This is a genomic window from Actinoallomurus oryzae (assembly GCF_039541955.1).
Lineage (GTDB): Bacteria > Actinomycetota > Actinomycetes > Streptosporangiales > Streptosporangiaceae > Actinoallomurus > Actinoallomurus oryzae.
Genome location: NZ_BAABHF010000021.1, coordinates 1 through 56,766 on the forward strand (window position 1 = coordinate 1; position 56,766 = coordinate 56,766).

Below are 56,766 nucleotides of genomic sequence, written 5' to 3' on the forward strand. Positions count from 1 at the left end.
TACAACCACCAGCGCCCGCACCGGTCGTTGCCGCGCCGAGCCACGCCCGCCACCGTCTACAACACCCTGCCCAAAGCACTGCCCACCGGCAGCCGCCAGGCCGACACCCACACCCGGGTCCGCCACGACCGCATCGACGACTCCGGCGTCGTCACCCTGCGCACGGGCGGCCGGCTCCACCACCTCGGCATCGGGCGAACCCACGCTCGAACCCACGTCATCATGCTCGTCGACGATCTCCACGTCCGCGTGATCACCGCCACCACCGGAGAACTCCTCCGCGAACTGACCATCGACCCCACCCGCGACTACCAACCCCAAAGAAGAAACCCTCCGACCCTGTAGGTTCGGAGGGTTTCCGATGTCCTGAGACATCACAAGCGTGGGGCCGGTGGGATTCGAACCCACACTGGCGCGATCCTAAGTCGCGTGTCTCCTGCCTGATTGGACTACGACCCCTGGTGCGCGCGCCGGTCAGACGCCGAGCTCGCGCAGAATGCGTTCGACGTGGCCCGTGGCCTTCACGTTGTAGAAGGCCTTCTCGATCCTGCCGTCCGCGTCCACGATGAACGTCGACCGGATCACGCCGACGACCGTCCTGCCGTACAGCTTCTTCTCCCCGTACGCGCCGTAGGCCTGCATGACCTTCGTGTCGGGGTCGGCGAGCAGCGGGAACGTCAGGCTCTCGCGTTCGCGGAACTTGACGAGCTTGGCGGGCTCGTCCGGGGAGATGCCGAGGACGGCCACGTCGGATCCGGTGAGGTCTTCCAGGTGCTCCTGGAAGCCGACCGCCTCTTTCGTGCAGCCGGGGGTCATGGCGGCCGGGTAGAAGTACACGACCACACGCCGGCCGCGGAACGACGACAGGGAGACGGGGTTACCGTCGGCGTCGGCGAGGGTGAACTCCGGGGCGGCGTCCCCGGGCTCCAGCCGCTGTTCCGTCACGAGAGTACCTTTCCGTTCGAGCCAGGGTCTGTTCCGCGAGCCTCACTGTGCGGCACGGGACCGGGAAACAGAACCTTGCCCAACCCTACTCGTCAGGGTCCCCCGGCAACGGGATCGGGTACAGAGTGGGCAGGACGCGGTGTCGCGGGTCCGTTCCTGAGAGACTGATCATTGCTTCGCCCGGTGGACAGCGCCGCAGGAGGTACGAAACGAGATGGCCGACAAGACCCGCGACCCCGCGGTGATAGAGCGCGAGATCGAGCTGACGCGTCAGGAGCTGGCGCGCAGCGTCGACCTGCTCGCCGAGCGCCTGAGCCCCAAGCGCGTCGCGCAGCGTGGTGTCGCCAAGGCCAAGGAGGAGGCCGGGCACGTCGCCACGGACATCCGAACGATGGTCCGGCGCGAGTCGGCCGAGCGGCTGAGCCCGCTGACCGGCCCGGTGCTGATCGGCGCCGGTCTCCTGGCCGCCGGCGTCGCCCTGCGCCTGCTCCTGCGCCGGGGTCGGCAGGACTGCTGACCGGCGACCGCCGGGGCACCCGGATCCCCGGCGGTCCAGGGGCGCTCAGTCCGACGCGGTGGCGAGGCGGCCCGAGCCCGAGCGGCGGGGCGTCGCGACGTTCCTGATCGACACGCCCGCCGTCTCCGGGATCGAAAGGATCGGCACCAGGGCGATGAGACCGGCGACGACCAGGTAGAACGCCGGGATGTAGTTGGTGTGGAAGACGCTGATCAACGAGTCGATCACCAGCGCCGACGTGCCGCCGAACACCGACGTCGAGATGTTGTAGCCGATGGCGAACGCCCCGTACCGCACCTGCGTGGGGAACATCGCCGGGAACGTCGACCCGATCACGGCGAGCATCAGCACGAGCAGCGCACCCATGATCGCGAAGCCGGCGGTCACCGTCACCGGGTTGTGGAGCTGCATCAGCTTGATCGCGGGGAAGCTCAGCACGATGTAGCCGGTGGCGGCGGTGGCCAGCAGCGGTTTGCGGCCGATCCGGTCGGACAGGCGGCCGAGCGGCGCGATCACCAGGAGCATGCCGAACTCCACGCCGATGGTGGTGAGCTGGGCGGCGACGTCGCCGACGCCGAGGTTCTCGGTCAGGTACGACGGCATGAACGTCAGCAGCGTGTAGTCGGCGACGTTGAGCAGGATGACGATGCCGATCAGGTTGAGGATCATCCGCCAGTGGTGGAGCAGGGTCTCCTTCAGCGGAGAGGAGGCCTTGTGTCCCGTCTCGTCGAGCTCCTTGAACGCCGGGGTGTCCTCCAGCCGGATGCGCACGTACAGGCCGACGAGGCCGAGCGGCAGGGCGAGCAGGAACGGGATGCGCCAGCCCCAGGCGTGCATCCGGTCCTCGCCGAGGCTCAGGTTGGCCAGCAGGACGAGGCCGGAGCCGAGGATGTAGCCCCACAGGGTGCCGAACTCCAGGAAGCTGCCGAGCACCCCTCGTCGTCGCGTCGGCGCGTACTCGGCGATGAACGTGGCGGCTCCGCCGTACTCGCCGCCGGTGGAGAAGCCCTGGATGAGGCGGACGAGCAGCAGCAGGATCGGCGCCGCGAGGCCGATGGTGTCATAGCCGGGCAGGATGCCGATGACGAAGGTCGATCCGGACATCAGGATGATCGTGGTGGCGAGGACGCGCTGCCGGCCGAGCCGGTCGCCGAGCGGGCCGAAGAACATGCCGCCGAACGGCCGGATCACGAACGCCGCGGCGATCAGCGCGAACGACTTGAGCGTCGCGCTGCCGGCGCTGTCGTGCGGGAAGAAGACGGTGCCGATGATGGTCGTCATCACGCCGGCGCTGAACACCCCGAAGTCGAACCACTCGATGCAGTTGCCCATCGCCGAGGCGACGACGGCTCGCCGGACGGTCGCCTGGTCGGGTGGCTCCTGATCTCCGGAAGCGGTCGGCTCGACGTGCTCCACCATGGAGTGTCCTTCCTCCTCGACGGACGAGGGCGGCGGGATCCGAAAGACCGTAAACGGACGGTCTTGAACCCGTCACCGAATGCCAGACCGAGGTTGCCCGGACAGACCGGTCCCAAACTTCGAGCGGCCGCTCAGCTCAGGTCGGCGGCGACGCTCGCGGTGCCACCCGCCGTCGCCTCGAAGGCGACCGCGAGCGTGCCGGTGGCGCCCGGTACGGTCACCGTGGTGGTGCCGGCGCGGCCGATCTCGACCTTCTTCTGACCGCGGATCCCGCCGTCCCAGACATAGGCGTACGCGACGCCCGGACCGCCCGTGCGCAGCCGGAAGGTGACCGAGCCGTCCCCGGCCTTGGGCCGTCCGGCCAGGCGTACGGTGAACGGCGCGGCCGGCCCGGCGGCGAGCGGGACGCGCGTCGACGCCGCCTGGATGATCGACTGTGGTGAGTTGACCGACAGCGCCGCGGTCTGCGGCATCACCGGCGGCGGGGCCGTCGTGGGCCGGCCGGGCGGCGGCGTGTAGCCGGGCAGGGTGGCCAGGCCCCAGCGGTACGGGTCGCCCTGGACGCCGCCCCACGTCGACCAGCCGATGCGCGTCTGGCCCGTCTTGTCGGTCGTGTCGGAGTCGTAGACGAAGACGTCGAGCGCGAACCGTGACGGGTCGACGGCCGCGGGCAGGTCGGCGAGCGGGATCTTGGCCTCCACCGTGTAGCCCGTGTACGGCGAGGACACGGCCGAGGCGACCTGCATGCCCGGAGCGGTCTCCGCGCCCGGCCCCTGGTGGTTGTCGGCGTCGCGTTCGAAGCACGGCCCGTCGCCGGAGGTGAACGGCAGGATGCCGGTCTTGAAGGTCGTCGAGGTGTTCTCCGCGTCACCGCGCGGGTCGAGCGCGATCTCCACCGAGTCGGTACGCCAGTGCCGCTTGCAGTCGGCGGCGTCCAGCGCGCTGCCCTGCTTGTCGTCCTTCACCTGGACCAGCACGTAGAGCGCGTCGTCGTACCAGGTCACCTTGCCGGTGGCCGAGCAGTCGGCGGCCGACGAGCACGCCGTGCCCTCCCACAGCCGCGAGAGGTTCAGCGACGGCCCGGAGTACTCCCCGGCCGACTCCTTGCCGTCCACGTCCGGTGCCGCGCTCGCCTGGGGGATCGTCGTCTGCGGCACGAGCTCCAGCGCGGCCCTGGCGACGTCGGTGGTCGCGCCGTCGGCCGTCGTGCTGATCGTGTAGTCGTAGTCGCCCGCGTCGCCGCCCTGGTTGGAGGTCGGCAGGGAGGCGTCCGTGTTGCGCACGGTGAAGGTCACCGAGCCGGTCTTGCCGGCCTCCAGCGAGTACGGCCGGCTCGCGGGCTCGGCGGTGAAGCCCTGCGGCAGGTTCAGCGTGACGGTGCCCTGGTGCGGCCGGTCCGTGGTGTCGGTCAGCTCGACGCGTACCGTACGGGACCCGCCGGAGCCGAGCGTGAGCACGCGCTCGACCCGCCCGGACAGCTGCGGGACGCCGGTGGACGCGGCCCACGCGTCGAAGTCGGACACCCGCGGCAGCGGCTGCTGCACGCCGGTGACGGCGTCGCGCACCTCGACGGCCCGGTCGGTGGTGCCGGTGCCGTGCGCGGTGGTCACGGTGGCGCCCAGCCGTACGCGCCCGGCCTTCGCGTCCGCGGCGGGGGTGACGGTGAACTCGGCCGTGCCGTCGCGCACCGTACCGGAGCCGGCGGACGTCCATCCGGCGGGCAGGGAGAGCGCGACCCGGCCGGCGGGGGCGTGCGCGGTGACGGTGAACGGCTCACCGGCGGCCACGCCGAACGCGCTGGTGGTCAGGGAGAACTCCGTGCCCGGCGGCAGGCCGCCCCGGGCCGGGTAGACCGCGCCCTCCAGCGCCGCGTCCGGAGCGTGGTTCCCCGGGGTGAAGGGCACGCGGCTGTCGACCTGGGTGAAGTAGTCGCAGCCGATCTGGTTCGGGTCGGACGGCGGGTCCGGGGTGCCGGCCCAGCCCTGACTGGCGTAGAAGCGATCGGCCTCGGCCTCCACCTGCGCCCAGGTCGCGCCGCTCCGCGAGCGGCGCCCGGCCCAGACGCCGTACACGTCGGCGGACGGGTCGGTGGGGGTGAACGTCGTCTCGCACGCCGGGCCGACGCCGCTCTTGACGAGGTGTTCCTGGTGGAGGAGGCGGCCCGCCCGCCAGGTGTGCAGGTGCTCCTTGGCGAGCTGGCCGGGGAAGGCCTTGGGGTCGGCGGCCAGGTAGTACGCCTCGACCGCGAGCCGCCCGGCCTCCTGGTGGTTGCCGTGCTGGCCCGGGATCGGCGACGGCGTCATCGTGACGATCACCTTGGGCCGCGTCTCGCGGACGAGGCGGACGACCTTGGCGATCGTGGAGTCGTGGTCCCACGCCTTGCGGGTGAGCTCGTCGCTGACGGTGTAGTAGAAGTCGACCTTGTCGAGGTAGTCGATGTCGGTGATGCCCGCCTTCGCGACCGCCTTGCGCTCCTCGGCCTCACGCAGCAGGCCGAGCGCCGGCCCCTCCTCGGTGCCGACCGCGTTGCCGCCGCCCTCGCCCCGGGTGATGGTCAGCACGCCCGTGCGGAGGTGGCGCTGTTCGTTCCACTGGCCGAACGTGGACAGGTCGCCCGACTCGTCGTCGGGGTGGGCGCCGACGAACAGCACGTCGAGTCCGTCGGCGCGCGCGGTCGCGGGCGTGCTCGCCGTGGAGGTGGGAACGTTCCGGGCGGGCGCCGCCCGGCGGAGGGCCGGCGCGGCGGGAAGGACGGCGGGCCGGGCGTGCGACGCCTCGGTGTACGTGCTCGCCGCGGCGTTGACCTGCCTTGACTCGGGCGCCGAAGGCTGCCGCGGCGACGTCGGCGGGACGGCCGAGGGCAGCAGCGAGACGACCAGACCGGCGGCGAGCGCCATGGGCGCCCCGAACCCTCCGCGCATGGAGGCCAACTCCTCTTAAACGATCACTCCCGATCGACTGAGAGTACGTTGCGAACTCATTCTTTGACAGCCCCGGAAAGCATGCCCGCGATGAAATGCCGTTGGAGGAAAACGTAGACGACGACCACCGGCGTGGCCACGATCAGGGCCCCGGCCATGAGCAGCTGGTACTCGGTCTGGTGCTGGCCCTGGAAGATCGACAGGCCGAGCGGCGCCGTGCGCCGGCCCTCGTCGGAGTTCACGATCACCAGGGCGAGCAGGAACTCGTTCCAGGTCCACATGGCGATGAGCAGCACCATCGTGAGGATGGCGGGCCGGCCGACCGGCACCAGCACCCGTCGCAGCGTGGTCCAGCTCGACGCCCCGTCGATGCGCGCCGCCTCGATCAGCGAGCGCGGCGCGGAGCGGAAGTAGGCACGCATCCAGAAGACGCCGAACGACACCGACTGGGCGATCTGCGGGAGCATGAGGCCGGGCAGCGTGTTGTCCAGGCCGGCCGAGCGCAGGTCGAAATACAGCGGGATGACAATGGCCTCAGTAGGCACCATCAGTCCCAATAGGAACACATAGAACAAAGCGGTCGAACCGCGAAATTCCATGGTGCCCAGGGCGTACCCGGCCAGGATCGACAGCACCGACGCGACCACGACCACCACCGTGACGACGATGAGGCTGTTGGTCAGGTAGCGGGCGAAGTGCCCCTGCCGCCACGCCTCGGTGAACGCGCCGAACGACAGGTGCGGCAGGCCCAGCGCCTGCGCCGCGACGGCGAGCAGCGGGAAGACGGCCACGACCGCGAACAGGCTCAGGACCCCGTACGTGGCGAGGCGCTCGTTGCGGGATGTCACCGGCCCTCCTTCGTCGGGCCGGTGAGAAGGTCGCGGTGTTCGTCGGTTCCCTCGCTTCGCTCGGTCACGGGCGGCCCTCGACGACTCTCGTGATCCCGGCGGTGAGGACGAAGACGATGATCGCGATCGTGATGCCGATCGCGCAGGCCAGCCCCACCTCACCGGTGTTGAACGCGCGGTTGTACACCTCGTAGGCGGGCACCTTGGTCGCGTCGCCGGGCCCGCCGCTCGTCGTCAGGTAGATCAGGTCGAAGTTGCGCAGCGCGGCCACCGTCGTGAGCGTCAGCGCGACCGCCAGCTCCCGCCGCAGCCCCGGCAGAGTGACGGCGAAGAACTCCCGTACGGCACCGGCGCCATCGATGCGCGCCGCCTCGTACAGCTCGACCGGGATCTTCTGGACGCCGGCGAGGAACAGCACCATGGCCAGCCCGATCTCCACCCAGGTGCCGATCAGGCCGACCGACGGCAGCGCCCAGCCGAAGTCGCCGAGCCAGCCGCGCGTCAGGCCGCCCAGCCCGAAGAACCGGAGCGTGCCGTTGACCGGGCCGTGGTCGGAGTAGATCCACTGCCAGGCCACCGCGACGGCCACCATCGCCACGACCTGCGGCAGGAACAGGACCGTACGGAAGAACGTCATGCCGCGCGGGCGCGAGCGGGACATCACCGACACCAGCACGAACGCGATGCAGCAGGGCAGCACGGCGTAGAAGAACAGCAGGACGAAGGCGTGCCAGAACGACCCGCGCAGGCTCGGGTCGGCGAACGCATGGGTGTAGTTGCCCAGCCCCGCCCACGTGCCGAGAGTGAGGCCGTCCCAGTGGAACAGCGACAGGTACGCCCCGTGCACCAGCGGCCACAGCAGGAAAAGCGCATAGACCACGAACGCCGGCAGGACGTACAGGTAGCCGATCCGGCGAGGCTCACCCGGCGGCCGGGCGCGCTCTTTCCGGCCGGGAGCCGAGCGGCCGCTCTTCTCCCGGCCGGGTAGGGAGTACTGCCGTGCGCTCACTTCTTGGCCAGGAAGCCGCTGTAGTCCTTCTGGGCGACGGCCATGCCCTGCTGTGGCGTCTTACGGCCCGCGATGACCTCCTGCAGCGCGCCGCCGAGGGTGTCCAGGAACGTCGTCGTGGCGTAGTCGAGGTACGGGACGAGGAGGTCCTTGTCGCTGGCGGTCCGGTAGGCCTGGAACACGTCGCGCCCGACCGGCGTGGACGGCGTGGCGCTCGCCGGCTTGGCCGAGGGCAGCCCGCCGGTCTGGACGACGACGTCCATCGCCTGCGGGCTGGTCATGAAGTTCAGGTACGCCGCGGCGACGTCGGGGTGCTTGGACTTGGCGGTGATCGCCAGCGGCAGGCCGGGGCCGCCCAGTGTGGACGGCTGGGCCTGTCCGGCCTGCGGAGGCGGTGGGAGCATGAAGCGGACCTTGTCCCCCATCTTCTTCTGCAGGTCCGCGGCGAACCACGGCCCGCCGATGAGGAACACCCCGTCGCCCTTCGCGAACGCCGACGGCGAGTCGTTGTACTTGCCGGCGTTGGCGGTGCGGGGCAGGTAGCCGTTCTTGGCCCAGTCGGCGAGCTTCTGCACGGCCTGGACCACCGGCGGGTCGGTCCACGCGCCGCCCTGGCCGAAGACCAGGTTGCGCAGCGCGCCCTTGTCGGCGGTCTGGCCGAGCAGCACGCCGAGTTCGTGGATGGCCGGGAACTTCTCCAGGTTGGCGAAGTAGATCGGGGTCTCGCCCTTGCTCTTGGCGAGCGCCAGGTCCTGCTCGAACTGGCCGAAGCTCGTCGGCGGCTGGATGCCGAGCTTGGCGAGCTTGTCGGTGTTGTAGTAGATGCCGACCGCCTCGCCGGTCATCGAGACGCCGTACAGGTTGCCGGAGCCGATCGTCTTGCCGTCGCCGGTGACGCTGTTGAGCTGGGAGACGCCCGCAGGGAACCGCTTGCGGAAGCCGTAGACCTTGTCGTACGGGTCGAGGGGCACCAGCGCTCCCGCCTTGACCAGCGCCGCCATGATGCCGTAGCCCTGGTTCGCCTCGACGACGTCGGGCGGGTTGTCGCCGGACAGCGCGAGGCGCAGGGTCTTCTCCAGGTCGCTGAACGACCGCGACACCCGTTTGATCGTGACGTTGGGGTACTTGGCGTGGAAGGCGGCGTTGAGCTTCTGCATCTGCTCGTTCTGGCCGCCGAGAACCTCCTGGTCCCAGACGGTCAGCGTGACCGGGCCGGCCTTGGCGACGTCGGTCTGCACCGCGCTCGGCGGCTTCTGCGTCGGTTTCGGATTGTTCGAACCGGGGGCGCAGGCGGACACGGCGATCAGCATGGCGGCGATGGTCACGATCGGTTTCCGCATGGCGGGGGCTCCTTCGTCAACCGAACCGAGGCTTCGGTGCCTTTTTACAAGATCTTCATCTCACGCGCACCGGTTCTGGGGAACGGTCCATCAGGCATTCACCACGCTCCGCGTACGGTGGGCTCGGCGCGCGTGACGTTGATCGGGGCGGCGTCGGGGATGTACGGCACGAGGAACGAGTAGTCGCGGAGGATCTCCTCGGGCAGCTCACCGGACTCGCCGAACGCGGCGATATCGCCCCAGCAGGGCGAACCCAGCGAGCCGCTGTGGTGGCGCACGGACAGGCCGGCGCACAGGTTGGCGAAGCGCAGGCGTTCGAGCAGCGGCCACCGCGCGAGCGTCCCGTAGACGAACCCGGCCCCGAACACGTCGCCGGCCCCGGTCGGGTCGAGGGCCTCGACCGGCAGCGCCGCGGCCTCGGCCCGCTCGCCGGTGGTGCCGTCGATCGCGATCGCGCCGTCGCCTCCGCGCTTGACCACGACGACCGGCACCCGCTCGCTGAGCGCCGCGAGGGCCAGCTCGGGCGTCGCGGTGCGGGTGTAGGCCATGGCCTCGATGGCGTTGGGCAGGAACACGTCGACCTGGTCGAGCCGGTCGAGCACGTCGCTGGACCAGGTCTCGGTGGAGTCCCAGCCGACGTCGGCCACCACGGTCGTGCCCTGGCCGCGCATGTCCCGCGCCCAGTCGGGCACGGGGTGGTCGATGTCGAGGAAGCAGGTGCGCGCGGCGGGCGGGGCCGTGATCAGCTCCTCGGGCATCACCGGCATCGGCCGGTGGTAGGTGACCATGCTGCGGTCGGCGTCGTACGCCAGCGACACCGTGACGGGCGTGGGCCAGCCGGGCAGCCGGCGTGAGAGCTCCAGCCCGACCCCCTCCTGCTCGGAGAGGGTGCGCCACAGGTAGGCGCCGAACATGTCGTCCCCGAAGGCGGCGGCGAGGCCCACGTTGAGGCCGAGCCGGCTCATCGCGACCGCGATGTTGGCGATGCCGCCGGGGGCCGACCCGAGCCCGTCGGTGATCAGCTCGGTGCCGGGCGGGGGCAGGCCGGGCAGCCCGGTGAAGATCATGTCCATGAAGACGGTGCCGGACAGGAACACGTCGAGCCCGCCGTGTCCGGGGTGCAGCAGCTCACCGGCCGCGCCGCGCTCGGCGCAGGGATCGTGCAGCCGGGGCTCGGGCGCGCGGCCGGGCGGGGCCGCGATGTTCTCCACCTGACCCATGGGACGCCTCCCTCACCGGATCTCCGGGCCTGAGGTAACGACCATACGCGCCCGCGCAAGCCGCTCATCGGCCGCTCAGGCCGATCACACCGATCAGGTCGGGCGGGCGGCCACAACCCCATGCCCCGCTGCGAGGAGGATTCCCAGGCGGGCTCTCAGAGGAACGTCTTGCCCTCGCCGCGGTAGGTCGGGACGGTGTCGACGACCCGGTCGCCGTCGACCAGCTGGAGCTCGGCGAAGCGCTCGCACAGCTCGCCGGCCTTCGCGTGCCGGAAGTAGACCCGGTCGCCGATCTCCAGCTCGTCGGCGGTGGCGCCCACCAGCGGCGTCTGCACCTCGCCCGCGCCCTCCTTGGAGTCGAACCGCAGCCCGGCCGGCAGGAACGGCTGCGGCAGCCGGTTGCGGTCGGCGACGCCCGACGCGGGATAGCCGCCGCCGAGGACGGTGACCACGCCGGGGCCCGGACGGCGCACGACGGGCAGGGCGAACAGCGCCGCCGGACGGCCGGTGAAGTTGGTGTAGTGGTCGAACAGGACCGACTGGTAGAGGCCGGAGCCCGCCGCGACCTCGGTGACGGCCACTTCCGCCGCGGTCTTCTCCACGCTGCCGGTGCCGCCGCCGTTGACGAACTCCAGGTCCGCCTCGGCCCGGACCGCCTTGACGATCGAGGCGCGGCGGCGGGCCAGCTCGACCCGCGACTGCGCCTGGACGAACCGGACCGCCCGGGAGAACAACGGCTTGCCGGGCGGGTTGTCACCGACCCCGGCGATCTGCGACTCGTACGCCATCAGCCCCACGAGCCTCAGCGTGGGCCGGCGGGCGATGTCGCGGGCCAGCGCGGCGGCCTCCTCGGCGGTACGGATGGGGGAGCGCAGCGCGCCGATCCGCACCCGGCCCCTGGCGGGGCGCCACGCGGCGTCGATGTCGATGCAGACGCGGATCGGCCGGTCGCCGCCGGCGGACCGGGCGATGCCCTCGATCAGGTCGAGGTGCTCGGCGCAGTCGACCATGACGGTGACCGCCGCCGCCGCCCTCTCGTCGCGGGCCAGCTCGGTCAGCACGCCGCGGTCGACGGTCGGGTAGGCCACCAGGATGTCGTCGCTGAGCCCCTCGGACGCCAGCCAGAGCGCCTCGGGCAGCGTGAACGCCATGATCCCGGCGAACCCCTCGGTGGCGAGGACCTGCGCGAGCAGCGCGCGGCAGCGCACCGACTTGCTCGCCACACGGATCGGCTTGCCCCTCGCGCGGCGTACCAGGCCGGCCGCGTTCGCGCGGAAGGCGTCGAGGTCGACGATCGCGAACGGTGGTTCCAGGTGGGCCGTCGCGGCGTCGTACCGCTCACGCAACGTCATAGGCGCAGCGTGCCATAAACCCGGCGAATATGAAAAGCCTTCACCTTCGGCGGTCGCGGGGTGGCATCCTGGAGGGCGACCACGGCGGCGGCCAGCGCCAGGGGTACGGCGACGGCCAGCGCCAGCGCGGGCACCGCGATGCCCGAGTCGTTCACCGCCCCGCCCACCACGGCGGTGACGAAGGCGCCGGAGAGCCCGGCCCGCAGCATCGGCGCCCGCTCGTACGCCCGCCGCAGGCCGCCGGCGCCGGCCCGCCCCGGCCGGTGGAGCACCAGCAGGACGAACAGGAATCCCGCCACCACGACCGGCAGGAGCGTCAGGTTGCCGAACGTGTGCGCCATCGCGGTGAACTTGCGTTCCAGCCAGGGCAGAGAGTCACCCTCGACGAGCTGCCCGAAGAACCGGCCCATGTGCGTCTGCCGCGACGGCGGGCGCAGGTAGTCGATCCAGGCCACGCCGAGGACGAGCGCCATCCCGGTCGCGCGCAGGAGCTGGAGCCGCAGGAACGACACCCGCCGCCCGGCCACCAGCAGCGCGGTCGTCGCCAGGCCCGGCACGAACGCGACCAGGCCGCCGAAGTCGCTGCCCCACGCGGTCCAGCTGTCCAGCAGCGCCGCGGTCAGGGTCATGGCGAGCACGGCCGCGACGGCGGCCCGGCGGCCGGCGCGGGGTTCGAGCCACTGGGCGACTCCGGCCGCCGCGAGCAGGGTCGAGGTGGCCAGCACCGCGAACGCGATGTTACCCATCCCGTAGTACCGCCCGCCCACCAGCGGCGAGTACCCCATCATGCTGTTGAGCTGCAGGTGGTTTCCGGTCAGCAGGTCGCCCGCCAGCACGGCGGCGGTCAGGGCCGCGATGACCGTCCCGGGGCCGAGGAGGTGACGGCGCCACGGCCCGCACATCGCCAGCGCGGTCACGAGCACGTCGGCGGCCACGATCCCGGCGACCAGCCAGAACGTCGGCCGCGACGTGTGCCACCACGGCACGAGGTTGACCAGGTAGGTCGAGACCGGCACCGCGGCGGCGACGAGGGCGGTCAGCCGCGTGGCCGACAGGATCCGGCGGCGCCGGCGAAGGGATCCGTGCCGCAGGGCCAGCGCCGCCGCCGCGTACAGGAGGACCTGGCTGATCACGAATCCGACGAAGAAACGGGGGAGCAGCCACCGGTGGGTCTGCGCCGCGAGGTCCTCCGAGGACAGGTCGGCCACCGAGTCGGCGAGCGCGGGCCGTACGGCGTCCGGCACCAGCGGCGTGCCGATCAGCCCGGCCGGCGCCGGGATTCCCGTCCAGGCGAGCAGCGTCGCGGTCAGGTCGGGCAGGATCACCATGTTCGCGCGCCGGGTCGAGTCCGAGCCGAGGTACCGGCCCGCGGTCCCCGGGCCGGTCGCGAGGACGAGCCGCAGGTGCGGCCTACGGCCCTCGTCGGCCACGCCCGCCACCACCACGCGGGTGCCGGCGGCCAGACGCGTGAGCACCGTCCCGACCGTCGCGTCCGCCCGGCGGACCGCGGAGGCGCGGTCACCGCCGCCGACCGTGCCCGCGTCGACGATCGAGACCGCGCATCGGGCGCCGGCGCCCGGCGGCTGCGCGGCGGGCGCCGGGGCGTACGTGTCGACGCGCCCCCGGCCGTCGGCGGCGGCCAGCGCGGCTCCGGGACCGACGGCGTTCACGCAGCCGCCCGCCCGGTGCACCGCGTCGGCCAGCAATCCCACGGGCCCGAAGCCCGTGTTGATGTGCCGGATCCACGCCGCCTCACCGACCACCGCGCCCGCACCGCGCCGGGTGAGGTGGACCGGCCGGTGGCAGTACGGCCCGGCGGCCGACCGGGCCCCCGCCGAGACCGTGACCCAGCCGTCCGCCGGACAGGTCAGAGTGCCGACGGCCCGTACGGACAGCAGGCCCGTCGCGGCGCTGCCGGCGAGACGCCACAGGTTGGGCGTGACCGAGGGCCCGACGTCGCTCCACCTGAGACCGGGAACCCCGATGAGGACGACGTGCCGCGCCGGGGATGTGCGGGCGGGCGGTGTGCGGGGCGTGTGCGACGGGGCCGCGCCCGCGCCCGGGGAATGGGAGATGAGAGCCGCGACGGCCAGTGCCAGCGCGGCGGCGACGCGTTTCGGCAACGATCGGCTCCCCGTCGAGTTCGCGACATGGCGGGGGGATCATGCCCGCCGCTCGAGGCGCCCCCGCGCCGCGCGAGTTACGCGCCCCCGTCCGCTCGGTGAAGTATGGACGGCACCCCTACGGCGGGCGACGCCGCTCACCGGCATGTCGCCGGTCTTTGCCTGTTGCTGGCCCGAGCCGCCCGAACGTACCGGTCCCAAGCGGCACGAGCGGGCCGGTCCTGCCTGTTCCGGCATGAGTCGCCCCGGGGGTCGGGTCCGCGGGAGCGGCGGTGACGCGGTCACCCTGCGGCGTGGTTACCGTGGGGGCCATGGCTCACCCATCCGATGTCACGCCGGAGGCACTCGCGCGCCGGGCCTCGTCGTTCGGGGCTCAGGCCGCCGCGTACGCGGCCGAGCGGCCCGGCTATCCCGAGGCCGCCGTCCGCTGGGTGCTGGAACCGGTCGCCGGGCGTTCGCCGCTGCGGGTGCTCGATCTCGCGGCGGGCACCGGCAAGCTGACCGCGAGCCTGCTGCGGACCGGTGCCGAGGTCGTCGCGGTCGAGCCGGACGCCGGCATGCTCGCCGAGCTGCGCCGCACGTTGCCCGGCGTGCGGGCGCTGGCAGGTTCGGCGGAGCGGATCCCGCTGGCCGACGGTTCGGTGGACGCCGTCGTGGTCGGGCAGGCGATGCACTGGTTCGACCTCGACCGCGCCGTGCCCGAGATGTCGCGCGTGCTCACGCCGGGTGGGGTCGTCGGCGGCCTGTGGAACCGGGAGGACGACGACGTGCCCTGGGTCCGCGGGTTCCAGGAGATCGCCCGGGGCGGGCCGGCCGTCCGCCGGCGTGAGAGCGTCGCCGCACTCGATCTGGGCCCTCGCTTCTCCACGCTGGAACGGGAGGCGTTCCGCCACTTCCAGCGGCGTACGCCGGACTCGCTCGCGGCCACGCTCGGCACCCACTCGCACGTGCTGGTGATGCCGGAGGAGGAGCGGGCCGCGCTGCTGGACCGCGTCCGGGAGTACCTGCGCGCGACGCCCGAGGCGGCCGGGGAGTTCGACCTGCCCCTGGTGACCATGACGGTCCGGGCCACCCGCGCCTGAACGCCGGAGCGCTCCCCGCGCGAGGGCCGGCTCAGGGGGCGGTGAGGTTCTGCGTGCCGACGACCTTGAGCAGGCGGAGCGCCTCGTGTGACGGGGTGCCGGGGGCGGCGGTGTAGAGCACGATCCACTGGTCCTGGTACGGGTCGTGCAGCGCCTCGCAGTCCAGGTCGAGCCAGCCGACCAGCGGGTGACGCAGCCGTTTGGTCGCCGACCGGCGGACCTGCACATCCTGTTCGGCCCACAGCTCACCGAACTCCGCGCTCGCGGCCAGGAGCCGGTCGACCAGCCGGCGGATGTCCGCGTCCCGGGGGTACCGCGCGGCGGCGGCGCGCAGATCGGCCACGGACTCGCGGGCGAACCGGCGCCCGCCCTCGGCGTCGTGCCGGTCCCGCGCGGACTCGTCCGTGAAGAACCGCCAGATGATGTTGCGCTCGCCGGGCGGCAGCGCCGAGAAGTCGCAGATCAGGGCGGCGGCCATCGCGTTCCACGCGAGGACGTCGTACTTGGCGTCGCAGACGAGCGCGGGAGTGTCGTCGAGCCGGTCGAGCAGGTGCGCGATGCCGGGCCGTACGTCGCGCCTCGGGCCGGGCGGGGGTCCGGGCACCTCGCCGACGAGGTGGTGCAGGTGGGCCCGTTCGTCGTCGGACAGGCGCAGCGCGCGGGCGATCGCGCCGATCATCTGCCGCGACGGACGCGGCCCCCGGCCCTGCTCGAGACGGATGTAGTAGTCCACCGACATGCCGGCCAGCTGGGCGACCTCCTGGCGGCGGAGGCCGGGGGTGCGCCGGCGGTGGCCGGCCTCCAGGCCGACGTCGGCGGGCTGCACCCGCGCACGCCATCTCCGCAGGAAGGCGGCCAGTTCCGTCCGGTCGAAGTCGTTCACTCATCCAGAGTGCCGCGCCGGCGCCGCCGCCACCATGGGACCGCCGATACCAGCCTCAGGCGTGCTCTCCCGGCCGCGCCGGGCGGAGGTCAGGGTGAGGGCATGATCACCGCAACGGACAACAAGATCGTCCTGATCACCGGCGCCAACAAGGGCATCGGACTCGCCGCCGCACGTGAGATCGCCCGCGCCGGGCACACGGTCCTGCTCGGCGCCCGGGACCCCGGCCGGGGTACGGAGGCCGCCGCCGACCTGGCCGCACAGGGCCTCGACGTACGGTTCGTCCGTCTGGACGTGACCGACCCCGAAACGATCAAGGCGGCGGCCGACCTGATCGACACCGAGTACGGCCGCCTGGACATCCTCGTCAACAACGCCGGAATCTCCCGCGACCGGCCGCACCCGCCGACCGAGCTGCCGGTGACGGCGCTGCGCGAGACCTATGAGACGAACGTGTTCGGCGTCGTCGCGGTGACCAACGCCATGCTGCCGCTCCTGCGCAGGTCGCCGGCCGGCCACATCGGCAACGTCTCCAGCGGGCTGGGCACCGTCGACTTTCTCAGCACCCCGGACTCGCCGCTGTGGCGGTACGCCAACCTGCTCGGCTACAACTCCTCCAAGGCCGCGCTCAACGCGATCACCCTCATCTACGCCAACTCGCTCCGCGACGCCGGGATCAGGGTCAACGCGCTCTCGCCCGGCTTCTGCGCGACCGACCTGAACGGCCACTCCGGGCCGCTGACCGCCACCGAGGGCGGGGCCCACATCGCCCGCCAGGTCCTGTCGCCCGACGAGAGGACCACCGGCGTGTTCCTCAACGAGAACGGCGGCACGTACCCCTGGTGAGGAGCGATCATCCGACGCGCGGGGTCGGGCGGCCTCGCGCGGCGGATCTCGGCGGCACCCGCCATTCGCCCAGGTCAGGGGCGTACCCGGCGTTCAGTGCGTACCGAACGCTGACGATCTTCGCCGCCCTGGGCACGGCGAAGACGATATAGCCGCTCCGGACCTGCCCCTGCGTCAGGCTCATCACGCGGGGGAAGGCCGGTCCCGCCGACACCGTCGCGACGGTCGGGTCGTACCCGTGCCCGGCCGAGTCGATCACCTTCGCGCCGAAGGTCGGGCTGTCGTGGTACGGCGCCGCGCCCATGTTCTTGAACACGAACCGCACGGCGGCGAACCGCTCACCCTTGCGGGGCTTCTCGAACGCGCCGCGTCCGATGGCCGTGGAGACGACGTTCTTGACCTTCACGGCCATCCGCAGCGTGCCGGTGCCGCTCGTGCCGTTCACGCCGGTGAGGACGACGGCGTCCCCGACGTCCACCCGGCGCACGCGTGGCCGGGAATCGCTGGGCTGGGGATTCTTGGCCGTCTCGGCGGCGGACCCGCACCCGCCGACCAGCACCGCGAACCCCGCGGCGAGAACCAGCCTCCGCACGTCCCTGGTCCTCCAACGCCGACCCGACCCTCCAGAACCGGATGATCATGATAGGCGCGCGGACGACCCGAAACGACCGATACGGCCGGGCTGTGTCTCAGATGGCCGTGGCGAGGCGGCGCAGGGCGAGTTCGGCGAGCAGCGCCGACCCGTCGGGCAGCACCGCGTCGTCGAAGACCGCCGTCGTGGCGTGGTTGAACGGCGCCGTGCTCGGGTCGCGGTCGGGCGGGCACGCGCCGAGGAAGACGAAGGCCCCCGGCACCTCTTCCAGGACGTAGGAGAAGTCCTCCGCCGTGGTCATCGGGTTCGGCACCCAGACGAAGCGCTCCGGCCCGTACAGGTCCGCGACCGCACCGGCCGCGAACTCCGCCTCGGCCGCGTCGTTGACCGTCACCGGGTAGCCCATCTCGTGGTCGAGTTCGGCGGTGAGCCCGTGGGCGGCCGCGATCCCGCCGATCAGCTCCCGTACGCCCTCGGTGACGCGGGCGCGGGCCGCGGGGGAGAAGGACCGGATGGTCAGGCCGAGCTGCGCCTCGTCGGGGATGATGTTGGGAGCCGTGCCCGCGTTGATGCTGCCGACCGTGATCACGACCGGGTCGAACGCGTCGAACCTGCGGGTCGCGAACGTCTGCAGCGCCGTCACGATCTCGCTCGCGGCCGGGATCGGGTCCTTCGCCAGGTGGGGCTGGGACCCGTGGCCGCCCGCGCCGCGTACGGTCACGCGCATCTGGTCGGCGGCGGCCATCAGCGTGCCGCGCCGGGTGACGAACGTCCCGGCCGGCATGATCGACGAGGTCACGTGCAGCCCGTACGCCGCGACGGGCCGCGCTCCGGCCGCGTCCAGCAGGCCCTCCTCGATCATGATCTTCGCGCCGCCGTTGCCCTCCTCGCCGGGCTGGAACATGAAGACGACGCTGCCCGTGAACGACCGCTCGGCGAGCAGCCGGGCCGCGCCGACCAGCATCGCGGTGTGCAGGTCGTGCCCGCAGGCGTGCATCCGGCCCGGAATCTGCGAGGCGTACGGCACGCCGGAGCGCTCGGTGAGCGGCAGCGCGTCCATGTCGCCGCGCAGCAGCACGACCGGGCCGGGCGACGAGCCGCGCAGCACCGCGGTCACCGAGGACAGCGCCGTGCCGGTCGTGATCTCCAGCGGCAGCCCCTCCAGGGCGGCGAGCACCTTCTCCTGGGTGCGCGGCAGGTCGAGCCCCAGCTCGGGTTCGCGGTGCAGGTCACGGCGGAGGCGTACGAGGTCGTCGTGGAGGTCGCCGGCAGCGGCACGCAAAGAGGACATGAATCCTCAGACTACGCGGCGCTCCCCATCAAGGTCATCACGCTTCACCCGGAAGTCGATCACACCGCCGAGGTCGGCGCGGCCGAGTGTCGTGCGCAGGCGGGTCATCGCGTCGTCGCGGATGCGCCACGCGAGTTCGCCGAGGTCGGCGTCCGCGTCGCACATCACCCGGACCCGCATCGCGGGCCGCCGGGCGCTGCCGGACAGTCGCGGACGCACCCGCCGCACCCCGGGGTAGGAGGTCACGTCGGCCACGATGGCGCGGATCGCCACGCGCGCCGCCAGGCGGGTCGCCCCCGCGCGGGCGTCTCCCATCGCGAGCCGCCGCAGCGTGCGGCACCGCCACTGCGCGGCCAGCCACACGCTGCCCAGCATCGCGACGGCCAGGGAGCCGCCGGCGACGGCGGGCCAGAACCAGGAATGCGCCGCCACCCACCGTGACGTCGCGGCGGTGACGAGCGGACGGCTCGCCCACAACACCCCGGCGGCCAGTGTCGCGCCGCCGCCGCCCAGGAGCACCAGGCCGGTCAGCGCCAGCCAGACGCGGTTGAACATCCGATCAGTCCTTACGCTCGGAGACGCGCACCGCCACCTCGGGCACGCGCACGGGGTCGAGCTCCTCCAGCCGGTCGCGTACGGCGTCGGCCACCTGTTCGCCGAGGTTCCCGTGGTCGGTGAACCCGGTGACCGCGCGGATCTCCGCCCGTGGCCGCAGCCGTCCCCGCAGGCGTACGGTCGCGGCGTCCACGCCGGGTACGCCCAGCACGCTGGCGTGCAGGTCCGCGCGCAACGACGCGCGGCGCAGACCCATGACGAACCTCGGGTCGTCGCCGGCCAGCGGCGCCGTGCCCGTACGGCCGGGCAGCACCGCGGCCAGCACGAACAGCAGCCCGGCCAGCGTCAGGCCGCCACCGGCGGCGGCGACGGCCGGGTCGTCCCAGGTCAGTCGGGTGAGCCGCGCGGTGAGCTCCGGACGCAGGACCGGGTGGCCGAGCCGGCGGGAGATGACGTGGATGGCGACGGACGCCCCGGCGGCGGTCAGCAGCGAGGCGGCCAGGCTCGCCGGCAGCACCCGTCGCGGGCGGAACGCGCGCACCGCCGCGCGGCAGGCACGGGAGCGGTCGTTCGTCTGGTCACCTCGATCACGCACCGTGGCATTGAACCACGCTGCGTGATGCGAGGTCGCGGACGACAGGTCAGCGGAGCACCACGGTCCGGTCGGCGTTGATCAGTACGCGGTGCTCGGCGTGCCAGCGGACCGCGCGGGCCAGCGCCAGGCACTCCATGTCGCGGCCGACCGCCATGAGCTCCTCCGGCCCGTGCGTGTGGTCGACGCGGGCGACCTCCTGCTCGATGATCGGCCCCTCGTCCAGGTGCGGGGTCACGTAGTGCGCGGTGGCGCCGATGAGCTTCACCCCGCGCTCGTGGGCCTGGTGGTACGGCTTGGCGCCCTTGAAACTCGGCAGGAATGAGTGGTGGATGTTGATGATCCGGCCGGGCAGCTTCGCGCACAGGTCGTCGGACAGGATCTGCATGTAGCGCGCGAGGACGACGAGGTCGGCCCCGTAGTGCTCGACCAGCGCGAGGATCTCCGCCTCCTGCGCCGCGCGGTTGTCCGCGGTGACCGGCAGGTGGTGGTAGTCGATGCCGTACGACTGGGTCAGCGGCCGCATGTCGGGGTGGTTGGAGGCGACCGCGACGACGTCGATGCCGAGCAGGCCGGAGCGGTGGCGGTAGAGCAGGTCGTTGAGGCAGTGACCGTGCTTGGAGACCAGGATCAGCACCCGGGTGCGCCGCGCGAGGTCGTGCAGGCGCCAGTCGAGGCCGAACTCGGGGGCCAGGGCGGCGAACGCCTCCGTGAGCGCGCCGCCCAGGCCGTCCGGCGCGTCGAACTGCGTGCGCAGGAAGAACCGGCCGGTGCCCCGGTCGCCGAACTGCTGGCTCTCCACGATGTTGCAGTCGCGCTCGGCCAGCACGCCGGACACCGCGGCCACGATGCCCGGCCGGTCGGGGCAGGACAGCGTGAGCACGTACTGTGTCATGCCCCGAGCTTACGGCGAACGCCGCACTTCAGCGGCCCTGAGCGTCGTGGCGCGCCGTCGCCTGGCCGCTGTGACGCCCTGGCGGAGCGTCGGTGCCGGCCGATGCGGGTCACGCGGCCCCCTCGCCGCGGTGCGGGCTCTCCGCGAGGCCGGTGTCGAGGTGGCCGGGGTCGCCTCGGTGGCCGACCGGGGCGCGTCGGAGAACTTCACCGGGTCCGGGCTCGACTACCGGTTCGTCTTCTCTCTCGAGGACCTGGGCCTGGGGTGAGCGTCACGTCCGGGGCCGCGGACACCGGTCGGGAGGCCGCGACCGTACGCCACGCTCCGGCGGCCGCGACGCCCAGCAGCGCGGTGAGCAGCACGGTCACCTGGGTGAGCCCCTGGGCCGAGGTGCGTGCGCCCAGATAGACGCCGCCCAGCGTCGCGATGGCCAGGACGTTCGCGAGCAGCGTGCCCGTGTTGGTCAGCGCCGACACCGCGGACGCGCGCGCCGTGCCCGCCGTGGCGGCGAGCCGCTCGACGAGCGGGCTGAAGCCCGCCGCGTGACCTGCCCCGGCCACCACCAGCAGCGGGATCGCGAGCGGCGACCAGCCGTGGCGCACCGCCACGGCGATGAGCGGGGCCGCCACGGCGAACACCAGCAGTCCCGCGACCGGCAGCGGGCCGCGTACCGGCAGGCGGCCGTGCGCCGGCAGGCGAGGCCAGGACAGCCCGGCGGTCGCGAAGCCGACGGTGTACGGCAGGAAGGCCAGACCCGCGGCCAGCGGCGACAGGCCCAGGCCGCTCTGGAGGTGGAGGGCGAGAGCGAAGATCAGGCCCGCGTAGGCGCCCATCACGGCGCACGCCGCGAACAGCCCCGGCGCGACACCCGGCGCCCGCAGCACGCCGAGGTCCAGCAGCGGGCTCGCCGCGCGCCGCTCGTGCCACGCGAAGACGGCCAGACCGGCGCATCCGGCGGCCAGGCACACCCAGGTCCACGGCGGCCGGCCCTCTTCCCGGCCGAACACCAGCGGCACCACCAGGGCCGTCATCGCGGTGGACAGGATCAGCACGCCGGGAACGTCGAGCCGCGACCGTACCCGCTCCCGCCCACCCGGCAGCGACCCGCCGACGGCGATCAGCACCGCGCCGACGGGCACGTTGAGCAGGAACACCGGGCGCCAGCCGGCCGCGCTCACGATGACGCCGCCGGCGATCTGCCCGATCGCCACTCCCAGCGCGAGCACCATCGAGTACAGGCCGAGCGCCCGTGCCCGGGCCGGCCCGGAGAAGCCGAGCTGGATGAGGGACAGCACCTGCGGCAGCACGAGTGCCGCCGAGCCGCCCTGCGCGAACCGCGCCGCCACGAGCGCCGGGCCGTCCGGTGCGATCCCGCAGGCCAGCGAGGCGGCGGTGAACCCGGCGAGGCCGCAGCGGAACACCCGGCGGTGCCCGTACAGGTCGCCGAGCCTCGCCCCGGTGACCACGAGCACCGCCATGGCGAGGATGTAGCCGCCGGTGACCAGCTGCAGCAGCGCTCCCGAGGCGTGCAGTCCGGTGCGGATGTGCGGCAGCGCGACGGTGACGATCGATCCGTCCATCGACACCATGACCTGCCCGGTCAGCAGAACGACAAGTGACCCGCGACGCATGCGCCCTCCCAAGACGACCTCGGGCAGTCTGCGCGTTCGTGGCGGGCGGTGGCTTGACGATTCTTGCTCTCTTGTCCTGCCGTCTCTCGCTCGCCCCGGGAAATGTCGCCGGGCGTCACTAGGGTTGCGGTGTGCTGTCCAAAATTTCGCTCGCCGACGGCCCGGATTTCTCGGTCGCGGCGGTCCGTTGTGCGGGGCACCGGCACGGCTGGTCGCCGCCCGAGCCGGCCGGGCGGCATCAGGTGGTGCTCGTACGCTCCGGGCGGTTCCGGCTGCGCTCGGAGGGGCGTGACGTTCTCGCCGACCCCACCGCCGGCTACCTCCAGATGCCCGGCGACGTGGCGAGCTTCGCCCATCCGGCCGGGGGCGACGTCTGCACCGCGGTCACGTTCTCACCGGCCCTGTGGTGGTCGGTGGCCGGCGACGACCGGCGGCGGCCGGCCTCGGCGCCGGTGTACCTCGACGGGCGGCTCCAGCTCGCGCACCGGCGGCTGCTGCGCGCCGCTCCCGACGCCGCGTTCGGCATGGCCGAGCAGCTCGTCGGCCTGCTCGACGGGCTGCTGCGGGTGCCCGGGAGGCCCGCCCCGCGCCGCGTGGGCACGCGGGCGCTGGCCGACGACGCCCGTGAGGCGCTGCTGGCGGACCATCCCGAGGCCGGCGGGCTGTTCCCGCTGGCCCGGCTGCTCGGCGTGTCGCCCAGCCACCTGAGCCGGGTGTTCCAGCGCGAGACGGGCACGAGCCTCACCCGCTACCGCAACCGGATCCGCGTGACCCGCGCGCTCGACCGCATCGAGCAGGGCGCGGGCCACCTCGCCGGCATCGCCGCCGACCTCGGCTTCGCCGACCAGGCTCATCTCTGCCGTGCCGTACGCGCCGAGCTCGGCCGCACCCCCACCGAGGTCCGGCGCCTGCTCGGTGCGTAATCGGCCATTCACCGGCACACTCCGAAATTCTGCTCAAAAATGGCACCCCGATTCTTGTAGAGGTTCCCGCTAGCGCTAACACGGAGCGTGTGCCGAAGGCCGTAAATCGTTACTGAATGTCGCAGGACCGGTTTTTGTAAGTCACCTGTCAGTTTCCGCAAGGCCTCTAGTCATAACGTGACGGCCACATGCGGACGGTGATCATAGTCAAGCCTTGAGTCAATATCGGCTTGTTCAGTGACCCGTATCGGGTCTCGACCCCCCCGCTGAGGAAGGCTTGCATGCCCCAACCCCCCGGGACGCGGCGTACCCGCCGCGTGTCTGTCCTCGCCGCGGCCGATCCCGCGGCGAGGCGACTGAGCGCCTTGCTGCTGGCGCTCGCCGTCGCGGTGGCCACGGTGATCGCCGTACCCGCCGCAGCCAGCGCGTCCACCAGGACGCCCGTTCCCCGTTCCAAGGCCACCAGTCCGACCTCGGCCGGCCAGCACCCGACCCACAACGTCTGCGCCGAGCCCGAGAAGGCCGGTCAGGCGTCCTGTCTGTCCGTGGTCCGTGACGACGTGATCGGGCCCAAGGGTGTCCAGCCGGCCGACGCGCCCGCCGGCTTCGGCCCGGCGGACCTGCTCAGCGCCTACAACCTGCCCTCGGGCGGGGCGGGCCAGACGGTCGCCATCGTCGACGCGTTCGACGACCCGAGCGCGGAGAGCGACCTGGCGGTCTACCGGCAGCAGTACGGCCTGCCGCCGTGCACGACGGCGAACGGCTGCTTCAAGAAGATCGACCAGCGTGGCGGGACGAGCTATCCGCCGCCCGACGCCGGTTGGTCCGGGGAGATCTCGCTGGACGTCGACATGGTCAGCGCGATCTGCCCGAGCTGCAACATCCTGCTCGTCGAGGCGGACGACAACTACATGGACAACCTCGGCGCGGCCGTGAACCAGGCCGTCGCCCAGGGCGCCAAGTACGTCTCCAACAGCTACGGCGGCGGCGAGGGATCCGACGAGACCCAGTACGACGACTCCTTCTTCCACCACCCCGGCGTCGCCATCACCGCCAGCACCGGCGACGACGGCTACGGGACCAGCTACCCGGCCGTGTCCCCGTACGTCACGGCGGTCGGCGGCACGTCGCTCGCCAAGGACACCTCCAGCCCCCGCGGCTGGACCGAGGCGGCGTGGAGCGGGGCCGGCAGCGGCTGCTCCGCGTACGAGACCAAGCCCTCGTTCCAAACGGACTCCGGCTGCTCGCGTCGCTCGGTCGCGGACGTCTCCGCGGTGGCCGATCCGAACACCGGCGTCGCGGTCTACTACGGCGGCTGGCACGTCTACGGCGGCACCAGCGCCTCCGCGCCGATCATCGCGTCGGTCTACGCGCTCGGCGGTACGCCGGCGGCCGGATCGTCGCCCAACTCCTTCCCCTACGACCAGACCTCCGACCTCAACGACGTCACCTCGGGCAGCAACGGCAGCTGTGACCCGGCGTACCTGTGCAAGGCCGGCAGCGGCTACGACGGCCCGACCGGGCTCGGCACGCCCAACGGCACCGGGGCATTCCACTCCGGCCCGCGCGGCATCGTGTCCGGAACGGTCACCGACGGCACCAACGCCCTGGCGGAGGCCAAGGTCAGCGTCGGCGACACCACCACCACGACGGACGGTCAGGGGCACTACACCCTGAACGTTCCGGCCGGGACGTACGACGTCACCGCGAGCAAGTTCGGATACACCTCCAAGAGCGTCTCCGGCGTCGCGGTGGAGGACGGTCAGACGGTGACCGAGAACTTCGCGCTGGTCGCGAAGGCGAGCGTCAACGTCGCCGGCACCGTACGCGACGGCTCGGGCCACGCCTGGCCGCTGTACGCGACCGTACGGGTCAAGGGCGAGTCGACGGCGGTCGCCTACACCGACCCCAAGACCGGGCGCTACAGCCTCAGCGTGCCCGCCGGCGACACCTACTCGCTGCAGGTCGACCCGCTCTACCCCGGCTACACGCAGGGCGCGGCGGACGTCACGGTCGGGTCGGCGGACGTGAACAAGGACGTCGACGTCGCCGTCGACCAGACGACCTGTGGCGCGGCCGGTTACACCTACCACTACGACGGCGCCACGCAGGCGTTCGACGGCACCACCGCGCCGAGCGGATGGACCGTCGACGACCAGGCCGGCAACGGCCAGACCTGGGTCTTCACCGACCCCGGCAACCGGACCAACCACACCGGAGGGTCCGGCGGTTTCGCCAACATCGACAGTGACGAGTACGGCAACGGCGGCACGCAGGACAGCTCGCTGATCAGCCCCGCCGTCGACTTCAGCGGGAAGGCCCACCCGTACCTGTCCTTCCGCACCGACTACGACGGCATCAGCTCCTCGGTGGCGGAGGTCGACTACAGCGTCGACGGCGGCCAGACCTGGAGCAACGTCTGGCACCACGCCAGTGACAGCGCTCGCGGGCCGCGGACCGAGTCCGTGGACCTGTCCGCCGCGGCGAACAAGAGCGCGGTCCAGGTGCGGTTCCACTACACCGGTAAGTTCAGCTGGTGGTGGCAGGTCGACGACGTGTTCTTCGGCAGCCGCAGCTGTGACCCCACATCGGGCGGCCTGGTCGTCGGCCAGGTCCTGGACAAGAACACCGGAACCGGCGTGAACGGCGCCTCGGTCACCTCGGCCGACCAGCCGTCGGAGCGGGCCACCTCGGCCGCGACGCCGGACGACCCGAACCTGGGCGACGGCTTCTACTGGCTGTACTCCTCGGCCACCGGAAGCCACAAGTTCACCGCCGCCGCGTCGAGCTACACGGCCCAGGACGCCACCGTGAACGTGGCCGCGAACTGGGCGACGGAGGGAGCCTTCTCGCTCGCCGCACCCCGGATCACGATCACTCCGAGTTCGGTCACCAAGACGGTCGCCTGGCAGGGACAGGCCGCTCAGACCGTGACCTTGACGAACACCGGCACCGCCCCGGTCACCGCCAAGATCGGCGAGCGGACGGGCACCTACCAGCCCGCCGCGAAGGGCGCCCCGCTGCAGAAGGTGAAGGGAGACTACTCGTCCGGGCGGTTCCAGCCCGGCAAGCTGGACGCCAAGGCGAAGGCGAAGGCCGCCGCCGCGTCCGCCGCGGCGCCGTACGCGCCGCCGTGGACCACGATCGCCGACTACCCCATGGCGCAGATGGACAACGGCGCCGCGACGATCGACGGCAAGGTCTACTCGGTCGGCGGTATCGAGGGCCTGGCCACCAGCGCCAAGGGCTACGTCTACGACCCCGGTGCCCAGGCGTGGAGCCCCATCGCGAACATGAGCATCGGTCGCGAGGCTCCGCAGGTCGCCGCCGTGGAGGGCAAGCTGTACGTCTTCGGCGGCTGGTCCGACTCCGGGGAGACGATAGCCAAGACGGAGATCTACGACCCGGCCGCCAACACCTGGACGACCGGGGCCGACAATCCCAAGCCGTACGCCGGCGCGGGAGTGACCGTGGCCGACGGCAAGATCTACCTGGTCGGCGGCTGCACCGACGCCTGCGGTGAGACGGACGTGCAGGTGTACGACCCGGCGTCGAACTCCTGGAGCTCGGCGCACGCGTACCCCGAGGCGACCGCCTGGCTCGCCTGCGGCGGCCTCGGCGACGAGGTGGTCTGCGCCGGCGGCACCGCGGGCTCGGCGTCGTCCAAGCACGCCTACGCCTACGACGCGTCGTCCGACAGTTGGAGCGCCGTCGCCGACCTGCCGATCGACCTGTGGGCGATGGGCTCGTCGACGGCCAACGGCCAGCTGCTCGTCTCGGGCGGCGTGACCAACGGCAACAGCACGCTCACCAACCAGGGCTTCGCCTACGACCCGGACGCGAACACCTGGACCGCCCTGCCCAACTCCAACAACACCCTCTACCGCGGCGCCGCCGCCTGTGGTTTCTACAAGATTGGAGGTTCGACCGGCGGCTTCAACCCGGCGAAGAACAGCGAGCAGCTACCGGGCTACGACCAGTGCGACGCCGCGGGCGGCGACGTCCCGTGGCTGTCGGAGGACAAGTCGGAGGTGACGATCAAGGCGGGCGGTACCGCCAAGGTCAAGATCTCGGTCAACGCGGACATCGACACGATCACCCAGCCGGGCACGTTCACCGCGCAGGTCACCATCGGCGCCAAGACCCCGTACGGGGGCCTGGCCGTCCCGGTGACGCTCACGGTGAACCCGCCGAAGACCTGGGGCAAGATCACCGGAACGGTGACGGGCGCCGGCTGCACCGGCACCCCGGCACCGCTGACCGGGGCGACCGTGCAGATCGACTCGTGGACGGCGAGCTACACGCTCAAGACCGACAAGAACGGTCAGTACGTGCTGTGGCTCGACACCCGCAACAACCCGCTCACCCTGATCGCGGCCAAGGACGGCTGGGCACCGCAGACCCGCTCCGCCAAGATCGCCAAACTGGCCACGACCACGGCGAACTTCGCCCTGAAACCCGACCACACCTGCAACTGACCCGACGATGACCTGACGATCGATAACCGTGCGGGCCAACCCTTGGCCCGCACGGTTCCCTCTCTACCTCCACGAGGACCGCCTGCCGGTTCCACGACCGGGGGAGTCCGCGAGGCCCTTGGTCTCCTGCGAGAGGCACCCTCGCCTGGGCTTGGCGTGGTGAGGGGGACCCTCACCCGGGCCTGGCATGGTGAGGGGTGCCCTCACAATCGGGAGTCGGCGACCTCACACCTGGGGAAGGGCGCCCGGGGACGGATGTGGCACCGGAGTAACCGTCAATGTGGCCTATCCCGGGCACGGCTACGCCCATGGAAACCAGGCCTTGCCGTCGGCCGATCCCGGCCGGGAGGGCGTTACCGGAACGTACGTGACCGGGAAGGGCGGTCGCGCTCCGTGGCGCAAGAGCGTGCCCGACGCCGACGCCAGGGCCGCGGTGTGGGCACTGTGCGAGAAGCTCAGCGGCCTGACCGTGAACCGAGCGGCCATCTAGTTTGCGTACGAGGTAAGCTTACGTCGTACACAAACAGAGGAGGACGCCGTGTTCGCGATCGCGATCGTCGTGCCGTTGGCGTGGCTGGGCTGGCTGGTGCTGACCGAGTGGGTGCCGATGTTCCCGCTGAACGACCTCGGGCCGGGCAACCGGCGGCACCGGGCGGTGGCCGCGGTGATCAACTACCCGTTCCCCTTGCTGATCGCCGCCGGCGTCGCACTGCAGCGCCCCTGGTCGCTGGCGCTCGCGCTCGCGCTGTGCGGCCTGATCCTCGTCGGCCACGTCACGAGCTGGTGGTTGCCGTACGTCGGGGTCAGCACGGCGGCGCAGCGCGACGCGTACCGGCGTGACTACGCGCGTACCTGGAAGCTCCTGCCCGTGGAGGGACACGCGGTCGTGATCGACGTGCAGCATATGGTGGTCGGCGTGCTGTCACTGGTAATGGCCGGTACGACGCTGTCCGTCGCGCTGGGCGCGGGATGACCGGCGCGCGTCGAGGCGGGCGGCCACCGCTGATCAGCCGGGACGACGTGGTGGCCGCCGCGATCGCGATCATCGACGCCGAAGGGCTCGACGCGTTGACCATGCGCGGCATCGGCGCGCGGCTCGGCGTGGCCGCGATGTCGCTGTACCGGCATCTGCCGAACCGCGACGCGGTGCTCGCGGCAGTGGTGAACCGGCTCGTCACCGAGGTGGTCGTGGACGTTCCCGCGGACGCCCGCTGGCCGGACGCGCTGCGCGCGCTCGCCCTCGGCTACCGGGAGATGCTGCTGCGGCACCCCCACGCGGTCCCGCTCCTGGCCACCCAGCCGGTGGACGTGGACACCGGCATGGCGCTGGCCGCCCCCGCGCTGGATCGCTCACGCGCCGCGGGGATCGGCGCGGATGACGCGGTGACCGCCGTGCAGTCGGTCATCGTGTTCGTGCTCGGCCACGCGCTCGCGCAGGTCGGCACCCCGCCGGGCGCCGACGACGCGCCGCCCGCGGCCCCCGCCGGCTACTACGACCGCTGGTTCACCGCCGGCCTCGACGCGATGATCCACGGCTTCACCCGTACCGGCGACGGCCCCTGACGGCGAGGTGCCGTCACCGGAGGCGCGGCGCCGGCCGGCCGTGGATCCGCCACGTACGGGCCGCCTGGTCCCAGGTCAGCTCGTGGCCGCGGCTCGCCTCGCCGGCGAGGTCCAGCTCGGCCACGGCGGCCGTGGCCTCATCGGTGACGACCCGCGGCAGGACGAGCAGTGTCGGCACCGGCGTGCCGGGCATGGCGATCTCCACCCCCGCGGGCCCGCCCCCGCCGCGGACCGGACGGATCCACCTGGACACCTGCTCGGCGGTCTCACCCAGCTGCGCGCCGAGCGCCACCGTGAGCGCGTCGAGAAGGCGGAGCTGCTCATCGGCGAGGTCGGTCCTCGCGGGCCGGGGCGGCCCCTCAAGGTACGGGCACAGCACCTCGTCGTCCATCAGCTGGTCGAACAGTTCGCGGGCGTCGGCGTCCGTGAACGGCCTTCCCCCGAGCCTGTCATCCAGCCGCGCGTCACACCACGCCGCGTGCTCGCGCAACCGTACGGCCGCCGCACCCCGGCCCAGCAGGTCGAACGCCTCGGCGGCGCTGCGGTAGGCCTTGCGGGCGCCGTGCAGACGGCGCAGTTCGTGGGTGAGAGGCCCCGTCTCACGCTCGATGCCGGGTGCGAGCGCGGCCAGCGCCGAGGCCGCCCGCGCGACGGCATCGTGGTCGTCGACGGCTCGCGCCGCTTGCAGGCCGGTTTCGTACCAGCTCGCCGCGGTCCCGAAGCTGTTCCGGGCGGCGAAGGTGCGCCCGGCGGAGAGGCAGACCCGGGCCACGGCGTCCTGGTCGTCGATCCGCCACAGGGCTTGGTACCGGAAGATCGGCTGTTCGGTCACCGCGTCCGCCACTGCCGCGCAGATCCGGGTGACCGCGGCCTGGTCGGCGCGCCGCCGCGCCTCCGGAAGCTCCACGAGCAGCATCGTGTTGTAGTCCGGTCCTGAGCCGCCGGCTCCCCGTCGCTCGTCCACCCGCCTCATGCTGCCCGGTGATCATCCTGACTCGCCGAGAAGCCACGGAAATAAGGGGCGAGATGGGATGATGGCCGCCCGAACCGACGGTCGCCTCAACCGATGTGAGGAAAGCTGTATGAATCCGCCTGCGACCATGGACCCGAAGCGCCTCGGCGCCATCGTCAACGTGTTCAGCGGTGCCTTCATCGAGACCCCGGAGGACGCGGATCTCGTCGACCGGACCCGTATGGCGCTGAAGACGCTGCCGGACAAGACGGTACGGGAACTCGACGAGGCCATCCGTACTCTGGCCCTGCTGACCAAGGAGCGTCTCGCCGACGGCCGGACCGAAAAGCAAGAAGAGGCTCGGTGACCGTCAGCGCACGTCGACGGCGTCCCTCATCGTTCTGAGGTCGAGGTCACGAGCGTGACCTCCTCTATCCGCTCGAATCTGCCGTTCTCCGCGAGCCTGCCGAACACATACGACTCGCGCACCTGCGACGTGCCGTCGGCCATCTCGACGGTGAGCACATGTCGATCCGCGTAGGCGCGTCCGTCGGTCAGCTCGTCCAGCATCTCGATCCTCACCGAGCGAATCGCGCTACGGATGCGGGTGAGATTCCGTGCCACCTCGGTCCAGTCGGCCCATGTGCCGTCGGTGCGTTGCCGGTAGGCGGGGACGAAATGCCTGGCCATCACCTCCTCCACCGGGGTGGCCCGCTCGTTCAGCAGCTCGTTGAGCACCGTCCGCATACTCGTCATCGAACCTTCTCCAGTCTTCGGCGTTCCATCGACTCAACCAGCCCAGGGGCGTGCGCCACCATGCGCGATCGCCCCGTCCGCATACGCGTGGGTCCCGGGTCCGCATGAGTACCATTCGGGCGTGGACGTGATCAGCGAAGCCATCGGAAGCGTCCGCGCCGGACGTGCCAACGGCCGCCGGATCAATGAGTCGGGCGCGTGGGGCGTGCGCTTTCCCGGCTTCGAGGGGATCGGTTTCCACATCGTGCTGCGCGGCCAGGGCTGGTTGGTCGCCGAGGCGACCGAGCCGGTGGCGCTGCGTACGGGCGACATCGTCGTGGCCCCGAACGGCGCCGAACACGGCCTCTGCCATGCCCCTGCCAGGCTCAGGGACCTACCCGCCGTGACGACGACCGCCGAGCCATGCGATCCTCCGCAGGCCGATTTCGCGTTCCTCTGCGGCGCGTACCGCCTTGACCGGGGTCAGATCCACCCGTTCCTGCGCACGATGCCGAACATCATCGTCGTATCGCCGGACTATGACGACCATCCGGAACTGCGATCGCTGGTCGGCCTTCTCGAGGACGACGTAGCGGAAGCGCGCCCTGGCAACCGGGTGACCCGGTCCGCGTTGGTCGATCTCATGCTGGTGCACGTCCTTCGGCAATGGCAGGGGACGGCGGACTGGGCGGCGGTCACCGACCCGGCCATCGCCGCCGCCCTGCGTGCGATCCACGGCCGCCCACAGCACCGGTGGACGGTGCCAGAGCTCGCGAAGGTCGCCGGAATGTCACGAACCGCCTTCAGCAGCCGCTTCACCGCCCTGGCCGGCAAGCCACCGATCACGTATCTGACCCACTGGCGCCTGGCCTACGGTGCCCGCCTGCTCCGCCAGACCAAGGATCCACTGGCGACGATCGCCCGCCAGGTCGGCTACTCCACGGAGTTCGCCTTCGCCGGCGCGTTCCGCCGCGAATACGGTGTCGCCCCCGGCCGTTACCGCGACCGCCCCGATCCCATCCCGCGGCAGCCGCGAGCCGCGCCTCATCGACAACGGCCGCTTGCCAAGCCCTAACACTCGATGACGTTGACGGCGAGTCCGCCGCGCGAGGTCTCCTTGTACTTGTCGAGCATGTCGCGGCCGGTGTCCCTCATCGTCTTGAGCGCCTTGTCCAGCGAGACGAAATGGCGGCCGTCGCCGCGCAGGGCCAGCCGGGAGGCGCTGATGGCCTTGATCGACGCGACCGCGTTGCGCTCGATGCACGGCACCTGCACCAGCCCGCCCACCGGGTCGCAGGTCAGGCCCAGGTTGTGCTCGATGCCGATCTCGGCGGCGTTCTCCACCTGCTGCGGTGTGCCGCCGAGCACCTCGGTCAGGCCCGCCGCCGCCATCGCGCACGCCGAGCCGACCTCGCCCTGGCAGCCGACCTCCGCCCCGGAGATCGAGGCGTTCTCCTTGATGATCACGCCGATGGCCCCGGCGGTCAGCAGGAAGCGCACGACGCCCTCGTCGGACGCGCCCGGGACGTACTTGTCGTAGTAGTGCAGCACCGCCGGGACGATGCCCGCCGCGCCGTTGGTCGGGGCGGTGACGATCCGGCCGCCGGCGGCGTTCTCCTCGTTGACCGCGAGGGCGAACAGCGTCACCCAGTCCATCGCGTGCAGCGGGTCCGCCTCGGTCTCCGCGAGCAGCTTGCGGTAGAGCAGGTGGGCCCGGCGCCGCACCTTCAGGCCGCCCGGCAGCAGACCCTCGTTCGTGCACCCGCGCGTGACGCTCTCGCGCATCACCCGCCACAGGTCGAGCAGCCCGGCGCGGATCGTCTCCTCGTCGCGGCCGAACGCCTTCTCGTTCTCCATCATCAGCGCCGGCACCGACAGACCGGTCTCCTCCGTCAGCGACAGCAGCGAAGACCCGGTCGCGAACGGGTACGGCACCACGGTGTCGTCCGGTTTGATGCGGTCCGCGCCGGTCGCGTCCTCGTCCACGACGAAACCGCCGCCGACCGAGTAGTAGACGTTCTCGCGCAGGACCTCGCCCGCGTCGTCGCAGGCGGTGAAGCGCATGCCGTTCGGGTGGTGCGGCAGCGACTCCTTGCGCTCGAAGACCAGGTCCGTGCCGACGACGAACGGCACCTCACGCGAGCCGAGCAGCCGGATCGTGCCGCGCGAACGCGACGCCTCCAGCCGCTTCGGAACGCCGTCGACGTCGACCGACTCCGGCCGGTCGCCCTCCAGCCCCAGGATGACCGCCTTGTCGCTGCCGTGCCCCTTGCCGGTCAGGCCCAGCGAGCCGTACAGCACCGCGCGTACGGACGCGGTCTTCTCCAGCAGACCGTCATCGAGAAGCGAGCGCACGAACCGGTGCGCCGCCACCATCGGCCCGCCCGTGTGCGAGCTGGACGGGCCGATACCGACCTTGAACAGGTCGAAGACGCTGATCGCCACGACTACTGAACCTTGGCGCCGCGAGCCTCCATGGCCTGCTGGTAGAGGCGTCCGGCGCGGTAGCTGGAACGCACGAGCGGCCCGGACATGACGCCGGCGAAGCCGATCTCGTCGGCCTCGGCCTTCAGCTCGACGAACTCCTCCGGCTTGACCCAGCGCTCGACCGGGTGATGGCGGGGGGAGGGCCGCAGGTACTGCGTGACGGTGAGCAGCTCGCAGCCCGCGTCGTACAGGTCGCGCATCGCCTGCGAGATCTCCTCGCGGGTCTCGCCCATGCCGAGGATGAGGTTGGACTTGGTGACCAGCCCGTCCTCGCGCGCCTGCGTCAGGACCGACAGCGACCGTTCGTACCGGAAGGCCGGCCGGATCCGCTTGAAGATCCGCGGCACGGTCTCCAGGTTGTGCGCGAGCACCTCGGGCCGTGAGGAGAACACCTCGGCGAGCTGCGACGGCACGGCGTTGAAGTCGGGGATGAGCAGCTCGACGCCGCAGCCGGGCAGCGCTGAGTGGATCTGCCGTACGGTCTCGGCGTACAGCCACGCGCCGCCGTCCGGCAGGTCGTCGCGGGCGACACCGGTGATCGTGGCGTACCGCAGGCCCATCCGCTCGACCGACTCGGCCACGCGCCGGGGCTCGTCCGGGTCGTACGCGGCGGGTTTGCCCGTGTCGATCTGGCAGAAGTCACACCGGCGCGTGCACTGGTCGCCGCCGATGAGGAAGGTGGCCTCGCGGTCCTCCCAGCACTCGTAGATGTTCGGACAGCCCGCCTCCTGGCAGACCGTGTGCAGGCCCTCGCTGCGCACCAGGTCGGTCAGCTCGCGGTACTGCGGCCCCATCTTGAGCTTGGTCTTGATCCACGGCGGCTTGCGCTCGATCGGGGTCGCGGCGTTGCGCGCCTCGATGCGAAGCAGCTTGCGGCCTTCCGGGGCGATGGTCATCTCATCTCACAGACTCGGGTAGAGCGGATGCTGCTCGGCCAGGGCGGTGACCCGGGCCGAAAGCGCCGCGGCGTCGTACGACGGCTGCAGCGCGAGCGCGATGATGTCGGCGACCTCGGCGAAGTCGGCCTCCTGGAAGCCGCGCGTGGCCAGCGCGGGTGTGCCGATCCGCAGCCCGGAGGTCACCATCGGCGGGCGCGGGTCGTTCGGGACGGCGTTGCGGTTGACGGTGATGCCGATGTCGTGGAGGCGGTCCTCGGCGTCACGGCCGGTCAGCTCCGAGTCGACCAGGTCGACCAGGACCAGGTGAACGTCGGTGCCGCCGGTCAGCACCTTCACGCCGGCCTTGGCGGCGTCCTCGCGCGACAGCCGCGCCGCCAGCGTCTTCGCGCCCTCGACCGTACGGCGCTGGCGCTCGGCGAACTCCTCGGACGCGGCGATCTTCAGGGCCACGGCCTTGGCGGCGATCACGTGTTCCAGCGGCCCGCCCTGCGTGCCGGGGAACACCGCGGAGTTGATCTTCTTGGCGAACTCCTCGCGGCACAGGATGAGCCCGCCGCGCGGCCCGCAGAGCGTCTTGTGGGTCGTGCTCGTGACGACGTCGGCGTGCGGCACCGGCGAGGGGTGCAGCCCGGCGGCGACGAGGCCGGCGAAGTGCGCCATGTCAACCATGAACAGCGCGCCCGTCTCGTCGGCGATGCGGCGGAACGCGGGGAAGTCGAGCTGCCGCGGGTACGCCGACCAGCCGGCGACGATCATCTTCGGCCGGTGCTCGCGCGCCAGCTCGGCGACCTCGTCCATGTCGACCCGGCCGTCCTCGCCCACGTGGTAGGCGGCGACGTTGAACATCTTGCCGGAGTAGTTGATCTTCATGCCGTGGGTCAGGTGCCCGCCGTGGGCGAGGTCCAGGCCCAGGATGGTGTCGCCCGGCTGGAGCAGCGCGAAGTACACCGCGATGTTGGCCTGCGCGCCCGAGTGGGGCTGGACGTTCGCGTGGTCGGCGCCGAACAGGGCCTTGGCGCGGTCGATCGCGAGCTGCTCGGTGACGTCGACGTACTCACAGCCGCCGTAGTAGCGGCGGCCCGGGTAGCCCTCGGCGTACTTGTTCGTCATCACCGAGCCCTGGGCCTCGAGCACGCCCACCGGGGCGAAGTTCTCCGAGGCGATCATCTCCAGGGTCGACTGCTGGCGGCGCAGCTCTTCGGCGATGGCCGACGCGACCTCCGGGTCGATCTCGGAGAGAGGGGCGTTGGACAGGCTCATCTCACGCCTCCTCGATCAACTTGGAGTAGGCCGGGGCGTCCAGCAGGTCGGGGCCGTCGCCGTCAGTGCGGATCTTCAGCAGCCAGCCCTCGCCGTACGGGTCGGCGTTGATCACGGCCGGGTCCTCCTCGACCGCACTGTTCACCGCCACGACCTCCCCCGTCACCGGCGCGTAGATGTCACTCACCGACTTGGTCGACTCCGCCTCGCCACAGGGCTCTCCGGCCTCCACCGTGGCGCCCTCCTGCGGCAACGAGACGTACACGATGTCACCGAGGGCGTCGGCGGCATAGGCGGTGATCCCCACAGTGACAACACCGTCGGACGGCTCGGTAATCCACTCGTGCTCTTCGGTGTAGGAAAGGGTCTCGGGAACGCTGCTCACGGGGTCCTCCTATAGAAAGGCAGGGCGACCTTGTCGACCGGCTCATGTTTGCCGCGGATGTCCACTGCGAGATCGGTGTCTTCGGCGTGGTCCGCGTCGATATAGCCCATGGCGATGGGCTTGCCCAGTGTCGGGGATGGCGCGCCGCTGGTCACGACTCCGCACGGCGTGCCGTCCGATCCCACGATGTCGTACCCGTGCCGGGGCACCCGCCGCCCCCTGGCGACGAGCCCGACGAGGGTCCGCTTCGGCGTCTCGTCGGCGATCGCGGCCAGCGCGGCACGCCCGACGAAGTCGCCCTTCTCGAACTTGACGGTACGGCCCAGGCCCGCGTCGAACGGCGTGGTCTCGGCGGTCAGCTCGTTGCCGTACAGCGGCATCCCGGCCTCCAGGCGCAGCGTGTCGCGCGCGGACAGCCCGCAGGGCCGCAGGTCGTCGCCGCCGGCCTCGGTCAGAGCGTTCCAGACCGCCACGGCGTCGCCGGCGGAGACGAACAGCTCGAAGCCGTCCTCGCCCGTGTAGCCGGTACGGGCGATCAGGGCGTCGACGCCGGACACCGCGCCGGGCAGGATCGCGTAGTACTTCAGGTCGCCGAGCGCGGCGTCGGTGAGCTTGCCGAGGATCTCCTGGGCCTTGGGCCCCTGGACCGCGACGAGCGCGTACGCGTCGGACCGGTCGTCGACGGCGGCCTCGTCGAACTTCTCCGACCGCGCGGTCAGCTCGGCGAGCACGGTGGCGGCGTTCGCGGCGTTGGCCACGACCAGATAGGTCTCGGCGGCCAGCCGGTAGACGATCAGGTCGTCCAGCACGCCGCCCTCGGCGTCGCAGATCATCGTGTAGCGCGCCCGGCCCACGGCGAGCGCCGACAGGTGCCCGATGAGGGAGTGGTCGAGCGCCGCCCCGGCCTGCGGGCCGGTCACGAAGATCTCTCCCATGTGGGACAGGTCGAACAGCCCGGCGCTGGTGCGGACCGCCTGGTGCTCGGCGGTCTCGCTGCCGTAGCGCAGCGGCATCAGATAGCCGGCGAACTCGGTGACGGTGGCACCGAGGCCCTCGTGGACCTCGTGGAGTGGTGTCTTCTTGGTGTCCGGAACGGACATCGCGGCAGGCTCCTTATCGCGCGGGCGATCCGGGGGTCATATCGTCCCACTGGTTCGCTTGCGGTCTCGGCGCCTCCCCCTCTGTCATCGGCGCCTGAGAGCTTCGCCCGGGGGGCTTGCACCTTCGGCGGGAGCATCGCTCCGCTTTCCAGAGGTCGCCTGCTCCGCGCGGTCTTCGTCGCCTGAGAGGTTCCGGGGAGGAGTTGCTCCTTCGGCGGCCCGGACTGGCGGCCCGGGCGCTCTCCCGCGCGGGATCAACGGCTGCCGCCAGGCTAGCAGCGCCCGTCGCGCGACGACAGCCCACGCTTCGTCTCACCTGGCCGAGCGGCTATACATCGAGTGTATAGACGGCGAGTATACGCGCGGCGTACCCTCCTTCTCATGAGCGTCCCCTTCGCCCTGCTCGGCCTGCTCGAACGCGAGCCGAGCCATGGGTATGACCTGAAACGCGACTACGACGCGCTGTTCGGCCGGGGCAAACCGCTGCCGTTCGGCCAGGTCTACGCCACCCTCGCCCGGCTCGCCCGCGCCGGGAAGGTGGTCGTGGGCGAGACCGAGGCCGGCGCGGGCCCCGACCGCAAGCGATACGTCATCACCGAGACGGGGGCGACCGAGTTCGAGTCCTGGCTCGCCGAACCGGTCGAGGCCGAGCCGCACCTGCAGACCGTGCTGTTCACCAAGGTCGTGCTCGCGCTGCTCCTCGACCGCGACGCCGAGGCGTACCTCGACGCCCAGCGCGCCGCCCACCTGAAGCGCATGCGCGAGCTGACCGACACCAAGCGGAACGGTGACCTGGTCGACGCGCTGCTCGCCGACCACGGCCTGTTCCACCTGGAGTCCGACCTTCGCTGGATCGACCTCACCGCGGCCCGGCTCGACGCCCTGAAACGCGAGGTCCTGCCGTGACACCGCTGATCGAGGCTCGCGAGATCACCCTGTCGTTCGGCAGCACGCCCGCGCTGCGGGGCGCGAGCCTGTCGGCCGAGGCCGGCGAGATCGTCGCGGTCATGGGGCCCAGCGGCTCGGGCAAGTCGACCCTCCTGCACTGCCTGGCCGGGATCCTCACGCCGGAGTCCGGGCAGGTCCGGTTCGACGGCAGCCGGGTCGACACCATGGGCGAGGCCGAGCGCAGCGCCCTGCGCCGCGACCGGTTCGGCTTCGTGTTCCAGTTCGGCCAGCTGGTCCCCGAGCTGACCGCCGAGGAGAACATCGCGCTGCCGCTGCTGCTCGGCGGCCTGCGCCGGGGCGCGGCCGTCCGGCAGGTCCAGCCCTGGTTCGAGCGGCTCGGCCTCGGCGGGCTGGAGCGGCGGCGGTCCGGCGAGCTGTCCGGCGGGCAGGCCCAGCGTGTCGCGCTGGCCCGTGGCCTGGTCGCGAGCCCGCGGGTGCTGTTCGCCGACGAGCCGACCGGCGCGCTCGACTCGCTCACCGGCGAGCAGGTCATGGAGCTGCTCGTGTCCGCCGCCCGCGAGCAGGGCACCACGGTCGTCCTCGTGACGCACGAGCCGCGGGTGGCGGCGTACGCCGACCGCGAGGTCATCGTCCGCGACGGAAGGACCACCGCGGTCAGGGTGGCCTCGTGATCGGCTTCGGCCTCCGCCTCACCGTCGCCGGCGGCCGGGAGGCCGCCGCCCGGCTCGTGGTCACCGCGGCCGCCGTCGCGCTCGGCGTCGGCCTGCTGCTGGCGACCCTGGCGGGCATCAACGCCGTCAACGCGCAGAACGCCCGCTACGCCTGGCTGAACTCCGCGGTCCCCGAGGCCACGGCGGGTGTCACGTCCTCGCCGGACCCGATGTGGGCCACCCTCGGCTACGAGCGCTACGAGGGCAGGACGATCACCCGGGTCGACGTCGCCGCCACCGGGCCCCGCACACCTCTCCCGCCCGGCATCCCGCGCCTGCCCGGGCCGGGGGAGTACTACGCGTCACCGGCGCTGACCGCGCTGCTGCGCGCGGCCCCGCCCGACCGGCTCGGCGACCGCTACCCCGGCCGCCGGATCGGCACGATCGGGCCGTCCGCGCTCCCGTCCCCGGACTCGCTGTACGTCATCGTGGGCGCGAGCGCCGCCGAGCTCTCGCGCGCCCCCGGCGCGGCGAAGGTGACCGGCATCGCCACCAGGACGCCCAGCAGCTGTTCGAGCTGTAACGCCGGCACCAACGCGAACGGCATCGACCTGATCCTGTCGGTCACGGCGGCGGCGCTGCTCTTCCCGGTGTTGATCTTCATCGGCACGGTCACCCGGCTCGTGGCCACCCGCCGCGAACAGCGCTTCGCCGCGATGCGCCTGGTCGGCGCCACGCCCCGGCAGATCTCCCTGGTCGCGGCCGTCGAGTCGAGCGTGGCGGCGGTCGCCGGCACCGCGGGCGGCTTCGGGCTGTTCTTCCTCTTCCGGACGCGCCTGACCGCGATCCCGATCACGGGTCAGCGGTTCTACGCCGCCGACGTGTCGCTCACCGCGCTCCAGATCGGGCTCGTCGCCGTCGGCGTCCCGCTCGGCGCGATGATCGCGGCGCGGGTCGCCCTGCGCCGGGTGCGGATCTCCCCGCTCGGCGTGAGCCGGCACGTCACTCCGCGCCCGCCCCGCGCGTACCGGCTGATCCCGCTCGCCGCCGGTGTCGCCGAGCTCGCGTTCTTCGTCGGCCGCCGGCCCGCCACCACGAACGGCCAGATCTGGGCGTACCTCACCGGAATCTTCCTGATGATGGGCGGCCTGGTGATCGCCGGGCCGTGGCTGACCATGGCCGGCTCACGCGTCGTGGCGCGGTACGCCCGCCGTCCCGCGACGCTGATCGCCGGGCGGCGGCTCGCCGACGACCCGAAGGCCGGCTACCGCGCGGTCAGCGGGCTCGTCCTCGCCCTCTTCGTCACCAGCACGGCGGTCGGAGTGATCAACACGATGGTCGCCGAGCAGGGCGTGCCCGAGAGCGACGCCGCGGCCCGCGGCACGATGGTGGCCGAGTACTCCCACGGCTGGACGAGAACGCCGGGTGTGCCCCGCGCCTCCGTCCCGGTATCGGACCAGGTCCTGGCCCGGCTGCACTCGATCCCCGGCGTACGGGGCGTCATGCTGATCCACACGAACCCGCTCGGCACGACGCTCTCGCTGGGCGGCCCCCGGCCCGTGGTGGCCGGGCTGATGTCGTGCCGTGAGCTGGCCGGGGTGCCGGGCTTCGGGCGGTGCGCCGCCGGCGCGGACGTGGTCTCGGTGCCGCCCGACTACGTCTTCGACTCCGAGCGCCTTCCCGACACGAACTGGCCCGCCGTCGCCCTGTCCTCGTCACGGGCGCGGCGCCTGCCGGTCCAGACGGTCGTCGTCGGCACGGACGGGTCGGCGTCGGCGATCGAACGGGTGCGGACGGCCCTCATCGCGGCCTTCCCGCACCGCGAGCCGCCGGCCACCGTCGGGGAGATCCGCGCGAACACCGACACCGCGCAGCTGCTCAAGGGCTATGAGCGGCTGGCCGACGTGGTGATCGTCGTCAGCCTGTGCATCGCCGGGTGCGCCCTGGCGGCGAGCGTGGTCGGCGGCATGAACGAGCGCAAACGCCCGTTCAGCCTGCTGCGGCTCACGGGCGTCCGGCTCGCGACCCTCGGCCGGGCCGTCGTCCTGGAGAGCGCCGTCCCGCTCCTGGCCAACGCCGTCGTGGCGACGGGAGCGGGATTCGTGGCCGCCGGGCTGTTCCTGAAGTCGCAGCTGGACTACCCGCTCCACCCGCCGGGCGCCGGCTTCGCCGTCACGGTCGTCGCGGGGCTCGCCGTCTCCCTCGGTGCCATCGCCGCCACCCTGCCCCTGCTCCGGCGGATCACCGGGCCCGAGACCGCGCGGAACGAGTGAGGGCTCACCGTACGAAGGTCACGTCGGGGTACCGCGGCGACGGCCGGTCCAGCAGGCCGTCGTCGCGTCCGCGCAGCCACCGGTCGAAGAAGGCCGCCAGGTACGCCCGCTGCTCGGCGACCGCCCGCGAGGAGTCGATCCAGCCGGTGTCGGCGTCCGTCTTGAGCTGTGGCGCCAGCGACTCCAGGTCGGTGTAGGTGTGGTGCGCCGAGCCGCGCAGGTGCAGGTCGCGCCGCCGGCCGGTGCTGTGGTCCCACAGCGCCTCCCACGACCGTACGGTGTGGTGGTCGCTCGCCTGGCTGCCCATCAGCAGGAACGGCCGGCGCAGGCCGCTCTCGGCGAGCGGCGACAGGCCGGGACCGCCGTCGTCCTGGTCGAACCCGACCGTGCCGTCGAGGTTCGCGGCGGCCCGTACTCGCGGATCGTCGTGCAGGACCTGCAGGGCGGTGAAGCCGCCGGCCGACTGGCCGGCCATGCCGATCCGCGCCGGGTCGACGGCGGCGCCCAGCCCGTACGGGAGCGTGCTCAGCCGGTCGAGCACGAACCGCGTGTCGGCCACCCGGACGCTCATGACCTTCTTCAGCGTCGCGATCGGGTCGCCGTCCAGGGGCAGCTTGAACGGCTCGACCCGGCCGCCGGGGAACTCCACCTCCGACGCGTCGTAGGTGTGGTCGACCGTGACGACGATGTAGCCGCGTGAGGCGAGGTCCTCGGCGAAGGTCGTGCCGAGCGTGCGCGGGTCACCCAGGCCGGGGGAGTACAGCACGACGGGGTGGCGGCCGGCCGCCACCGGCGCACCCTGGTGGGAGTGCGTCATCGTGGCGCCCCAGTCGGCCGCGCCGGGCTTGATGTTCAGGCCCTGGTGCACGGGGGTGCCGAGCGAGGCGTCGAAGTGCTTCGCCGCGGCCGGGGTCATCTGCGGCGCCACCGGGTACGCCGCGGCGTCGCGCGCCGGGTAGAAGACGCTGACCATCAGCTCCCGGTACGCCTGCGCGGGCACCCACGGGTCGTGCCGCGAATCGTCGACCAGGCGCAGCGCGACCGTGCCGACGTCGTCCGGCCCGGTGGGCGGCGGCAGCGTGAGCCGCGCGGCCGTCGCGGACGCCGCCGCGTGGACGCCCGGCCGCAGCGGCACGGCCGAGGAGACGGTCGGCCCGGCCGCCGCCAGAGCGGCCGTGGCCAGCCCGCCGGCCAGCAGGCCACTGATGAGACGCGAACCACGCATGACGAGACCTCCGGTGTTGTGGGGATGGTCTTCATGCTGGTCGGCCGGGCGCGGCGGCGAAATGGTGCCACCACGCCGATCATGGGTTCGGTTTTCCCGACCTTTCCCGACTTCTCAGACGACGGCGGGGGCGGGGATCATGGCGGCCGTCACCAGCGCGGAGAAGATCGCCACCTCCGCGTCGGCCTCCGGGTGCCACTGGACGCCGACCGTGAACGGGTGCCCGTCCAGCTCGACGGCCTCGATCAGGCCGTCGTCGGCCCACGCGCACGCCGTGAGGCCCCGGCCGAGCCGGTCGATCGCCTGGTGGTGCGAGCTCGGCACCTCCAGCGTCGTACGGTCCAGCGCGCGGGCCAGACCGCAACGGGGGTGCAGGTGCACGGCGTGCCGGACGAAGACGCCCTCGCCGCCCGTGTGCCCCTCGTGGCCGACGACGTCCGGCACGTGCTGGTGCAGCGTGCCGCCGAGGACGATGTTCATGAGCTGGAGGCCACGGCAGATGCCGAGGATCGGCAGCCGCTGCGCGAGCGCCTCCCGCAGCAGGGCCAGTTCGGCGGCGTCACGGACGGGGTTGACCGGGCCGTTCGCCCGATGCGGCACCGCGCCGTACCGCGCCGGGTCGACGTCGCCGCCGCCGACGAGCAGCAGCCCGTCGAGGCGGGACAGCACGCCGTCGACGCCGGGGAGGGCCGGCAGCACCACCGGCGTGCCGCCGGCGGCGAGAACCTTGTCGAGATAACGCTGGGGCACGACGCTGGCGGGCATGTCCCACGCCGCCCAGCGGGCCCGTTCGGCGTACGCACTCACGCCGATCACAGGTCTGGTCACGGCAGAAGATGAAAGCGTGACACAACGTTACGCCCCACCGAACTGGGTCTCGCGTGGCCACGATTTGACCTGCCGCTGACCGGGTGGACGTTCAGCCGCCCCGGGGTTTGTTCCAGATCAGGGAGTAGCGCCAGAGGAGGTGCCGCCGGAACCGGCAGCCCGGCAGCAGCCGGCGCGCGTCACGGCGGATCTCACCCCAGCTCATGGCGGGATCCTTCATCGGCAGGCCGTCCGGGTGGCCCTTGCCGCCGTTGCGGCGCCGGTACCACCAGGCGGCGGGGACACCGGCGCCGCTCAGCACCCAGTCGAGCGGCGTCCGGTTGCGGGCGAGACCGACGATCACCGCGCGGCCACCCGGGGCGAGCAGGCGCTCGACCGCCGCGAGCGCCGCCGCGAAGTCGACGTGGTGGATGACCGCGACGGCGCTGACGAAGTCGAACCGGCCGTCGCCGAGCGGTTCGCGGTCGGGGCGCAGGAGGTCCGCCTCGGCGAACGTCACGTTGCCGAGGTCCGTGTTGCGTTCGCGGGCCAGCCGGACCATCTCCGCCGAGACGTCCACGCCGACCACCGCGCCGCTCCGGCGCGCCAGCCTCCGGGCCAGCAGCCCGTCGCCGCAGCCGATGTCGAGCGCGGCACCGCACCCCTCGGGGACCGCGCGGAGCACGAGCGGGTGATAGTGCACGTTGTGGTTCCAGTAGTCCTCCGCCATCGGCGCACCCTACTCAACCGGGCGCCCGCCGAAGGACGGACTTCGAGAAGGTACGGCGGCACTGCTGCGCGGCTTCCTGACATGAGTTTGCCTTTTCGGCATACGCTTGTCCGACTGGGGCGTCGCCCGTCGCCGTTCGGGGAGCCTCCGGCACGACTGATGTGGAGCATTGGATGAGCTGGCTGTTCGTGGTGGGCATCGTCGTCTTCTTCTTCGGACTGCTCGCCTCGATCGCCCTGCATGAGCTGGGCCACCTGTCATTCGCGAAGCTTTTCGGCGTGCGCGTGCCGCAGTACATGGTCGGGTTCGGCCCGACGATGTGGTCGCGGCACACGGGCGAGACCGAGTACGGCGTCAAGTGGATCCCGCTGGGCGGCTACATCCGCATGATCGGCATGCTGCCTCCGCGCAAGGACGACCCCGAGGGCATGCTGCGGGCCTCCTCGACCGGGCGGTTCCAGACGCTGATCGAGTCCGCGCGCGGCGCCTCGCTCGAAGAGGTCGGCCCCGGCGACGAGAACCGCGTGTTCTACAGCAAGAAGTGGTGGCAGAAGGTCATCATCATGTTCGCCGGGCCGTTCATGAACATCCTGCTGGCCTTCGTGTTCATCAGCATCGTGGTCATGGGCATCGGCGTGTCGACGCCCCAGCCGGTCATCGCCGAGGTGGCCAAGTGCACGATCTCGGCGGCGCAGGCCGGCCGCGACTGCGCGGCGAGCGACCCGGCGACCCCCGCCGTGAAGGCCGGGCTCCGGCCGGGCGACCGGATCACGTCCTACGACGGCCACAAGATCACCTCCTACGACGAGCTCCAGGAGCTGATCCGCGCCTCCGGCGGCCGTACGGTGGCGATCGTCGTACGGCGCGGTGGGCAGACCCTCAACCTGAGCGTTCCGGTCACCACCAACCAGATGCGGTCGCTGACCGACCCCGACAAGACCGAGCAGGTCGGCTTCCTTGGCATCACGCCGACCGACGCGCGTGTGCACCAGGGGCCCGGCACGGTCGTCAGCACGATGTCGGATCTGACGACGCGCACGCTCGGCTCGCTGGTGAACATGCCCAAGAAGATGGTCGGGGTCTGGAACGCCGCGTTCAGCGACGAGAAGCGCGACCCCAACGGCCCGATCGGCGTGGTCGGCGCCAGCCGCATCGGCGGAGAGATCGCCGCGTCCCACGAACCCGGCCTGGACAAGCTGGCGTTCTTCCTGATGATGCTGGGCACGGTCAACTTCGCCATCGGGATGTTCAACCTGGTGCCGCTGCTCCCGCTGGACGGCGGGCACATCCTCGGGGCGCTCTGGGAGGGCCTCAAGCGCGGCCTGGCGCGGTTGACCCGCCGCCCCGACCCGGGCCACGTGGACGTCGCCAAGGCGCTGCCGCTGACGTACGCCATGGCGGCCGTGATCATCACGATGGGTGCGCTGCTGATCTACGCGGACCTGGTGAACCCGGTGCGTCTCAACGGCTGACCGGGATTACGCTTCGCTGACCTGGTATTTCCCTCTGGGGCAATCGTCGCCGACGGCCGGAATGGGTCATGATGAGGGCGTACGAACTCGGGGGCGAATCGTGGGGGAGTTCTTCACGCAACGAATCGTGGATACCGGCCGGTTGCCGCTGTTCTGCTTCTTTGTGGCGTTCATCGTCACGTTTGTGGCGGTACGCATCAACGTGCGGCTTATCAGGGCCAAGGTCCGCTGGTGGTTCAAGAACGTGCAGGTCGGCGACCTGCACATCCACCACGTGGTCTTCGGCGTGGTGCTGATGCTGGTCGGCGGCGTGGCCGCGCTGTCGATCCCGGACGCGTACACGATCTGGTACGCGGCCGCGGCGAGCGTCTTCGGCGTCGGTGCGGCACTCGTGCTGGACGAGTTCGCCCTGATCCTGCACCTGCGGGACGTGTACTGGATGGAAGAGGGCCGCGCGTCGGTCGACGCGGTGTTCATCGCCGTGGCCGTGACGGGCCTGATCCTGGTCGGCGTCCGCCCGGTCGGCTTCAGCGACGTCCGGGATCTGGGCCCGGACCGCGCGGTGCCGATCGGGGTGTTCCTGCTGGTCCTGTCGAACGTGCTCGTCAACCTCGTCCTGGCCATCGTGACCCTGTTCAAGGGCAAGATCTGGACCGGCCTGCTGGGGCTGTTCCTGCCGGTGGTGCTGGTGGTGAGCGCGTTCCGCCTGGCCCGGCCCGGCTCTCCGTGGGCCCGCTGGCGGTACGGGGTGGACACGAAGAAACTCCACCGGGCCCTGCGCAGGGAGGAACGCCTCAGACGCCCCCTGATCCGGGCGAAGATCTGGGTGCAGGAGTTCATCGCGGGCCGCCACGACCTGATCGTCCAGGACCACCGTCGCCGCCACCGCCGCTGAACAGGCGGTCGGGTGGCTCAGAAGGTACTGGTGGTGCGGACGCCGTCGATGGTGCCGGCGCGCCTTTCCTCGAGAGCGGCGGCGGTGGCGCTGCCGGCCGTGGTGGTCAGAAGGCGGCGGTGGCGCGGACGCTGTCGATCGTGTCGGCCTCGTCGGCGGTCTTGTCCGGGCGGTGGCGGAGCACGCGGGCGAAGCGCAGGGCCAGGCCGCCCGGGTAGCGGGGGCTGCGCTGGACGCCGTCGAAGGCGATCTCCACGACCAGCTCCGGCCGGACGTACACCGTCCACTCGTCGCGCCGCTCCTCCAGGGCCAGGAGGCGCTCGGTCTGCCAGCGGAGCATCTCGTCGGTCAGGCCCTTGAACGTCTTGCCCAGCATGACGAAACCGCCCGACTCGGGGTCGCGGGCGCCGAGGTGCAGGTTGGACAGGACGCCTCGCCGTCGTCCGTGGCCCCACTCGACCGCCAGCACGACCAGGTCGAGCGTGTGCCGGGGCTTGACCTTGATCCAGCCGGCTCCCCGGCGGCCCGCGGTGTAGGGCGTGTCGAGCGACTTGACCAGCACGCCCTCGTGGCCGTGCGCGAGTGCGTCACGGAAGAACGCGGTCGCCTCCTCCACCGAGCCGGTCACCAGGCGCGGCATGCGCAGCGGCTCCGGGACGAGCGCCGCCAGCCGCTCGCTCCGTTCGGCGCCGGGCCGGTCGATGAGATCGGCGCCGTCGGCGTGCAGCACGTCGAACAGGAACACCGACAGCGGCACCTCCTGCCCGGGGCCGCGGCGGGCCACCCGCGCCGACGTCACCTGGAACGGGTGCGGCCGCCCGTCGTCGCGCAGCGCGATCAGCTCGCCGTCGAACACCGCGGAGCGTACGGGCAGGGCGCCGATCGCCTCCACCGCCTCCGGCAGCCGGGCGGTGATGTCGTCGAGCGTGCGGGTGAACAGGCGCACCTCGCCGTCGCGGACGTGGGCCTGCACGCGGATGCCGTCGAGCTTCCACTCGACCGCCGCCGGGCTGACCTTCTCCATCGCGGCCTCGACCGACGGGGCGCTGGCGGCGAGCATCGGCTTGACCGGGCGGCCGACCTCCAGCCCGAAGGCGCGCAGCCCCTCGCGGCCCGACGTGAGCGCCGCCTCGGCCACCGCGCCCAGCGAGCCGCGGAACATCACCGCGCGCCGGACCTCCGCGGCGGGCACCCCGGCCGCGGCGGCGATCGCGTCGGCCATGACCCCGTCGAGCGCGCCCTGGCGCAGCTCGCCCGAGAGCAGCCGGAGCAGGAAACCGTGCTCGTCGGCCGTCGCGCGGGCGAACAGCTCGGCCAGAAGGGCTTTCCGTGTGGCCACGGAACCCTTACCCGAGACCCGGCCGATCGTGGTGAAGGCGGCGTCCACCTCGGCCAGGGTGAGGGTCGCCTCCGCGGCCGGAGAGGGCCGCTCGCGAAGGGCCGCCCAGCCGACGCCGATCTGGCGTTGGGGCAGCTCACCGGACAGGTAGGCGACCGCGATGGCCACCTCGTCCGGCGCCGCGCGGCGGAGCCGGTCGGCGAGCAGCTCGCGCTTGGCGAGACGCGCCGACGTCGCGGCGACCGCGCCTGAGGTCTCGGCGATGTCCGTCAACAGCACATTCGCATTGTCGCCCTGGGGACCGACAATCGACACGACCCCACCCCCCGGAGGAACAAGGAGCGGCATGGCCTCCCGTCACAGACCGGCGGCACCACCGACATCGACCGAAACCGGCCCTGGTATCCGGGACCGTCCGCCGGTTACCTTCTCAACGAGCGATCGTCCCGGCCGCGCGGCCGGGGATTGGGGAGAAGGATTGGGTCTGCCGCGCCTACCGGAGCCCTTCCACCGGGTGTACTCCCCGCCGGACGCGCCCAAGGCGAAGGCGCGCCGGTCGGGCGTCATCGGCGCGATCCTCGCCGTGGCCGCCGCGGTGGCCGTGGCCGCCGTGGGGGTGTTCGCGTTCGCCCGCGACGGCGCGCGTCCCAAGGCCGGGTCGACGATGGTCGACCGGCCGCCGGCGCGGTCGAGCGTCTCGGCGACGGCGCGACCCTCCCAGGCGCCGGTGTTCGCGACGATCCCGAACGCCTGCGACGTCCTCCAGCCCGCGACCGTACGCCGGTTCGTGCCCACCGACAGCCCCACCGTCGACAAGATGGGCGCCGAGACCGCCAGCGTCTGCAAGTACTCCCTGTCGCAGGGGCACCGCTACCGCGCCGTCCAGGTCGACGCCCGTGCCTTCCTGCCCAAGTACATGCACGGTCAGGCGACCGGCATGACCGTCTGGTCGTACGAGGCCCAGTGGAAGCAGGCCGTCAAGGACCTGACCCCCGACACCCGCTCGCTGCGCCGCATCGGCGGGCTCGGCGACGCGGCGTTCGAGCGCTACTGGATCGACCGGGACGTGCACGTCGCGGTGGGCGAGGCGACGGTCCGCTACCGCAATGTCGTCCTGCGTATGCAGTACACCGAAGAACAGCCTTCGGCCGGAGACCGCGCGGCCAGCGAACGGCGGTGCCTGGAGAACGCCATCGCCGCGGCCCGTGCCGGCCTGCCGGCCTTTCACTAGACGGAAGGGGCAGCCGAGGCGTACCGGCAGATGTCCCTTAGGGTGCGAATCATGCGCGATGTTGTCGTCTGTTCCCCTGTCCGTACACCGGTCGGCCGCTACGGCGGCGCGCTGCGCGACGTCGGGGCCGCCGAGCTGGCCGCCACGGTGATCCGCGCCCTGGTCGAGCGTACGGGGATCGAACCGGGCGAGATCAGCGACGTCATCCTCGGGCACGGCTACCCGAACGGCGAGAGCCCCGCGATCGGCCGGGTCGCCGCGCTCGACGCCGGGCTGCCGGTGGAGGTCGGCGGCTACCAGATCGACCGCCGGTGCGGCTCCGGGCTGCAGGCGGTGATCAACGCGGTGATGCAGGTGGGCAGCGGCGCGAGCGACGCGATCGTCGCGGGCGGGGCCGAGAGCATGAGCGGCGTGGAGTACTACGCCGACGACCTGCGCTGGGGCCGCCCCGGCGCGGAGATCAAGTTCGTCGACCGGCTGGCGCGCGCCCGCGTCACCGCCGGCGGCCGGCACCACCCCGTGCCCGGCGGCATGCTCGAGACGGCGGAGAACGTCCGCGCGCGGTACGACATCGGCCGTGAGGAGCAGGACGAACTGGCCCTGCGGTCGCACCGGCGGGCGGTCGCGGCCCAGGAGGAGGGCCGGTTCGCCGACGAGATCGTGCCGGTCGAGGTGACCGACCGCAAGGGCACCCAGATGATCGACCGCGACGAGCACCCACGCGCGGACACCTCCCTGGAGCGTCTCGCCGGCCTGCGGACGGTGATGAAGATTGACGGCGCGACCGTCACGGCGGGCAACTCCAGCGGCCAGAACGACGGCGCGGCCGTCTGCCTCGTCACCACGCGCGAGAAGGCGGACGCACTCGGCCTTACGCCCCAGGCGCGGCTCGTGTCCTGGGCGGTGGCCGGCGTGCCGCCCCACCTCATGGGCCTCGGCCCGGTGCCGGCGACCGCCGAGGCGCTGCGCCGCGCGGGGCTGAGCCTGGACGACATGGACCTGATCGAGCTGAACGAGGCGTTCGCCGCCCAGGTCCTCGGCGTCCTGCGCGAGTGGAAGCTGCCCGACCTCGACCGCTTCAACGTCAACGGCTCGGGCATCTCCCTCGGCCACCCGGTCGGCGCGACCGGCGCCCGCATCCTCGCCACGCTGCTGTACGAACTGCGCCGTCGCGAGGCGCGATACGGCCTGGAGACGATGTGCATCGGCGGCGGCCAGGGCCTGGCGGCCGTCTTCGAACGCGTCGCCTGAGAGATCATCTGCAGTCCCCGGAGACTGTTTCGCCGAAGGCGGCGATCCGGGGAATAGTCGTGCCGCGTCAGGTGATTGGACTCTGGGTGGCCCGCTGGGCCGGTCTGCCTCCCTCTCGACTCCCTCCTGATGCCTTATGACGCTTCAGCCTGTCCCCTTCCGAGTCGCCGAGCCCTTCAACCTCATCCGTCGTCGTGCCCAGCCGACGGCCGCGCTGATCGGGCGGCTGACGGCGACCGCCACGGCCGCGTACCTGATCGCTCTGCTGTTGCCCGGCACGACCACCAAGCCGACTCTCGCGCCGCTGACCGCCCTGCTGGTCCTCCAGGTCAGCCTGTACCGGACGATGCGCAGCGCGGTCCAGCGGATCGGCAGCGTGGTCGGAGGCGTCCTGCTCGCCGTAGTCCTCGCCATGGTCCTCGGCTTCACCTGGTGGACCCTTGGCCTGGCCATCGGGGCGGCGCTCGTCCTCGGCCACGTGCTACGCCTCGGCGAGCACATCCTCGAGGTGCCGATCAGCGCGATGCTGATCCTGTCCCTGCCGACCGGCGTCAACGCCACCGACCGGGTCGTGGAGACCCTGGTCGGGGCCGCCGTGGGGCTGGGGGCCGGCCTGATCCTTTCGCCGGTGCGCGTCCAGCCCGCCGAAGAGGCGATCGAGGACGTCGGCCTGGAGATGGGCCGGCTGCTCCAGGAGATGGCCGACGGGCTGCGCCACGCGCCCTCCCACGAGGAGGCCGTCGGCTGGCTGCACCAAGCGCGTACGCTCGGCAAAGAGCTGGGCCGGGTCGACCGCGCCCTCGGCGACGCCGAGGACAGCATCCGGCTCAACCCGCGCGCGACCGGGTTCCCCCACGCGTCCCTCGTGCTCCGTACGGGACTGGACTCCCTGGAGCACCTCTGGATCAACATCCGCGTCCTGGCGCGCGTCATCGCCGACAGCACGCGCGAGCGCGACGACCCGACGTTCGGGCGGGCCGCCCAGGAGCACCTCGTGGGCATGCTGGAGGACCTCGCCGCCGCCATGCGGGTGTACGGGCGCGTGATCAGGTCCGAGGTGGCCGGCGACACGGGCCCCGCGGACGGTGAGCTCCGCCGGAGCCTGGGCCGGGCCGAGCACCATCGCGACCTGCTGGCCGAGGAGCTGCTGAGGATGCCCGCGGGCGACTCCGGCGAGTGGTCGCTGCGCGGCGAGCTGCTGGCCCACCTGGACCGGCTGACGGACCAGCTCCGCCTGGAGCACCGTATGCACGCCCGGCAGGACCGGGCGCGCCGCCGGCCGATGCGGCGCCTGCCGGTGAGAGGCGGCGGATCCCCTCCCGGAGTTTCGCGCCGTACGGTTTGGCGCGGTTCCCGTGGTTCCCACCGTTCCCAGCCGCACCCCCATGGTGCAATCTGAGCGGACCTCTGCCGACATGCCCGGTTCGTCAATTATCTCCAGCGTATTTTCGGGCGGAGATACGCTTTCGAGCCGGGCTGAGCGGCTTCATGCGGCGATCGACCGATAAGAAGATGATTCGCCCTTCGCCGCGGGTCGAGCGTTTTCATGGTGATAGGCGACGTCTGTTCGCCATGCGGCGCGACGTCCATTGCCGGCCCGTCGCGGTGTCCGGCGTGGGCGTCGCGTGCCCGGTGCCCGTACGCGGCAGGATGTCGGGTGGTGTCGCAAAAGTGAACCGCCGAAAGCGGCTCTGACGCCCTCGTCTCGTCGTCTACCACGCCACAACGACCCTTTGTGCGACGACCTGCCTTAGCGACCTACAAAGCCGGACAAGAAGCACCATTCCACTGCTCGTGACGGACGAAATCGGCCGTTCTCCTAAGCCGCATGATCTGCACCGTAATCATTAGCTCAAGAGGATAGTGATCTTGGTCGTACTGCCCGCATTGCGGGAATGAGGGGGCTGGTGGCGATGCCGGCAGCCGGGAGGAGTCCGGGCTGCCGCTGACATCAAGGGGGGACCCATGAGGGTCAAGACTCTGACCCTGACAACCGCTTCAGCGGCCGCACTGACCATCGGCTTGGCCTCACCCGCGCTTGCCCTGGCGTCAACGGCCGACATGATCGGGGCAGTGCACAACCAGACGGGTTTCGGGGCGCACCACCAGGGTGTGCTCCACAACGGGATGCACCAGGTGGCGCTTCCCAAGGGTGACGATGACGACGACGATGAGGGCGACGACGACGGCGGCGGCGACGACGCCGAGATCGGCGGCTTCCACCGTACGCGCCACACCGGCCCGCGTGGCCTCTGTGGCATCGGTGGCAACATCGGCGGCTTCGCTCACGGCTGTGGTGAGGAGGCCGGGGACGACGACGATGACGACGAGGGCCCCGGCGGCGGTGACTTCGCCTCCGAGCACACGAGCGCATGCTGTGCGGGTGGCGGGCATGTGAGGGTGTCGCGACCGGCTCCGGCTCCGGCTGCTCCCGCTCCGCGGCGCTACGTTCCCATGGGGGCGGTGCGCACGGGCTTCGGCGGCACGCAGGGGACGAACGTCCCGCTGGGTGTCGCGGGGATGTCTCTGCTGCTCGGCGGTGCGGGGCTCCTCCCGCTGGCCCGCCGGCGCCTTCAGGCCAGTGCCCGTTCCTGACTCATCGGCACGACCGCGTGGCGGCCGTCTCCTCACCGGGACGGCCGCCGCCCTGATCGCGGCGGGCTCGGCGGTCCTGGGGTTCGACGCCTGTCAGAACTCCGGGCCGCCGCGGCCTGCTCCGGAGGCGGCCCGGCCCCAGGCCGCGACCCCGTCATCGGGACCCGTCCTGGCGGCCTCCACTCCGGTCCACGTCGACATTCCGCGGATCGGCGTCCACTCGAAGCTGCTGTCCCTCGGGCTCCAGCACGACGGCACCATCGCCGTGCCGCCTCTGTCCGAGGCGCAGCTCGCGAGTTGGTACGACAAGGGGCCGACACCGGGGGAGCGCGGTCCTGCCGTGATCGTGGGGCACGTCGACACCAAGAAGGGGCCGGCCGTCTTCTTCAAGCTCGGCAAGCTGCGGCCCGGCGACATCGTCGACGTCACGCGCAAGGACGGGAAGGTCGCGGCGTTCTCGGTGGACTCCGTGGAGAACGTCTCCAAGAAGCACTTCCCGACCAAGCGGGTCTACGGCGAGGTCCGCTTCGCGGGCATCCGGCTCATCACCTGCGGCGGCGACTTCAACGGCCACAACTACGAGGGCAACACGATCGTGTACGGGCACCTCATCGGCCAGCGACCGCGCTGAGTGACCACCGCTCGACCGCACTGAGTGACCACGGTTCTGACTCATGGCCTTTGCTCACGGACCGGGGATGGTTAACGTAGTGATGCCGGTCACAGCGAGTTGGGAGGGCCCCATGCGCATCTCGGAAGTTCTCCGGAGGAAGGGCGGAGAAGTCGTGACGATCGAGCCGGAGGCGGACGTCCGTCACCTGCTCACCCTGCTCTCCGAGCGCAACATCGGTGCCGTCGTCGTCTCCACGGACGGCACCACGATCGAGGGCATCGTCTCCGAGCGCGACATCGTCCGCCGGCTGGGTGAGCGCGGGGCCGCACTGCTCGACCAGCCGGTCTCATCGATCATGACGGCGACCGTACGTACCTGCGCGCCCGGCGACAACGTCGAAGACCTGCGCGCGACCATGACCGAACACCGCATCCGCCACCTGCCGGTGGTCCGCGACGGGCGTCTCGCCGGCATCGTCAGCATCGGTGACGTGGTCAAGTCCGCGATCGCCGAGCTGGAGAGCGAGCGCGAGCAACTGGTCGACTACATCAGCCGTTGAAGGGCCGCGCCGAGGGCCCGCGAGCGCGCCGCCGCGGGGCCGACGGCACCATGGAGGGCATGATCGTCCAGCCCTTGACCCTCTACTCCATGGACGGCGTGCGCATCGACGCCGGGCACCTGCCCGGCGCGGACGGCCTGTGCGTGGTGCTCGCGCACGGCTTCACCGGCAATCGGCGCCTGCCGGCTCCCCGCCGCATCGCCGCCGCACTGAACCGCGTCGCCGGCGTGATCGCCATCGACCTTCGCGGGCACGGCAGGTCCGGCGGCCTGTCGACCGCCGGCGACCGCGAGATCCTCGACGTCGACGCCGCCGTACGCCACGCGCGTCACCTCGGGTACGAACGCGTGGCGCTGGTCGGCTTCTCGATGGGCGGCATGATCGTCATTCGGCACGCGGCGCTGCTCGGCGGCGTGGACGCTGTCGTTTCGGTCAGCGCGCCCGCCCGCTGGTACTACCGTGACACCAGGCCGATGCGCCGGGCGCACTGGGCGATCGAACGCCGCAGCGGCCGCGTGGCCGTGCGCCTGGCCCGGCGAACGCGCATCACCCCACGGGGCTGGGTGCGGGAGCCCGAGGCGCCGTACGCGGTCGCGGGACGCATTTCTCCCGTGCCGCTCCTGGTGGTTCACGGTGACAGTGACCCTTTTCTTCCGGTCGAACACGCAGAGCAGTTGTACGATGCCGCAGGCGAGCCGCGCGAGCTGTGGGTCGAGCCCGGCTTCGGGCATGCGGAGGGCGCCATGACCCGTGCGCTCATGGGGCGCATCGGCGATTGGGCCGCCGCCCGCTCGCTGGAAAACCGCCGGTCTCATTCCTAACCAGGCGCGATTACAAAAAGTATTTCCGAGAGTCACGGAGTGCACCGCCGGGAATGCTCTAATCCGCTACCGTTACGCACCATACGAGTAACGGTGACGCGGGTCGCCGGGTGCGTGTGCGGGGCGCGCCGTCGGGCGATCCGCCAGGCGCCGTGCGCCCGGTTCGTGGTTCGGGAGGCGCGGGTGAAGAGGCTGCTGCTGGTGATGGTGGCGCTGGTCGGGGTCGCCGGATGTGGCAGGGGCGATCAGGTGCCCACCTCGGCGTCCGTCGCCCCCTCGCAGTCGAGCACCGTGGCGATGCCCGCGTTCCTGCGGGTGACAGGACGGCCCACCAGCTCGATGATGGCCGTCGTCTGGCGCAACGGCGTCGCGACGATCACCAGCCGGCTCAGTGGACGGAAGACCACGATCTCCGGGAAGGCCGGGCGCTACACGCGGAACGGCCGGCTCCTGGCCGTCGTCCGGAACTACCGCGACGGCGTACGCCTGAAGGACGCCGCCGGGGTCACCCTCTGGCGCGCCCGGATCTCACGGACCCAGGTGCAGATCCGGCGCGGTGAGACCGAGGTGCGCTACACGTTCCGGCCGTACGGCGACGACCGGATCATCGTCCGGCAGGGCACGCTTCTGGTCGGAAGCGTCCGCGCCGTCGAGAACGGCGCCGAACTGCTCGACGCACGCGGTGTGCGGCTGGGACTGTCGTCCTCACGGCCGGGCAACGACATGGCCGTGCTGCTGTGCTCGGAGATCCCCCCGGACCTGCGCGCGATCCTCACCGCCGTACTCCTCCGCCGCCGCTGACGCGGGTGACCGGACGCTCTCCAGCGTTCGGACGCGCGGGACTGGGCGCCCTCGCGGGCTCGTCGGCGGGAAAGCGGGTGGGCGGGGCGGCGTCCGGGCTGGTAACCTTCCGGCGGCTGTGACATCGCGCGAGGAGGTGAGACCCATGAACGCTGGACACACGTGGGTGCTCCCCTCGTCGTCACGGTCGGGCGATTGACGTAGGGGTCGCCGGGAGCGCCTCGATGACAAGGCACTCCCGAAAGGCAACACCTTTGCATTCTTTGCGTTTCACCGCGGAGACGTCCTCGACCGGCGTTCTCGAACGCGACTTCATCGTGGGCGAGGTCACCGGCGTGCTCTGGTCGCCCGCCTCCGGCTCCGATCATTCCCCGCTGGTGCTGATGGGTCACGGTGGCGGCCTCCACAAGAAGACGCCGGGTCTCATGGCTCGTGCCCACGACAGCGTGACCAGGTGGGGTGTCACCGTGGTCGCCATCGATGCGCCGGGGCACGGCGACCGCCCGCGCACGGCGGAGGACGATCAGGCCCGTGCCGAGATGCGGCAGGCGATGGAGTCGGGCGAGCTCGAACGTTTCGAGTCGATCAGCGTCCGCTACAGCACCTCCCTGGCGGAGCGTGCCGTACCGGAATGGCAGGCGACCCTGGACGCCCTTCAAGAACTGCCCGAGATCGGCGCCGAAGCGCCGATCGGCTACGGGGGCGGCATGTCGTTGGGCACTGCGATCGGAATCCCGCTGACGGCGATCGAACCCAGGATCACCGCCGCGATCTTCGGCGGCGGGTTCTTCGCGCACGAGGCCCTGATCGAGGCGGCCAGGCAGATCACCGTCCCGGTCCAGTTCCTGCTCCCGTGGGACGAAGAGTACGTCGATCGCCGATCCGTTCTCGCGTTGTTCGACGCCTTCGCCGCAAAGGACAAGACGTTGCTCGCCAACCCCGGCACTCATCGCAACATGCGCTGGGTCGGGGTCGACAGCGAGTTCTTGGTCCGCCATCTCGGCCGGGCCGGCACGTCACCGGCCTGACCTGACCGGTGTCGGCGTCCGGCGCGGAGCCGGACGCCGACACCGCCCTCGTGGAGCCTCACCTTCCCCCGGCGGCCCCGAGATCGACGACCTCACACCGCATCGGAAGGAAGTACCCGGCTTCCCGGCCCGTTCCGGCATCGCTCATAATGTAGAACGACGTCCCGTACGACGGAACAAGGGAGCCGGAATGGATCAAGCCGCGATCGAGCGGGCGATCGGGGAGGCGCGTCTGCTGCCCGTACTCCGCACCCCGGACGCCGGGGGAGCCGTGCGGGCGGCTTCGACGCTCCTCGACGCGGGCCTGGGCGTCGTCGAGCTCACCGCCACGACGCCGGGCTGGGCGGACGCGCTGCGCGACGTACGGCGGGCGTACCCCGATGCGGTTCTCGGCGCGGGCACGGTGACCGCCGAGGCCGACGCGCGCCGCGCGGTCGAGGCGGGTGCCGACTTCCTCGTCAGCCCGTACCCGGCCGAGGCCGTCCGCGCGTTCGCCGCCGGCACGGGCACGGTGTTCCTGGAGGGCGGGTTCACGCCGGGGGAGGTCGCGGCGGCGTCCGGGCGCGGCATCGCCAAGCTGTTCCCCGCGCACGTCGGCGGCCCGGCGTACCTGCGTTCGGTCCTGGCCGTCCTGCCGGGCGCGCGGATCGTCCCGACCGGCGGCATCGGCCTGAGCGAGGTCCGCGCCTACCTCGACGCGGGCGCGTACGCGGTGGGCGTGGGT

Annotated in this window: 54 protein-coding genes, 1 tRNA gene, 1 pseudogene and 2 riboswitches (1 of these 58 only partly in view); of the genes and pseudogenes, 27 read left to right on the forward strand and 29 right to left on the reverse strand. The window is 71.8% G+C overall.

The genetic code is table 11. The features are described 5' to 3' along the window. A pseudogene (locus ABEA10_RS18315) lies at positions 1-345 on the forward strand (IS481 family transposase); the annotation flags it as partial. Between the two features lie 38 nt (positions 346-383). Here the strand turns inward: ABEA10_RS18315 and ABEA10_RS18320 are convergent. Together ABEA10_RS18320 and bcp are read right to left on the reverse strand one after the other, a co-directional pair. Continuing rightward, positions 384-459, reverse strand: a tRNA-Leu gene (locus tag ABEA10_RS18320). A gap of 15 nt (positions 460-474) precedes the next feature. After that, entirely contained in the window at positions 475-945 is a 471-nt protein-coding gene (gene bcp, locus ABEA10_RS18325) for a thioredoxin-dependent thiol peroxidase (RefSeq protein WP_345465186.1), read from the reverse strand. Positions 946-1,159: 214 nt separating this feature from the next. On the opposite strand from bcp, the gene ABEA10_RS18330 reads away from it, so the two are divergent. Continuing rightward, positions 1,160-1,462, forward strand: coding sequence for a DUF3618 domain-containing protein (locus tag ABEA10_RS18330; protein WP_345465188.1), 303 nt, complete (start codon positions 1,160-1,162; stop codon positions 1,460-1,462). 45 nt (positions 1,463-1,507) lie between these two features. On the opposite strand, the gene ABEA10_RS18335 is transcribed toward ABEA10_RS18330, so the two are convergent. The 8 genes from ABEA10_RS18335 to ABEA10_RS18370 form a co-directional block, all read right to left on the reverse strand. After that, entirely contained in the window at positions 1,508-2,881 is a 1,374-nt protein-coding gene (locus tag ABEA10_RS18335; protein ID WP_345465190.1) for an MFS transporter, read from the reverse strand. 131 nt (positions 2,882-3,012) lie between these two features. Further along, positions 3,013-5,802, reverse strand: coding sequence for a sugar-binding protein (locus tag ABEA10_RS18340; protein WP_345465192.1), 2,790 nt, complete (start codon positions 5,800-5,802; stop codon positions 3,013-3,015). Between the two features lie 56 nt (positions 5,803-5,858). Beyond that, complete coding sequence (locus tag ABEA10_RS18345) at positions 5,859-6,650, reverse strand: carbohydrate ABC transporter permease (RefSeq protein WP_345465194.1); 792 nt, start codon at positions 6,648-6,650, stop codon at positions 5,859-5,861. Between the two features lie 64 nt (positions 6,651-6,714). Further along, positions 6,715-7,659, reverse strand: a complete 945-nt coding sequence (locus ABEA10_RS18350) for a carbohydrate ABC transporter permease (RefSeq protein ID WP_345465196.1) — start codon at positions 7,657-7,659, stop codon at positions 6,715-6,717. Next, entirely contained in the window at positions 7,656-8,999 is a 1,344-nt protein-coding gene (locus ABEA10_RS18355; RefSeq protein WP_345465198.1) for an ABC transporter substrate-binding protein, read from the reverse strand. The genes ABEA10_RS18350 and ABEA10_RS18355 overlap by 4 nt, the downstream gene beginning before the upstream one ends. Positions 9,000-9,097: 98 nt before the next feature. Beyond that, complete coding sequence (locus ABEA10_RS18360; RefSeq protein ID WP_345465200.1) at positions 9,098-10,219, reverse strand: carbohydrate kinase family protein; 1,122 nt, start codon at positions 10,217-10,219, stop codon at positions 9,098-9,100. Between the two features lie 155 nt (positions 10,220-10,374). Then, positions 10,375-11,571, reverse strand: a complete 1,197-nt coding sequence (locus ABEA10_RS18365) for an amino acid deaminase/aldolase (RefSeq protein WP_345465202.1) — start codon at positions 11,569-11,571, stop codon at positions 10,375-10,377. After that, complete coding sequence (locus ABEA10_RS18370) at positions 11,568-13,694, reverse strand: alkaline phosphatase family protein (protein ID WP_345465204.1); 2,127 nt, start codon at positions 13,692-13,694, stop codon at positions 11,568-11,570. Before ABEA10_RS18370 ends, ABEA10_RS18365 begins: the two co-directional genes overlap by 4 nt. A gap of 311 nt (positions 13,695-14,005) precedes the next feature. Between ABEA10_RS18370 and ABEA10_RS18375 the strand changes: the two genes are divergently transcribed. Continuing rightward, positions 14,006-14,776 carry a class I SAM-dependent methyltransferase gene (locus ABEA10_RS18375; protein ID WP_345465206.1) on the forward strand — a complete coding sequence of 257 codons (771 nt, stop codon included), beginning with the start codon at positions 14,006-14,008 and terminating at the stop codon, positions 14,774-14,776. A gap of 31 nt (positions 14,777-14,807) precedes the next feature. Here the strand turns inward: ABEA10_RS18375 and ABEA10_RS18380 are convergent, their stop codons facing one another. Continuing rightward, positions 14,808-15,659, reverse strand: coding sequence for a helix-turn-helix transcriptional regulator (locus ABEA10_RS18380; RefSeq protein WP_345465208.1), 852 nt, complete (start codon positions 15,657-15,659; stop codon positions 14,808-14,810). Positions 15,660-15,761: 102 nt separating this feature from the next. Here ABEA10_RS18380 and ABEA10_RS18385 point away from each other — a divergent pair, with 102 nt between their 5' ends. Further along, positions 15,762-16,505, forward strand: a complete 744-nt coding sequence (locus ABEA10_RS18385) for an SDR family oxidoreductase (protein WP_345465210.1) — start codon at positions 15,762-15,764, stop codon at positions 16,503-16,505. A 7-nt stretch (positions 16,506-16,512) separates the two neighbouring features. Here ABEA10_RS18385 and ABEA10_RS18390 read toward each other — a convergent pair whose 3' ends face one another. The 5 genes from ABEA10_RS18390 to purU all read right to left on the reverse strand — a co-directional run bounded on the left by ABEA10_RS18390 (position 16,513) and on the right by purU (position 20,430). Continuing rightward, entirely contained in the window at positions 16,513-17,097 is a 585-nt protein-coding gene (locus ABEA10_RS18390; protein WP_345465212.1) for a DUF4352 domain-containing protein, read from the reverse strand. A 97-nt stretch (positions 17,098-17,194) separates the two neighbouring features. Then, the gene (locus tag ABEA10_RS18395) at positions 17,195-18,388 is read right to left on the reverse strand and encodes a M20 metallopeptidase family protein (RefSeq protein ID WP_345465214.1); all 1,194 of its coding nucleotides are present in this window, start codon (positions 18,386-18,388) and stop codon (positions 17,195-17,197) included. Positions 18,389-18,394: 6 nt separating this feature from the next. Continuing rightward, on the reverse strand, positions 18,395-18,943 hold the full coding sequence (locus ABEA10_RS18400) for an Asp23/Gls24 family envelope stress response protein (RefSeq protein ID WP_345465216.1): 549 nt from the start codon (positions 18,941-18,943) through the stop codon (positions 18,395-18,397). Positions 18,944-18,947: 4 nt separating this feature from the next. Then, positions 18,948-19,538 (reverse strand): DUF6286 domain-containing protein, encoded by a 591-nt coding sequence (locus ABEA10_RS18405; RefSeq protein WP_345465218.1) that lies wholly within the window; start codon positions 19,536-19,538, stop codon positions 18,948-18,950. 46 nt (positions 19,539-19,584) lie between these two features. Then, entirely contained in the window at positions 19,585-20,430 is an 846-nt protein-coding gene (gene purU / locus ABEA10_RS18410; RefSeq protein WP_345465220.1) for a formyltetrahydrofolate deformylase, read from the reverse strand. Between purU and ABEA10_RS18415 the strand changes: the two genes are divergently transcribed. Continuing rightward, positions 20,429-20,698, forward strand: coding sequence for a type I phosphoribosyltransferase (locus ABEA10_RS18415; RefSeq protein WP_345465222.1), 270 nt, complete (start codon positions 20,429-20,431; stop codon positions 20,696-20,698). The genes purU and ABEA10_RS18415 overlap by 2 nt on opposite strands. Here ABEA10_RS18415 and ABEA10_RS18420 read toward each other — a convergent pair. Continuing rightward, entirely contained in the window at positions 20,637-22,061 is a 1,425-nt protein-coding gene (locus ABEA10_RS18420; RefSeq protein WP_345465224.1) for an MFS transporter, read from the reverse strand. The two genes, ABEA10_RS18415 and ABEA10_RS18420, sit on opposite strands and share 62 nt — an antisense overlap. Before the next feature lie 131 nt (positions 22,062-22,192). Between ABEA10_RS18420 and ABEA10_RS18425 the strand changes: the two genes are divergently transcribed. The 5 genes from ABEA10_RS18425 (at position 22,193) to ABEA10_RS18445 (ending at position 29,025) form a co-directional block, all read left to right on the forward strand. After that, on the forward strand, positions 22,193-22,984 hold the full coding sequence (locus ABEA10_RS18425; RefSeq protein ID WP_345465226.1) for a helix-turn-helix transcriptional regulator: 792 nt from the start codon (positions 22,193-22,195) through the stop codon (positions 22,982-22,984). Positions 22,985-23,265: 281 nt separating this feature from the next. After that, the gene (locus ABEA10_RS18430; protein ID WP_345465228.1) at positions 23,266-27,462 is read left to right on the forward strand and encodes a carboxypeptidase regulatory-like domain-containing protein; all 4,197 of its coding nucleotides are present in this window, start codon (positions 23,266-23,268) and stop codon (positions 27,460-27,462) included. A gap of 280 nt (positions 27,463-27,742) precedes the next feature. Beyond that, a complete protein-coding gene (locus ABEA10_RS18435) occupies positions 27,743-27,952 on the forward strand; it encodes a hypothetical protein (RefSeq protein WP_345465230.1) in 210 nt (69 codons plus the stop codon). 48 nt (positions 27,953-28,000) lie between these two features. After that, complete coding sequence (locus ABEA10_RS18440) at positions 28,001-28,435, forward strand: hypothetical protein (protein WP_345465232.1); 435 nt, start codon at positions 28,001-28,003, stop codon at positions 28,433-28,435. Beyond that, positions 28,432-29,025 carry a TetR/AcrR family transcriptional regulator gene (locus tag ABEA10_RS18445; protein WP_345465233.1) on the forward strand — a complete coding sequence of 198 codons (594 nt, stop codon included), beginning with the start codon at positions 28,432-28,434 and terminating at the stop codon, positions 29,023-29,025. The genes ABEA10_RS18440 and ABEA10_RS18445 overlap by 4 nt, the downstream gene beginning before the upstream one ends. Positions 29,026-29,038: 13 nt before the next feature. Here ABEA10_RS18445 and ABEA10_RS18450 read toward each other — a convergent pair whose 3' ends face one another. Beyond that, positions 29,039-29,989 carry a hypothetical protein gene (locus ABEA10_RS18450; protein WP_345465235.1) on the reverse strand — a complete coding sequence of 317 codons (951 nt, stop codon included), beginning with the start codon at positions 29,987-29,989 and terminating at the stop codon, positions 29,039-29,041. Positions 29,990-30,107: 118 nt separating this feature from the next. Between ABEA10_RS18450 and ABEA10_RS18455 the strand changes: the two genes are divergently transcribed. Continuing rightward, a complete protein-coding gene (locus tag ABEA10_RS18455) occupies positions 30,108-30,344 on the forward strand; it encodes a hypothetical protein (RefSeq protein ID WP_345465237.1) in 237 nt (78 codons plus the stop codon). A 26-nt stretch (positions 30,345-30,370) separates the two neighbouring features. Here the strand turns inward: ABEA10_RS18455 and ABEA10_RS18460 are convergent, their stop codons facing one another. Next, positions 30,371-30,733 carry a hypothetical protein gene (locus ABEA10_RS18460; RefSeq protein ID WP_345465239.1) on the reverse strand — a complete coding sequence of 121 codons (363 nt, stop codon included), beginning with the start codon at positions 30,731-30,733 and terminating at the stop codon, positions 30,371-30,373. A gap of 121 nt (positions 30,734-30,854) precedes the next feature. Between ABEA10_RS18460 and ABEA10_RS18465 the strand changes: the two genes are divergently transcribed. Beyond that, positions 30,855-31,787: an AraC family transcriptional regulator gene (locus ABEA10_RS18465; RefSeq protein ID WP_345465241.1), complete on the forward strand. Its 933-nt coding sequence runs from the start codon at positions 30,855-30,857 to the stop codon at positions 31,785-31,787. Here ABEA10_RS18465 and ABEA10_RS18470 read toward each other — a convergent pair. The 5 genes from ABEA10_RS18470 to gcvT are packed head-to-tail and all read right to left on the reverse strand — an operon-like array spanning position 31,784 to position 36,843. Then, entirely contained in the window at positions 31,784-33,157 is a 1,374-nt protein-coding gene (locus tag ABEA10_RS18470; RefSeq protein ID WP_345465243.1) for an L-serine ammonia-lyase, read from the reverse strand. The genes ABEA10_RS18465 and ABEA10_RS18470 overlap by 4 nt on opposite strands. A gap of 2 nt (positions 33,158-33,159) precedes the next feature. Next, positions 33,160-34,095, reverse strand: a complete 936-nt coding sequence (gene lipA, locus ABEA10_RS18475; RefSeq protein WP_345465245.1) for a lipoyl synthase — start codon at positions 34,093-34,095, stop codon at positions 33,160-33,162. Positions 34,096-34,101: 6 nt separating this feature from the next. Beyond that, entirely contained in the window at positions 34,102-35,358 is a 1,257-nt protein-coding gene (locus tag ABEA10_RS18480) for a serine hydroxymethyltransferase (protein WP_345465247.1), read from the reverse strand. Position 35,359: 1 nt separating this feature from the next. Continuing rightward, a complete protein-coding gene (gene gcvH, locus ABEA10_RS18485) occupies positions 35,360-35,743 on the reverse strand; it encodes a glycine cleavage system protein GcvH (protein WP_345465249.1) in 384 nt (127 codons plus the stop codon). Further along, entirely contained in the window at positions 35,740-36,843 is a 1,104-nt protein-coding gene (gcvT, locus tag ABEA10_RS18490; protein ID WP_345465251.1) for a glycine cleavage system aminomethyltransferase GcvT, read from the reverse strand. Before gcvT ends, gcvH begins: the two co-directional genes overlap by 4 nt. 71 nt (positions 36,844-36,914) lie before the next feature. Then, positions 36,915-37,001, reverse strand: a riboswitch (glycine riboswitch). Position 37,002: 1 nt separating this feature from the next. Beyond that, positions 37,003-37,100, reverse strand: a riboswitch (glycine riboswitch). Positions 37,101-37,224: 124 nt separating this feature from the next. Here gcvT and ABEA10_RS18495 point away from each other — a divergent pair. Genes ABEA10_RS18495 through ABEA10_RS18505 form a run of 3 tightly spaced genes read left to right on the forward strand, consistent with a single transcriptional unit; the run spans position 37,225 to position 40,675 of the window. Then, positions 37,225-37,749: a PadR family transcriptional regulator gene (locus tag ABEA10_RS18495; RefSeq protein WP_345465253.1), complete on the forward strand. Its 525-nt coding sequence runs from the start codon at positions 37,225-37,227 to the stop codon at positions 37,747-37,749. Next, positions 37,746-38,423, forward strand: a complete 678-nt coding sequence (locus tag ABEA10_RS18500; protein ID WP_345465255.1) for an ABC transporter ATP-binding protein — start codon at positions 37,746-37,748, stop codon at positions 38,421-38,423. The genes ABEA10_RS18495 and ABEA10_RS18500 overlap by 4 nt, the downstream gene beginning before the upstream one ends. Beyond that, positions 38,420-40,675 (forward strand): FtsX-like permease family protein, encoded by a 2,256-nt coding sequence (locus ABEA10_RS18505; protein ID WP_345465257.1) that lies wholly within the window; start codon positions 38,420-38,422, stop codon positions 40,673-40,675. Before ABEA10_RS18500 ends, ABEA10_RS18505 begins: the two co-directional genes overlap by 4 nt. A 4-nt stretch (positions 40,676-40,679) precedes the next feature. Here ABEA10_RS18505 and ABEA10_RS18510 read toward each other — a convergent pair whose 3' ends face one another. From ABEA10_RS18510 to ABEA10_RS18520, 3 genes are all read right to left on the reverse strand, one after another. Beyond that, a complete protein-coding gene (locus tag ABEA10_RS18510) occupies positions 40,680-41,900 on the reverse strand; it encodes an alpha/beta hydrolase family protein (protein WP_345465259.1) in 1,221 nt (406 codons plus the stop codon). Between the two features lie 114 nt (positions 41,901-42,014). Next, positions 42,015-42,728, reverse strand: coding sequence for a gamma-glutamyl-gamma-aminobutyrate hydrolase family protein (locus ABEA10_RS18515; RefSeq protein WP_345465261.1), 714 nt, complete (start codon positions 42,726-42,728; stop codon positions 42,015-42,017). A gap of 91 nt (positions 42,729-42,819) precedes the next feature. Next, positions 42,820-43,437, reverse strand: coding sequence for a class I SAM-dependent methyltransferase (locus ABEA10_RS18520; RefSeq protein WP_345465263.1), 618 nt, complete (start codon positions 43,435-43,437; stop codon positions 42,820-42,822). 173 nt (positions 43,438-43,610) lie between these two features. Here ABEA10_RS18520 and ABEA10_RS18525 point away from each other — a divergent pair, with 173 nt between their 5' ends. Together ABEA10_RS18525 and ABEA10_RS18530 are read left to right on the forward strand one after the other, a co-directional pair. Further along, entirely contained in the window at positions 43,611-44,909 is a 1,299-nt protein-coding gene (locus ABEA10_RS18525; protein WP_345465265.1) for a M50 family metallopeptidase, read from the forward strand. 100 nt (positions 44,910-45,009) lie between these two features. After that, positions 45,010-45,804, forward strand: coding sequence for a hypothetical protein (locus ABEA10_RS18530; RefSeq protein ID WP_425550918.1), 795 nt, complete (start codon positions 45,010-45,012; stop codon positions 45,802-45,804). A 106-nt stretch (positions 45,805-45,910) separates the two neighbouring features. Here ABEA10_RS18530 and ABEA10_RS18535 read toward each other — a convergent pair whose 3' ends face one another. Continuing rightward, positions 45,911-47,422, reverse strand: coding sequence for an ATP-dependent DNA ligase (locus ABEA10_RS18535; RefSeq protein ID WP_345465269.1), 1,512 nt, complete (start codon positions 47,420-47,422; stop codon positions 45,911-45,913). A 199-nt stretch (positions 47,423-47,621) separates the two neighbouring features. On the opposite strand from ABEA10_RS18535, the gene ABEA10_RS18540 reads away from it, so the two are divergent. The 3 genes from ABEA10_RS18540 (at position 47,622) to ABEA10_RS18550 (ending at position 51,024) form a co-directional block, all read left to right on the forward strand. Then, positions 47,622-48,374: a hypothetical protein gene (locus ABEA10_RS18540; protein ID WP_345465271.1), complete on the forward strand. Its 753-nt coding sequence runs from the start codon at positions 47,622-47,624 to the stop codon at positions 48,372-48,374. Between the two features lie 51 nt (positions 48,375-48,425). Next, positions 48,426-49,625 (forward strand): acetyl-CoA C-acetyltransferase, encoded by a 1,200-nt coding sequence (locus tag ABEA10_RS18545; RefSeq protein WP_345465273.1) that lies wholly within the window; start codon positions 48,426-48,428, stop codon positions 49,623-49,625. A gap of 136 nt (positions 49,626-49,761) precedes the next feature. Further along, the gene (locus tag ABEA10_RS18550) at positions 49,762-51,024 is read left to right on the forward strand and encodes an FUSC family protein (RefSeq protein WP_345465275.1); all 1,263 of its coding nucleotides are present in this window, start codon (positions 49,762-49,764) and stop codon (positions 51,022-51,024) included. Positions 51,025-51,674: 650 nt separating this feature from the next. Here the strand turns inward: ABEA10_RS18550 and ABEA10_RS18555 are convergent. Then, on the reverse strand, positions 51,675-51,989 hold the full coding sequence (locus ABEA10_RS18555; protein ID WP_345465277.1) for a hypothetical protein: 315 nt from the start codon (positions 51,987-51,989) through the stop codon (positions 51,675-51,677). Between the two features lie 99 nt (positions 51,990-52,088). Here ABEA10_RS18555 and ABEA10_RS18560 point away from each other — a divergent pair, with 99 nt between their 5' ends. The 7 genes from ABEA10_RS18560 to ABEA10_RS18590 all read left to right on the forward strand — a co-directional run. Next, the gene (locus ABEA10_RS18560) at positions 52,089-52,220 is read left to right on the forward strand and encodes a hypothetical protein (protein ID WP_345465278.1); all 132 of its coding nucleotides are present in this window, start codon (positions 52,089-52,091) and stop codon (positions 52,218-52,220) included. Then, the gene (locus ABEA10_RS18565) at positions 52,207-52,851 is read left to right on the forward strand and encodes a class F sortase (RefSeq protein WP_345465280.1); all 645 of its coding nucleotides are present in this window, start codon (positions 52,207-52,209) and stop codon (positions 52,849-52,851) included. Before ABEA10_RS18560 ends, ABEA10_RS18565 begins: the two co-directional genes overlap by 14 nt. Before the next feature lie 112 nt (positions 52,852-52,963). Continuing rightward, positions 52,964-53,392, forward strand: coding sequence for a CBS domain-containing protein (locus ABEA10_RS18570; protein ID WP_345465282.1), 429 nt, complete (start codon positions 52,964-52,966; stop codon positions 53,390-53,392). A 59-nt stretch (positions 53,393-53,451) separates the two neighbouring features. Further along, positions 53,452-54,213, forward strand: a complete 762-nt coding sequence (locus ABEA10_RS18575) for an alpha/beta hydrolase (protein ID WP_345465284.1) — start codon at positions 53,452-53,454, stop codon at positions 54,211-54,213. Positions 54,214-54,396: 183 nt separating this feature from the next. Continuing rightward, positions 54,397-55,014 carry a hypothetical protein gene (locus ABEA10_RS18580; RefSeq protein WP_345465286.1) on the forward strand — a complete coding sequence of 206 codons (618 nt, stop codon included), beginning with the start codon at positions 54,397-54,399 and terminating at the stop codon, positions 55,012-55,014. A gap of 254 nt (positions 55,015-55,268) precedes the next feature. Continuing rightward, a complete protein-coding gene (locus ABEA10_RS18585; protein ID WP_345465288.1) occupies positions 55,269-56,042 on the forward strand; it encodes a dienelactone hydrolase family protein in 774 nt (257 codons plus the stop codon). 190 nt (positions 56,043-56,232) lie between these two features. Further along, positions 56,233-56,766 carry the 5' portion of a bifunctional 4-hydroxy-2-oxoglutarate aldolase/2-dehydro-3-deoxy-phosphogluconate aldolase gene (locus ABEA10_RS18590; RefSeq protein ID WP_345465290.1) on the forward strand. 66 nt of this gene lie beyond the right edge of the window, so only the first 534 of its 600 coding nucleotides appear in the window; its start codon is at positions 56,233-56,235; the stop codon falls past the right edge of the window.

Excerpts from the sequence above, each read along its gene's own strand:
- ABEA10_RS18330 (WP_345465188.1), top strand. The coding sequence starts at position 1,160 with ATGGCCGACAAGACCCGCGACCCCGCGGTGATAGAGCGCGAGATCGAG.
- purU (WP_345465220.1), bottom strand. The coding sequence starts at position 20,430 with ATGACACAGTACGTGCTCACGCTGTCCTGCCCCGACCGGCCGGGCATC.
- ABEA10_RS18365 (WP_345465202.1), bottom strand. The coding sequence starts at position 11,571 with ATGACGTTGCGTGAGCGGTACGACGCCGCGACGGCCCACCTGGAACCA.
- ABEA10_RS18385 (WP_345465210.1), top strand. The coding sequence starts at position 15,762 with ATGATCACCGCAACGGACAACAAGATCGTCCTGATCACCGGCGCCAAC.
- ABEA10_RS18335 (WP_345465190.1), bottom strand. The coding sequence starts at position 2,881 with ATGGTGGAGCACGTCGAGCCGACCGCTTCCGGAGATCAGGAGCCACCC.
- ABEA10_RS18420 (WP_345465224.1), bottom strand. The coding sequence starts at position 22,061 with ATGCGTCGCGGGTCACTTGTCGTTCTGCTGACCGGGCAGGTCATGGTG.
- ABEA10_RS18400 (WP_345465216.1), bottom strand. The coding sequence starts at position 18,943 with ATGTTCAACCGCGTCTGGCTGGCGCTGACCGGCCTGGTGCTCCTGGGC.
- ABEA10_RS18550 (WP_345465275.1), top strand. The coding sequence starts at position 49,762 with ATGACGCTTCAGCCTGTCCCCTTCCGAGTCGCCGAGCCCTTCAACCTC.
- lipA (WP_345465245.1), bottom strand. The coding sequence starts at position 34,095 with ATGACCATCGCCCCGGAAGGCCGCAAGCTGCTTCGCATCGAGGCGCGC.
- ABEA10_RS18395 (WP_345465214.1), bottom strand. The coding sequence starts at position 18,388 with ATGTCCTCTTTGCGTGCCGCTGCCGGCGACCTCCACGACGACCTCGTA.
- ABEA10_RS18460 (WP_345465239.1), bottom strand. The coding sequence starts at position 30,733 with ATGACGAGTATGCGGACGGTGCTCAACGAGCTGCTGAACGAGCGGGCC.
- ABEA10_RS18525 (WP_345465265.1), top strand. The coding sequence starts at position 43,611 with ATGAGCTGGCTGTTCGTGGTGGGCATCGTCGTCTTCTTCTTCGGACTG.
- ABEA10_RS18415 (WP_345465222.1), top strand. The coding sequence starts at position 20,429 with ATGCCCCGAGCTTACGGCGAACGCCGCACTTCAGCGGCCCTGAGCGTC.
- ABEA10_RS18480 (WP_345465247.1), bottom strand. The coding sequence starts at position 35,358 with ATGAGCCTGTCCAACGCCCCTCTCTCCGAGATCGACCCGGAGGTCGCG.
- ABEA10_RS18340 (WP_345465192.1), bottom strand. The coding sequence starts at position 5,802 with ATGCGCGGAGGGTTCGGGGCGCCCATGGCGCTCGCCGCCGGTCTGGTC.
- gcvT (WP_345465251.1), bottom strand. The coding sequence starts at position 36,843 with ATGTCCGTTCCGGACACCAAGAAGACACCACTCCACGAGGTCCACGAG.
- ABEA10_RS18445 (WP_345465233.1), top strand. The coding sequence starts at position 28,432 with ATGACCGGCGCGCGTCGAGGCGGGCGGCCACCGCTGATCAGCCGGGAC.
- ABEA10_RS18360 (WP_345465200.1), bottom strand. The coding sequence starts at position 10,219 with ATGGGTCAGGTGGAGAACATCGCGGCCCCGCCCGGCCGCGCGCCCGAG.
- ABEA10_RS18575 (WP_345465284.1), top strand. The coding sequence starts at position 53,452 with ATGATCGTCCAGCCCTTGACCCTCTACTCCATGGACGGCGTGCGCATC.
- ABEA10_RS18355 (WP_345465198.1), bottom strand. The coding sequence starts at position 8,999 with ATGCGGAAACCGATCGTGACCATCGCCGCCATGCTGATCGCCGTGTCC.
- ABEA10_RS18570 (WP_345465282.1), top strand. The coding sequence starts at position 52,964 with ATGCGCATCTCGGAAGTTCTCCGGAGGAAGGGCGGAGAAGTCGTGACG.
- ABEA10_RS18495 (WP_345465253.1), top strand. The coding sequence starts at position 37,225 with ATGAGCGTCCCCTTCGCCCTGCTCGGCCTGCTCGAACGCGAGCCGAGC.
- ABEA10_RS18375 (WP_345465206.1), top strand. The coding sequence starts at position 14,006 with ATGGCTCACCCATCCGATGTCACGCCGGAGGCACTCGCGCGCCGGGCC.
- ABEA10_RS18545 (WP_345465273.1), top strand. The coding sequence starts at position 48,426 with ATGCGCGATGTTGTCGTCTGTTCCCCTGTCCGTACACCGGTCGGCCGC.
- ABEA10_RS18510 (WP_345465259.1), bottom strand. The coding sequence starts at position 41,900 with ATGCGTGGTTCGCGTCTCATCAGTGGCCTGCTGGCCGGCGGGCTGGCC.
- ABEA10_RS18455 (WP_345465237.1), top strand. The coding sequence starts at position 30,108 with ATGAATCCGCCTGCGACCATGGACCCGAAGCGCCTCGGCGCCATCGTC.
- ABEA10_RS18520 (WP_345465263.1), bottom strand. The coding sequence starts at position 43,437 with ATGGCGGAGGACTACTGGAACCACAACGTGCACTATCACCCGCTCGTG.
- ABEA10_RS18430 (WP_345465228.1), top strand. The coding sequence starts at position 23,266 with ATGCCCCAACCCCCCGGGACGCGGCGTACCCGCCGCGTGTCTGTCCTC.